57 protein-coding genes, 1 tRNA gene and 1 pseudogene (1 of these 59 running past the window's edge) are annotated in these 55,271 nt (G+C 66.8%); 26 read left to right on the forward strand and 33 right to left on the reverse strand.

Annotated features, from left to right (window positions below; all coding sequences use genetic code 11):
- Nucleotides 1-77: 77 nt before the first annotated feature.
- The 4 genes from CLG96_RS14955 to CLG96_RS18515 are packed head-to-tail and all read right to left on the reverse strand — an operon-like array spanning nt 78 to nt 2,893.
- Complete coding sequence (locus CLG96_RS14955; protein ID WP_107969038.1) at nt 78-179, reverse strand: DUF2474 domain-containing protein; 102 nt, start codon at nt 177-179, stop codon at nt 78-80.
- A complete protein-coding gene (cydB, locus tag CLG96_RS14960) occupies nt 179-1,186 on the reverse strand; it encodes a cytochrome d ubiquinol oxidase subunit II (protein ID WP_243395814.1) in 1,008 nt (335 codons plus the stop codon). Before cydB ends, CLG96_RS14955 begins: the two co-directional genes overlap by 1 nt.
- Nucleotides 1,183-2,619 (reverse strand): cytochrome ubiquinol oxidase subunit I, encoded by a 1,437-nt coding sequence (locus tag CLG96_RS14965; protein WP_107969040.1) that lies wholly within the window; start codon nt 2,617-2,619, stop codon nt 1,183-1,185. Before CLG96_RS14965 ends, cydB begins: the two co-directional genes overlap by 4 nt.
- A gap of 43 nt (nt 2,620-2,662) precedes the next feature.
- Complete coding sequence (locus CLG96_RS18515) at nt 2,663-2,893, reverse strand: hypothetical protein (RefSeq protein ID WP_133175408.1); 231 nt, start codon at nt 2,891-2,893, stop codon at nt 2,663-2,665.
- Nucleotides 2,894-2,923: 30 nt separating this feature from the next.
- Between CLG96_RS18515 and CLG96_RS14970 the strand changes: the two genes are divergently transcribed.
- The 4 genes from CLG96_RS14970 to CLG96_RS14985 all read left to right on the forward strand — a co-directional run bounded on the left by CLG96_RS14970 (nt 2,924) and on the right by CLG96_RS14985 (nt 7,170).
- Nucleotides 2,924-4,105 carry a toxic anion resistance protein gene (locus tag CLG96_RS14970; protein ID WP_107969042.1) on the forward strand — a complete coding sequence of 394 codons (1,182 nt, stop codon included), beginning with the start codon at nt 2,924-2,926 and terminating at the stop codon, nt 4,103-4,105.
- Nucleotides 4,105-4,812: a hypothetical protein gene (locus tag CLG96_RS14975; RefSeq protein ID WP_107969044.1), complete on the forward strand. Its 708-nt coding sequence runs from the start codon at nt 4,105-4,107 to the stop codon at nt 4,810-4,812. The genes CLG96_RS14970 and CLG96_RS14975 overlap by 1 nt, the downstream gene beginning before the upstream one ends.
- Before the next feature lie 79 nt (nt 4,813-4,891).
- Nucleotides 4,892-5,506, forward strand: a complete 615-nt coding sequence (locus CLG96_RS14980) for a YqiJ family protein (RefSeq protein WP_107969046.1) — start codon at nt 4,892-4,894, stop codon at nt 5,504-5,506.
- Nucleotides 5,503-7,170 (forward strand): flotillin family protein, encoded by a 1,668-nt coding sequence (locus CLG96_RS14985; RefSeq protein ID WP_107969048.1) that lies wholly within the window; start codon nt 5,503-5,505, stop codon nt 7,168-7,170. Before CLG96_RS14980 ends, CLG96_RS14985 begins: the two co-directional genes overlap by 4 nt.
- A gap of 309 nt (nt 7,171-7,479) precedes the next feature.
- Here the strand turns inward: CLG96_RS14985 and CLG96_RS14990 are convergent.
- Nucleotides 7,480-7,553 (reverse strand) — tRNA-Gln (locus CLG96_RS14990).
- 150 nt (nt 7,554-7,703) lie between these two features.
- Here CLG96_RS14990 and CLG96_RS14995 point away from each other — a divergent pair.
- Entirely contained in the window at nt 7,704-8,765 is a 1,062-nt protein-coding gene (locus CLG96_RS14995) for a Ppx/GppA phosphatase family protein (RefSeq protein ID WP_107969050.1), read from the forward strand.
- Between the two features lie 9 nt (nt 8,766-8,774).
- Entirely contained in the window at nt 8,775-9,452 is a 678-nt protein-coding gene (locus tag CLG96_RS15000) for an RlmE family RNA methyltransferase (protein WP_107969052.1), read from the forward strand.
- A gap of 18 nt (nt 9,453-9,470) precedes the next feature.
- Here CLG96_RS15000 and CLG96_RS15005 read toward each other — a convergent pair whose 3' ends face one another.
- From CLG96_RS15005 to radA, 5 genes are all read right to left on the reverse strand, one after another.
- Nucleotides 9,471-9,818, reverse strand: coding sequence for a DUF423 domain-containing protein (locus tag CLG96_RS15005; RefSeq protein WP_107969053.1), 348 nt, complete (start codon nt 9,816-9,818; stop codon nt 9,471-9,473).
- Entirely contained in the window at nt 9,815-11,572 is a 1,758-nt protein-coding gene (locus CLG96_RS15010) for a cation:proton antiporter domain-containing protein (protein WP_107969056.1), read from the reverse strand. The genes CLG96_RS15005 and CLG96_RS15010 overlap by 4 nt, the downstream gene beginning before the upstream one ends.
- Nucleotides 11,569-12,006 carry an iron-sulfur cluster assembly scaffold protein gene (locus CLG96_RS15015; protein WP_107969249.1) on the reverse strand — a complete coding sequence of 146 codons (438 nt, stop codon included), beginning with the start codon at nt 12,004-12,006 and terminating at the stop codon, nt 11,569-11,571. The genes CLG96_RS15010 and CLG96_RS15015 overlap by 4 nt, the downstream gene beginning before the upstream one ends.
- A 77-nt stretch (nt 12,007-12,083) precedes the next feature.
- Nucleotides 12,084-12,617 carry a CvpA family protein gene (locus CLG96_RS15020; protein WP_107969058.1) on the reverse strand — a complete coding sequence of 178 codons (534 nt, stop codon included), beginning with the start codon at nt 12,615-12,617 and terminating at the stop codon, nt 12,084-12,086.
- Between the two features lie 118 nt (nt 12,618-12,735).
- Entirely contained in the window at nt 12,736-14,115 is a 1,380-nt protein-coding gene (radA, locus tag CLG96_RS15025) for a DNA repair protein RadA (protein WP_107969060.1), read from the reverse strand.
- 123 nt (nt 14,116-14,238) lie between these two features.
- Between radA and CLG96_RS15030 the strand changes: the two genes are divergently transcribed.
- Nucleotides 14,239-14,559, forward strand: a complete 321-nt coding sequence (locus CLG96_RS15030) for a hypothetical protein (protein WP_107969062.1) — start codon at nt 14,239-14,241, stop codon at nt 14,557-14,559.
- A complete protein-coding gene (gene pyrF / locus CLG96_RS15035; protein ID WP_107969064.1) occupies nt 14,559-15,233 on the forward strand; it encodes an orotidine-5'-phosphate decarboxylase in 675 nt (224 codons plus the stop codon). The genes CLG96_RS15030 and pyrF overlap by 1 nt, the downstream gene beginning before the upstream one ends.
- A 114-nt stretch (nt 15,234-15,347) precedes the next feature.
- Here the strand turns inward: pyrF and CLG96_RS15040 are convergent, their stop codons facing one another.
- The 15 genes from CLG96_RS15040 to CLG96_RS15110 all read right to left on the reverse strand — a co-directional run bounded on the left by CLG96_RS15040 (nt 15,348) and on the right by CLG96_RS15110 (nt 28,853).
- Nucleotides 15,348-16,145, reverse strand: coding sequence for a LysR family transcriptional regulator (locus tag CLG96_RS15040; RefSeq protein ID WP_107969066.1), 798 nt, complete (start codon nt 16,143-16,145; stop codon nt 15,348-15,350).
- Nucleotides 16,142-16,540, reverse strand: a complete 399-nt coding sequence (gene apaG, locus CLG96_RS15045; protein ID WP_107969068.1) for a Co2+/Mg2+ efflux protein ApaG — start codon at nt 16,538-16,540, stop codon at nt 16,142-16,144. Before apaG ends, CLG96_RS15040 begins: the two co-directional genes overlap by 4 nt.
- A complete protein-coding gene (metZ, locus tag CLG96_RS15050; RefSeq protein WP_107969070.1) occupies nt 16,537-17,745 on the reverse strand; it encodes an O-succinylhomoserine sulfhydrylase in 1,209 nt (402 codons plus the stop codon). Before metZ ends, apaG begins: the two co-directional genes overlap by 4 nt.
- Before the next feature lie 292 nt (nt 17,746-18,037).
- Complete coding sequence (gene leuB, locus CLG96_RS15055; protein WP_107969072.1) at nt 18,038-19,084, reverse strand: 3-isopropylmalate dehydrogenase; 1,047 nt, start codon at nt 19,082-19,084, stop codon at nt 18,038-18,040.
- A gap of 62 nt (nt 19,085-19,146) precedes the next feature.
- Nucleotides 19,147-19,878: a DNA repair protein RecO gene (recO, locus tag CLG96_RS15060; protein WP_107969074.1), complete on the reverse strand. Its 732-nt coding sequence runs from the start codon at nt 19,876-19,878 to the stop codon at nt 19,147-19,149.
- Nucleotides 19,879-19,909: 31 nt separating this feature from the next.
- Entirely contained in the window at nt 19,910-21,826 is a 1,917-nt protein-coding gene (gene uvrC, locus CLG96_RS15065) for an excinuclease ABC subunit UvrC (RefSeq protein ID WP_107969076.1), read from the reverse strand.
- Nucleotides 21,827-21,835: 9 nt separating this feature from the next.
- Nucleotides 21,836-22,261 (reverse strand): hypothetical protein, encoded by a 426-nt coding sequence (locus tag CLG96_RS15070; RefSeq protein ID WP_107969078.1) that lies wholly within the window; start codon nt 22,259-22,261, stop codon nt 21,836-21,838.
- A 97-nt stretch (nt 22,262-22,358) separates the two neighbouring features.
- On the reverse strand, nt 22,359-22,937 hold the full coding sequence (locus CLG96_RS15075; protein ID WP_107969080.1) for a F0F1 ATP synthase subunit B family protein: 579 nt from the start codon (nt 22,935-22,937) through the stop codon (nt 22,359-22,361).
- A gap of 11 nt (nt 22,938-22,948) precedes the next feature.
- Nucleotides 22,949-23,446 (reverse strand): F0F1 ATP synthase subunit B family protein, encoded by a 498-nt coding sequence (locus tag CLG96_RS15080; RefSeq protein ID WP_107969082.1) that lies wholly within the window; start codon nt 23,444-23,446, stop codon nt 22,949-22,951.
- A gap of 62 nt (nt 23,447-23,508) precedes the next feature.
- The gene (locus tag CLG96_RS15085) at nt 23,509-23,736 is read right to left on the reverse strand and encodes a F0F1 ATP synthase subunit C (RefSeq protein WP_107969084.1); all 228 of its coding nucleotides are present in this window, start codon (nt 23,734-23,736) and stop codon (nt 23,509-23,511) included.
- A 43-nt stretch (nt 23,737-23,779) separates the two neighbouring features.
- Complete coding sequence (locus CLG96_RS15090; RefSeq protein WP_107969086.1) at nt 23,780-24,565, reverse strand: F0F1 ATP synthase subunit A; 786 nt, start codon at nt 24,563-24,565, stop codon at nt 23,780-23,782.
- A gap of 44 nt (nt 24,566-24,609) precedes the next feature.
- Entirely contained in the window at nt 24,610-24,930 is a 321-nt protein-coding gene (locus tag CLG96_RS15095; protein ID WP_107969088.1) for an AtpZ/AtpI family protein, read from the reverse strand.
- Between the two features lie 155 nt (nt 24,931-25,085).
- Nucleotides 25,086-25,484, reverse strand: coding sequence for a YdbL family probable chaperone protein (locus CLG96_RS15100; RefSeq protein ID WP_107969089.1), 399 nt, complete (start codon nt 25,482-25,484; stop codon nt 25,086-25,088).
- A 1-nt stretch (nt 25,485) separates the two neighbouring features.
- The gene (locus tag CLG96_RS15105) at nt 25,486-25,662 is read right to left on the reverse strand and encodes a YnbE family lipoprotein (protein ID WP_107969251.1); all 177 of its coding nucleotides are present in this window, start codon (nt 25,660-25,662) and stop codon (nt 25,486-25,488) included.
- A 47-nt stretch (nt 25,663-25,709) separates the two neighbouring features.
- A complete protein-coding gene (locus CLG96_RS15110; RefSeq protein WP_165799669.1) occupies nt 25,710-28,853 on the reverse strand; it encodes an intermembrane phospholipid transport YdbH family protein in 3,144 nt (1,047 codons plus the stop codon).
- Nucleotides 28,854-28,968: 115 nt separating this feature from the next.
- On the opposite strand from CLG96_RS15110, the gene radC reads away from it, so the two are divergent.
- Nucleotides 28,969-29,655 (forward strand): RadC family protein, encoded by a 687-nt coding sequence (gene radC, locus CLG96_RS15115; protein WP_243395815.1) that lies wholly within the window; start codon nt 28,969-28,971, stop codon nt 29,653-29,655.
- Between the two features lie 62 nt (nt 29,656-29,717).
- Here the strand turns inward: radC and CLG96_RS18830 are convergent, their stop codons facing one another.
- The gene (locus CLG96_RS18830) at nt 29,718-30,284 is read right to left on the reverse strand and encodes a hypothetical protein (RefSeq protein WP_165799670.1); all 567 of its coding nucleotides are present in this window, start codon (nt 30,282-30,284) and stop codon (nt 29,718-29,720) included.
- Nucleotides 30,285-30,622: 338 nt separating this feature from the next.
- On the opposite strand from CLG96_RS18830, the gene purB reads away from it, so the two are divergent.
- On the forward strand, nt 30,623-31,924 hold the full coding sequence (gene purB / locus CLG96_RS15130) for an adenylosuccinate lyase (RefSeq protein ID WP_107969096.1): 1,302 nt from the start codon (nt 30,623-30,625) through the stop codon (nt 31,922-31,924).
- A 131-nt stretch (nt 31,925-32,055) separates the two neighbouring features.
- On the opposite strand, the gene CLG96_RS15135 is transcribed toward purB, so the two are convergent.
- Nucleotides 32,056-33,405 carry an AmpG family muropeptide MFS transporter gene (locus CLG96_RS15135; RefSeq protein ID WP_107969097.1) on the reverse strand — a complete coding sequence of 450 codons (1,350 nt, stop codon included), beginning with the start codon at nt 33,403-33,405 and terminating at the stop codon, nt 32,056-32,058.
- 142 nt (nt 33,406-33,547) lie between these two features.
- Nucleotides 33,548-33,976, reverse strand: coding sequence for a response regulator (locus tag CLG96_RS15140; protein WP_107969253.1), 429 nt, complete (start codon nt 33,974-33,976; stop codon nt 33,548-33,550).
- Between the two features lie 86 nt (nt 33,977-34,062).
- Between CLG96_RS15140 and CLG96_RS15145 the strand changes: the two genes are divergently transcribed.
- From CLG96_RS15145 to cysK, 9 genes are all read left to right on the forward strand, one after another.
- Nucleotides 34,063-35,382: a dicarboxylate/amino acid:cation symporter gene (locus CLG96_RS15145; RefSeq protein ID WP_107969098.1), complete on the forward strand. Its 1,320-nt coding sequence runs from the start codon at nt 34,063-34,065 to the stop codon at nt 35,380-35,382.
- Between the two features lie 77 nt (nt 35,383-35,459).
- Complete coding sequence (locus CLG96_RS15150) at nt 35,460-36,236, forward strand: pseudouridine synthase (RefSeq protein ID WP_107969099.1); 777 nt, start codon at nt 35,460-35,462, stop codon at nt 36,234-36,236.
- A 13-nt stretch (nt 36,237-36,249) separates the two neighbouring features.
- Nucleotides 36,250-36,819, forward strand: a complete 570-nt coding sequence (gene rsmD, locus CLG96_RS15155; protein WP_107969101.1) for a 16S rRNA (guanine(966)-N(2))-methyltransferase RsmD — start codon at nt 36,250-36,252, stop codon at nt 36,817-36,819.
- Nucleotides 36,816-37,628, forward strand: coding sequence for a hypothetical protein (locus CLG96_RS15160; RefSeq protein WP_107969103.1), 813 nt, complete (start codon nt 36,816-36,818; stop codon nt 37,626-37,628). Before rsmD ends, CLG96_RS15160 begins: the two co-directional genes overlap by 4 nt.
- 10 nt (nt 37,629-37,638) lie before the next feature.
- Nucleotides 37,639-39,912 carry an ATP-dependent helicase gene (locus CLG96_RS15165; protein ID WP_243395816.1) on the forward strand — a complete coding sequence of 758 codons (2,274 nt, stop codon included), beginning with the start codon at nt 37,639-37,641 and terminating at the stop codon, nt 39,910-39,912.
- A gap of 77 nt (nt 39,913-39,989) precedes the next feature.
- On the forward strand, nt 39,990-41,420 hold the full coding sequence (locus CLG96_RS15170; protein ID WP_107969106.1) for an MFS transporter: 1,431 nt from the start codon (nt 39,990-39,992) through the stop codon (nt 41,418-41,420).
- Between the two features lie 57 nt (nt 41,421-41,477).
- Nucleotides 41,478-42,299, forward strand: coding sequence for an alpha/beta fold hydrolase (locus CLG96_RS15175; RefSeq protein WP_107969255.1), 822 nt, complete (start codon nt 41,478-41,480; stop codon nt 42,297-42,299).
- Between the two features lie 47 nt (nt 42,300-42,346).
- The gene (locus CLG96_RS15180; RefSeq protein ID WP_107969108.1) at nt 42,347-43,624 is read left to right on the forward strand and encodes an MFS transporter; all 1,278 of its coding nucleotides are present in this window, start codon (nt 42,347-42,349) and stop codon (nt 43,622-43,624) included.
- Complete coding sequence (gene cysK / locus CLG96_RS15185; protein ID WP_107969110.1) at nt 43,621-44,541, forward strand: cysteine synthase A; 921 nt, start codon at nt 43,621-43,623, stop codon at nt 44,539-44,541. Before CLG96_RS15180 ends, cysK begins: the two co-directional genes overlap by 4 nt.
- A 3-nt stretch (nt 44,542-44,544) precedes the next feature.
- On the opposite strand, the gene CLG96_RS15190 is transcribed toward cysK, so the two are convergent.
- The 3 genes from CLG96_RS15190 to CLG96_RS15200 all read right to left on the reverse strand — a co-directional run bounded on the left by CLG96_RS15190 (nt 44,545) and on the right by CLG96_RS15200 (nt 46,671).
- Nucleotides 44,545-45,471: a tyrosine recombinase XerC gene (locus tag CLG96_RS15190; protein ID WP_107969111.1), complete on the reverse strand. Its 927-nt coding sequence runs from the start codon at nt 45,469-45,471 to the stop codon at nt 44,545-44,547.
- An 11-nt stretch (nt 45,472-45,482) separates the two neighbouring features.
- Complete coding sequence (fsa, locus tag CLG96_RS15195; RefSeq protein ID WP_107969113.1) at nt 45,483-46,136, reverse strand: fructose-6-phosphate aldolase; 654 nt, start codon at nt 46,134-46,136, stop codon at nt 45,483-45,485.
- A 163-nt stretch (nt 46,137-46,299) separates the two neighbouring features.
- The gene (locus tag CLG96_RS15200; protein WP_107969115.1) at nt 46,300-46,671 is read right to left on the reverse strand and encodes a PRC-barrel domain-containing protein; all 372 of its coding nucleotides are present in this window, start codon (nt 46,669-46,671) and stop codon (nt 46,300-46,302) included.
- 182 nt (nt 46,672-46,853) lie between these two features.
- Between CLG96_RS15200 and CLG96_RS15205 the strand changes: the two genes are divergently transcribed.
- The 3 genes and pseudogenes from CLG96_RS15205 to CLG96_RS15215 all read left to right on the forward strand — a co-directional run.
- Entirely contained in the window at nt 46,854-48,827 is a 1,974-nt protein-coding gene (locus CLG96_RS15205) for a protein-L-isoaspartate(D-aspartate) O-methyltransferase (RefSeq protein ID WP_107969117.1), read from the forward strand.
- Between the two features lie 23 nt (nt 48,828-48,850).
- A complete protein-coding gene (locus CLG96_RS15210) occupies nt 48,851-49,108 on the forward strand; it encodes a hypothetical protein (RefSeq protein ID WP_107969119.1) in 258 nt (85 codons plus the stop codon).
- Between the two features lie 153 nt (nt 49,109-49,261).
- Nucleotides 49,262-49,492 (forward strand): annotated as a pseudogene (locus CLG96_RS15215) (TonB-dependent receptor family protein); the annotation flags it as partial.
- Between the two features lie 18 nt (nt 49,493-49,510).
- Here CLG96_RS15215 and hpxZ read toward each other — a convergent pair.
- Nucleotides 49,511-49,897, reverse strand: a complete 387-nt coding sequence (hpxZ, locus tag CLG96_RS15220; RefSeq protein WP_107969257.1) for an oxalurate catabolism protein HpxZ — start codon at nt 49,895-49,897, stop codon at nt 49,511-49,513.
- 101 nt (nt 49,898-49,998) lie between these two features.
- On the opposite strand from hpxZ, the gene CLG96_RS15225 reads away from it, so the two are divergent.
- The 4 genes from CLG96_RS15225 (at nt 49,999) to CLG96_RS15240 (ending at nt 54,728) form a co-directional block, all read left to right on the forward strand.
- Nucleotides 49,999-50,694: a TetR/AcrR family transcriptional regulator gene (locus CLG96_RS15225; protein ID WP_107969121.1), complete on the forward strand. Its 696-nt coding sequence runs from the start codon at nt 49,999-50,001 to the stop codon at nt 50,692-50,694.
- Between the two features lie 82 nt (nt 50,695-50,776).
- The gene (otsB, locus tag CLG96_RS15230; RefSeq protein ID WP_107969123.1) at nt 50,777-51,538 is read left to right on the forward strand and encodes a trehalose-phosphatase; all 762 of its coding nucleotides are present in this window, start codon (nt 50,777-50,779) and stop codon (nt 51,536-51,538) included.
- Nucleotides 51,535-53,331, forward strand: a complete 1,797-nt coding sequence (locus CLG96_RS15235) for a glycoside hydrolase family 15 protein (RefSeq protein WP_107969125.1) — start codon at nt 51,535-51,537, stop codon at nt 53,329-53,331. Before otsB ends, CLG96_RS15235 begins: the two co-directional genes overlap by 4 nt.
- Nucleotides 53,328-54,728, forward strand: coding sequence for an alpha,alpha-trehalose-phosphate synthase (UDP-forming) (locus CLG96_RS15240; protein WP_107969127.1), 1,401 nt, complete (start codon nt 53,328-53,330; stop codon nt 54,726-54,728). Before CLG96_RS15235 ends, CLG96_RS15240 begins: the two co-directional genes overlap by 4 nt.
- Here CLG96_RS15240 and CLG96_RS15245 read toward each other — a convergent pair.
- A protein-coding gene (locus CLG96_RS15245) for a mechanosensitive ion channel family protein (protein WP_107969129.1) crosses the window boundary here: on the reverse strand, nt 54,701-55,271 show its 3' portion. Its footprint extends 524 nt past the window's final position; the window shows 571 of its 1,095 coding nt (coding positions 525-1,095); its start codon lies off the right edge, out of view; its stop codon occupies nt 54,701-54,703. The two genes, CLG96_RS15240 and CLG96_RS15245, sit on opposite strands and share 28 nt — an antisense overlap.

Below are 55,271 nucleotides of genomic sequence, written 5' to 3' on the forward strand. Positions count from 1 at the left end.
ATCACCTGCTCCGCATGAACACGGAGCCCTATGAATCAGTGATTAGCCCGCTTGGGAATCCTGAATGTCGATCGGCCCTAGGGTTTGAGCGCCCAGCGGACCGCATAGGCAACGATCCCCACCACCGCGACGCCTCCGGCCCACAGGCCGATGAACCAGGCGATTTGCTTCAGCCGCATCAATGATAGCCGTGCGCGCCGACCTTGCCGCGGAAGACCCAATAAGCCCAGCCGGTATAGGTCAGGATCAGCGGCACCAGCACGGCCGCGCCCACCAGCATGAAGACCTGGCTCTTTTCCGGCGCCGCCGCCTCCCAGATCGAAACGCGGCCGGGGATGGCGTCGGGCCAGATCGAGACGGCGAGCCCCACCATCGACAGGCCGAACAGCGTCAGCGTCAGGAAGAAGGGCGCCCGCTCCTTGCCTTTCGCCAGGCTCCAGAACAGCGCAATGGTGGTGATCGTCACCAGCAGCGGCACCTGCGCCGTCGCCAGCACGCCCGGCCAGGCGAACCAGCGCTGATAATATTTGGTCTCGAGGAAGGGCGTATAGGCGCTGACTGCGGCGATCGCGACGATCAGCGCGATCGCGAGCGGCCAGGCGAAGCGGCGCGCATCGTCATGGACCGGCCCCTCGGTTTTCCAGAGGAGCCAGCAACTTCCCAGCAGCGCATAGCCGATGATCAGGCTGATGCCGGTAAGCAGGCTGAACGGGGTCAGCCAATCCCAGGAACCGCCGGCATAGGCACGCCCTTCGATGCTGATGCCCTGCAGCAGCGCACCGAGCGTCACGCCCTGCGCGAAGGTGGCGACCACCGATCCCACGCAGAAGGCGGCATCCCAGCCGCGCCGATGCGCCGGATCGCGCCAGCGAAACTCGAAGGCGACACCCCGGAAGACGAGGCCGAGCAGCATCGCGATCAGCGGCGCGTAAAGCGCGGGCAGCACGATCGCATAGGCCAGCGGAAAGGCCGCCATCAGCCCGCCGCCGCCCAGCACCAGCCAGGTTTCGTTGCCGTCCCATACGGGCGCGATCGAATTCATCGCGCTATCCCGCTCCTCGCCGACGCGGAAGCCGGGAAAGAGGATGCCGATCCCGAGATCGAATCCGTCGAGCACCACATAGGCGGCCACCGCGAAGGCGATGATGAAGGCCCAGATGGTGGTGAGGTCCATATTGACGATCATCGGCCGTCCTCCGTCCCGCCGGCCTCATGCTCATGCTCGCCGAGCGCGATCGCCGGCGCGGGCGTGACGCCCGCCGAGCGGATCGGTGCGTCCTCCAGCCCCGATTCATGCGGGTGCGGCGGCTTCGACATCAGTTTCAGAATATACCATGTGCCCACGCCGAAAACGGCGAAATAGACGATCACGAAGGCGGCGAGCGATCCCGCCACGCCGGCGGCCTCGATCGGCGAGCGCGCGTCCGCGGTGCGCAGCAGGCCATAGATCACCCAGGGCTGCCGCCCTACCTCGGTCGTCACCCAGCCGGAGATCACCGCCAGGAATCCCGCCGGCGACATGATGAGCGCCGCGCGATGCAGCCAAGGCCAGTCGTAAAGCCGCCCGCGTACCCGCGCGACAAGGCTGAACAGCCCCAGCGCCAGCATCAGGAAGCCGAGCGCCACCATGATACGGAACGACCAGAAGACGATCTCGACCGGCGGCCGATTCTCCTTCGGGATCGTGTCGAGCCCGGCCAGCGGCGCATTGAGATCATGCTTCAGGATCAGCGAGGAAAGCTTTGGAATCTCAACCGCGCCATGGACGGTTTGCGCCTCGTCATCGGGCAGGCCGAACAGGATCAGGGGCGCGCCATCGGCGTGGCTCTGAAAATGGCCTTCCATCGCCATAATCTTGGCCGGCTGATGCTCCAGCGTGTTGAGCCCGTGCATGTCGCCGACGAAGATCTGGACGGGCGCCACCAGCGCCGCCATCCACATCGCCATCGAGAACATCTTGCGCACCTGCGGCGTGTCGTGCCGCCGCAGCAGGTGCCACGCCCCCACCCCGCCGACGACCAGCGCCGTCGTCAGATAGGCGGCGATGACGGTATGGACGAGCCGATAGGGGAAGCTGGCGTTGAAGACGATCTCCATCCAGCCGCGCGCGGGCACGAACTGGCCGGCCGCGTTGATCGCCCAGCCCGCCGGCGTCTGCATCCAGCTATTCACGCTCAAGATCCAGAAGGCGGAGATGAAGGTGCCGACCGCGACCATCAGCGTCGCTGCGAAATGCAGCCCCTTGCCCACCTTGTTCATGCCGAACAGCATGACGCCCAGGAAGCCCGCCTCGAGGAAGAAGGCGGTGAGCACCTCATAGGCCATTAGCGGCCCGATCACGGGCCCCGCCCGATCGGAAAAGACCGCCCAGTTGGTACCGAACTGGTAGGACATGACGATGCCCGAAACGACCCCCATCGCGAAGGCCATGGCGAAGATCTTCAGCCAATATCGGAAGAGATCGAGATAGAGCGCCTTGCCCGTCTTCAGCCATAATCCTTCCAGCACCGCCAGAAAGCTGGCGAGCCCGATCGAGAAGGACGGGAAGATGAAATGAAAGCTGACCGTGAACGCGAACTGCGCCCGCGCAAGGATCAGTGCGGTGTCTGCTTCGCTCATGGCCTAGCCTTTACGCCTTTGACACGCAAAATGCAGCATGAGTTTACGGAACAGAAATGACCGCTTTGCGCATCATCACAAAGAAAAAAGGGCCGATCCGTGAGGACCAGCCCTGAAAAGTCTTAGGAGAGGATGCCTGAAAGGCCCGATCTTTGTGCATCGCAGCAGCGATTCCTGCAAATGCAAAAGCATTTTCCGCAATTGCAGTTGTTGCAATCGCCGATCCGCGCTTGCCCTCGCCGGCTCGCTTGAACCCGGGCCTTTTAGGCTCCATCTTGCGCCCATTCTGGGCTGGAGGAACTAGATGGCGACTATCGCGACCGAGACCGATCTCGTGCTCAACGCTCCCGATCCGGTGAAGGTCGTCGCGCCCGAAAAGGCCGCCGGGCTGGTGCCGCTCGAAAGCGGGCAGAAATCGAAGCTGGACGAGAAGGTCGAGCAGTTCGTGGACGAGCTGGTCGGCTTCGATGCAAACAGCCCCGAATTCGGCAGGAAGGTCGATCAGATCACCAATATGGGCCGGCGCGAGATTGCCGAGGCGGCGGGCCAGTCCAATCGTTTCCTGGATCGGCCGGTCAAGGCGATGGATGCCGATACCGGCGTCGGCACCGATCTCGCCGAGCTGCGCCGCACGATCGAGGATCTCGATCCGGGCAGGCGCGGCAATCTGCTCGCGCCCAAGAAGCTGTTCGGCATCATCCCCTTCGGCAACCGGCTGCGCGACTATTTCGACGGTTACAAATCCGCCCAGTCGCATATCTCGTCGATCCTCGCCCGCCTCGCCTCGGGCAAGGACGAACTGCTCAAGGATAATGCCGCGATCGATGTGGAGCGGCAGAATCTGTGGGCCGCGATGGGCCGGCTGGAACAGATGATCCACATCTCCAAGTCGCTCGACGCGCGCCTCGAAGACAAGGCGATGGAGCTGGAGGCAACCGATTCCAACAAGAGCAAGGCCATTCGCGAGACGGCGCTCTTCTACGTCCGCCAGCGCTCGACCGATCTTCTGACGCAGATGGCGGTGACGGTGCAGGGCTATCTCGCGCTCGATCTGGTCAAGAAAAATAATGTCGAGCTGGTGAAGGGCGTCGATCGCGCCTCCACCACCACCGTCGCGGCATTGCGCACCGCCGTCACGGTCGCGCAGGCGCTGACCAATCAGAAGCTGGTGCTGCAGCAGATCACCGCGCTCAACACCACTACCGCCAATATGATCGAATCGACCGGCACGATGCTGCGCGAGCAGACCGGCGAGATCCACAAGCAGGCAGCCTCCTCGACCATCCCGCTGGAAACGCTGAAGCGCGCCTTCCAGAACATCTATGATACGATGGATTCGATCGACAAGTTCAAGATCGAGGCCCTGTCCTCGATGAAGCAGACGGTGACCACGCTCACCGACGAAGTGGAGAAGTCGCGCGGCTATATCGCCCGGGCGGAAGGCGCCGCCCAGAGCCAGGCCGAGCCCTTCAAACTGGAAAGCTGATGGTCGATTCGAGCCGCGTCATCCACGAAGCCGAAGCGATGCTCCGGCGCCTCTCGCCCGAGGCGCGCCGCCTCGCCCATCGCGCGCGGCAGCGGCGCTGGCGTGCATTGCTGCGGCGGCTCAAGCTGATCTTCTATTCGGTGCTGGCGATCATGCTCGCGGCCGGCACGTTCGGCCTGTTGGTAGCGCCGCTCGGCGTGGAGGGGCTGATGCTCGCCTTCATCGCCATGGCGCTCACCGCCGCGACAATCCTCGCCTGGCCGGGCACGCCCTCGCCGACGCCCGAAACGCTGGCGAAGAGCGACCTTGCCCTCCTCCCCCAGCGCACCGAGGAATGGCTCGAGCGTCAGCGCCCTGCGCTTCCCGCGCCCGCCGCGCGGCTGGTGGACGGCATCGGCCTCCGTCTGGAAGCGCTCGCACCCCAGCTCCAGACGCTCGACCCGCGCGAGCCCGCCGCGATCGAAATCCGCAAGCTGATCGGCGAGGAGCTGCCCGAGCTGATCGACGGCTATCGCCGCGTGCCGGAAGCGCTGCGCCGGGAGTCGCGCAACGGCATGGTCCCCGATCGGCATCTCATCGAAGGGCTCACTGTGGTCGAATCCGAGCTCGGCCGCATGAGCGAGCAACTCGCCAGCGGCGACCTCCACAAGCTCGCGACGCAGGGCCGCTATCTGGAGCTCAAATATAAGGGCGACGAGAGCGAATAATGTCCATGCCGGAGAGAAATAGCGCTTCCGGTTGACCTCCGCCCTCCGGCCGATACTGTCCCCGTCCAAGGGGGATCATGTGCTGACGTTTCTGGGGGCGGCTGACAACATCGTCTTCTCGACCGCGCTCGTCCTGATGCTGCTGATCGGCCTTGTCGAAGCGATCGGGCTGGGCACGGGCGCGATGGATCTCGACCTGGACGGCGATGCCGGCGGCCTGCTCGGCTGGCTCGGCATCGGCCGGCTGCCCTTGCTGATGCTGCTCGTCGCCTTCCTCGCGAGCTTCGGACTGATCGGCCTTGCCGGGCAGCAGGCGGCGCTCAGCCTTAGCGGCGCCCTCCTCCCGGCCCTTATCGCAGTGCCCGCCGCAGGTGTGGCCGCGCTGCCCGTCACCGGGCTCGCCGCCCGCCTCCTCGCCCGCATCCTGCCGCATGATGAAACCAGCGCGGTGAGCCTCGACAGCCTCGTCGGCCGCAGCGCGACGATCATAGTCGGGCGCGCCTCGCGCGGCTCGCCCGCCAAGGCGCGGGTCCGCGACGTCCATGGCCAGCCCCATTATGTGATGGTCGAACCCGACACGCCCGGCCAGAGCTTCGCCGAGGGCGAGCAGATCCTGCTCGTGCGGCGCGAAGACGCGATCTTCCGCGCGATCATCGACGAAAATCCCCGCTTCTCCAACTGGATCGAAAGATGAGCAACATGGTCCCCGCCGCTTCTGCCACGTCCGGCCTGGTCAATATCGGCATCTATGCCGGCGTCGCGCTCACCACGCTCATCATCCTCGGCGTGATCCTCGCCCGTCTCTACAAGCGCGCGTCGAAGGAGATCGGCTTCGTCCGCACCGGCTTCGGCGGCGAGAAGGTGGTGATGAACGGCGGCGCGCTCGTCCTCCCCGTGCTGCACGAGACGATGCCGGTGAACATGAACACGGTGCGCCTCGCGGTCGAACGCAAGAATTTCGACGCGCTGATCACGCTCGATCGGCTGCGCATCGACGTGAAGGCGGAATTCTATGTGCGCGTGCGGCCCGATCGCGAATCGATCGCGGTCGCGGCACAGACGCTCGGCCTGCGCACCATGCAGCCGGAGCATCTGAAGGAACTGGTCGAAGGCAAGTTCGTCGATGCGCTCCGCTCGGTCGCGGCAGGCATGACGATGAACCAGCTGCACGAGCAGCGCTCCGATTTCGTCCAGAAGGTTCAGCAGGTCTCCTCCGCCGATCTGGCGATGAACGGGCTGGAGCTCGAATCGGTGTCGCTGACGGGCCTCGACCAGACGTCGATCGAGCATTTCAACGCCAATAACGCCTTCGACGCGGAAGGCCTCACCAAGCTCACCGAGCAGATCGAGCTGCGCAAGAAGGCGCGCAATGACATCGAACAGGATACGCGCATCCAGATCGAGACGAAGAATCTCGAGGCCGAGCGCCAGTCGCTGCTGATTGCGCGCGACAATGAGTTCGCCCGGCTGGAGCAGGAGCGCGAGGTGGAGGTGCGTCGCGCCGAGCAGGTGTCCGAGGTCGCCCGGCAGCAGGCCGAGCGGCAGCGCGAGGCCGATCAGGCGCGCATCCTCGCCAAGCAGCAGACCGATGCGAGCCAGATCGAGGCGGACCGCGCGATCCAGCAGGCGCGCATCGCCCAGGCGCAAGCGATCGAGATCGCCCGGCAGGAGCAGCAGATCGCGGTGCAGAATAAGAGCCGCGAGGAAAGCCAGGCCAAGGCCGAAGCCGACAAGGCCCGCGCCAGCGCGGTTTCGGCCGAGGAGCAGGTGTCGACCGCGCGCGAGACGGAAGTGGCCGAACGCGCCAAGCGGATCGAGTTGATCGAGGCGAGCAAGGAGGCCGAGCGCTCCGCCATTGCGATTCGCGTCCAGGCCGAGGCGGAGAAACAGGCCGCCGCCGACCGCGCCGAGGCGCTGCGCGCGGCCGCCGAGGGCGAGGCCGAGGCGGAGAAGCTGCGCGCCGAAGCCGCCCGCATCCGCTTCGAGGTGGAAGCGGCCGGCCAGCGCGCGGTCAACGAGGCGGCGAACCTGCTCTCCTCCGACCAGATCTCGCTTCAGACCAAGCTCGCTTTGCTCAAGGTGCTGCCCGAGCTGGTGCGCGAATCCGCCAGGCCGCTGGAGGCGATCGACAGCATCAAGATCGTCCAGGTGGAGGGACTGTCCGGCAATGGCGGCACGACATCGGCGGATGCGGCCGCCGGCGACCAGAATCTCGCCAGCAGCGCGGTCGCGGCGGCGCTCCGCTACCGCGCCCAGGCACCGGTGATCGACGGGCTGATGAAAGAACTTGGCTTCAACGGCGGCACGCTCGATTCGATCGTCGCGGCGGCAGCCGACGGCCAGGAAAAGCCCGCCTGAACAGGCTTGCGAGCCATTCGATATGACCCGTCGCCCCGGCGCAGGCCGAGGCCCATGTCTCTATCCATTCCCGGCGGCCTTCGTGGCGAGAGACATGGATCCTTGCCTGCGCGGGACCTTTGCAGATCCCCTTCGGTCATGCCGAACTTGTTTCGGCATCCACGCCTCATCCACACCGTCGCGCAGGTTTCACGGCAGACCCAGAAACAAGTTCAGGGGTGACGGCGGATTTATTCCAGGCGAATGAAAGCCCCCGACACGCTTGGCTCCCGAACGCAGGACAGGCTCACAAAATTTTCGGGAAGCCGCTGGATGCCCCGTGAGGATTCGAACCTCAATTGACGGAGTCAGAGTCCGTAGTCTTACCTTTAGACGACGGGGCAACAGCGAGGCGCGCCAGATAGGCGGCCGGGAAGAAGCTGTCAACGCGCTTTGACACGGACCGCCACTTGCCGCCCCCCGCGCCAGCCGATAGGCTCATCTCCAAGTCCCGGCGGCACTTGCCTCCGGCAGCAGAAGAAGAGTTCATATCCATGGCGCACCGTCCCGCATCGGCCGCGCCGCCGTCGGGTGTTTCCCCTGGCGGATCGGCGAGGAAGACTGCTCCGCCCGTCGTCCCAAAGAATATTCCGTGCCGCACCTATGCCGCGCTGGATCTGGGCACCAATAATTGCCGACTGCTGATCGCCCGCCCCTCGCCCGAGGGATTTGTGGTGGTGGACGCCTTTTCGCGAATCGTGCGGCTGGGCGAAGGCCTGTCGGCGAGCGGACGGCTGAGCGATGCGGCGATGGACCGGGCGGTGAGCGCGCTTTCCATCTGCGCGGACAAGCTCCGCCGCCGGCGCGTCTCGCTGGTCCGCTCCGTCGCGACGGAGGCCTGCCGCCGCGCCGCCAATGGCCGCGAATTCATCCGCCGCGTCTATCATGAAACCGGGATCGCGCTGGAGATCATCTCGCCCGAGCAGGAGGCCCGGCTTGCCGTCACCGGCTGCCATGCGCTGCTCGAGGCGGGCGAGGGCCCGGCGCTGATCTTCGACATAGGCGGAGGATCGACCGAGCTGGTGCTGATCGAGAGCAGCACCGGCGCGCCCCGCGTGATCGACTGGTTCAGCGCACCCTGGGGCGTCGTCTCGCTCAGCGAGAGCGAGCCGCATATCGATCGCGACCGCGAGCAGCGCCTCGCTTCCTATGCCCGCATGCGCCAGCGGGTGATCGACGCCTTCGCACCCTTCCGCGCGGTGCTGGGCGAACGCGGCGTGAAGCCCGGCCGGCTGCTCGGCACGAGCGGCACGGTGACGACGCTCGCCAGCCTCCATCTCGATCTGCCCAGCTATGATCGCCGCGCGGTCGACGGGCTGATCGTCCCGTCGGATGCGATGCGCGCGATCAGCACGCGGCTTTCCGGCATGTCGGTTGCCGAGCGCGCGACGCTCCCCTGCATCGGCGGCGAGCGCGCCGATCTGGTGGTGGCGGGCTGCGCGATATTGGAGGCGATCCTCGACGTATGGCCGGCGGTGCGGCTGGGCGTCGCCGATCGCGGGATAAGGGAAGGCATATTGCGTTCGCTGATGGCGCGCGACGGCCATAGCTGGTAGGCGGCGGCGATGAGCAGGGGTGGATCAGGCGGACGCCAGCGGGTGAAGACAGCGCGTGGGCGCACGGCGGCGTCGACGCGCTGGCTGGAGCGGCAGCTCAACGATCCCTATGTCCGCCGCGCCAAGGCAGAGGGCTATCGCAGCCGCGCCGCCTATAAGCTGATCGAGCTCGACGAGCGATTCGGGTTGCTCAAGGGCGTGTCGCGCGTCGTCGATCTCGGCATCGCGCCGGGCGGCTGGTCGCAGGTCGTGCGCAGGCAGGCGCCGAAAGCGGCGATCGTCGGCATCGATCTGCTGCCGACCGACCCGATCGACGGCGTCACCATCCTGCAGATGGATTTCATGGACGAAACCGCCCCCGGCCTGCTTGCGGACGCGCTCGGCGGCCCGGCGGATCTCGTCCTGTCCGATATGGCCGCCAATACGGTTGGCCATACCCAGACCGATCATCTGCGCACCATGGCGCTGGTGGAGGCCGGCGCCTATTTTGCGGGCGAGGTCCTCCGCCCCGGGGGCGCCTATGTCGCGAAGGTGCTGGCGGGCGGCGCGGACAATGATCTGGTGGCGATGCTCAAGCGCATGTTCGCCACGGTGAAACATGCCAAGCCGCCGGCCAGCCGCAAGGATTCGTCCGAATGGTATGTGATCGCGCAGGGCTTCAAGGGCGTGCAGCCGGATCGGGAATGATCGCCGCTCCGCGCCCGATCAGCGCCGCGCCGCCACCATCGCCAGGATCAGCCAGCCCAGGATCATGCCCAGCCCGCCAATGGGCGTGACCGCGCCCAGCCAGCGCGGCCAGCCCAACGCCATGGCATAGAGCGTGCCCGAAAATATCGCCGCGCCGATCAGAAAGAACAGCGCCGCCGCCCGCCCCTTCGGCATCTGCAAGGCGACGAGCGCGGCGACCGCATGCACCATCTGATACTGCGCGCCGGTTCTCAACCATTCGGCGGCGCGGCCCTCATGGCCATGCGCCCCCGCAGCCCCCGCCAGCACGGCGAGTGCGCCGGACAGCGCCGCCAGCAGGCCGAACATACCCGCGCCGCGCCTCATGCCGGGCCCAGCGGCCGATCCGGGTGGAACATCATCTCCTTAGCCTCCTCGGCGAAGATCGTGCCGGATTCGGCCTGGACGCGTAGCCGCGCCTTGTCGCGCGTGCGATATTCCTGCTCGATCCGATCCACTTCCTCCGGCTCCACGCCCACCGCTTCCAGCGCGAGCCGCCCCATCTTGACCGCGGATTCGAACACTTCGCGCACGGCCGCGCCGACATCCAGTCCCTTGTAGCGCATCAGCGCGCGCCGATCATAAGTGCGCACGAATATCGCCGCCTGGCGGAAGCTCTTGAGCGCGAGCTGCAATTCCTCGCGGCTGAGCTGGTCTCGATCCATCGCGAAGACGATCGTCTTCGCCTCCGCCGCGCCCGCCCGGCGCAGCAGGTCGAGCCGCGTGCCGTCGCCATAATAGACTTTGAGGCCGAACTTCATCGCGACGTCGATCTGTTCCGCCTTGCTGTCGATGATCGTGACGGGGGTGCCGTTCGCCATCAGCATCTGCGCGACGGTCTGTCCGAACCGGCCATAGCCGACGACGATCGCCTCCGCCGGTCCGGCCAGCTCCGGCCCTTCCAGATCGGTGCGCATCTCGGGCTTGGGCTGGTTGAAGCGCCGCGCGAGCATCATCAGGAAGGGCGTGGTTGCCATCGAAAGCGTCACCACCGCGCCGAGCAGGCTCGCCGCCGATGGCGCGATCAGTTGCGCCGCCTCCGCCTGGGCGAACAGCACGAAGCCGAATTCGCCGCCCTGGCTGAGCAACAGACCGAGCGCCATGGCCGGACGCGCGGCCATGCCGAACAGACGCGCCAGCCCGAAGATCAGCACCGCCTTCGTCGCCACCACCGCCAGCGCCAGGCTGATGACGAAGAACGGACGGGCAGCGATGGCGTGCAGATCGAGCATCATCCCTACCGCGAGGAAGAACAGGCCGAGCAGGATCGTCCGGAATGGATCGACGTCCGCCTCAAGCTCATGGCGATAGGGCGAATCCGCGAGCATCACGCCCGCGACGAAGGCGCCGAGCGCGGTCGACAGGTTGAGCGCCTCCATCACCGCGGCACTCGCCAGCACGGCGAACAGGCCCGCACCGACGAAAAGCTCGCGTTCGCCGAGGCCACCGATCAAGCGGAACAGCGGGTTCAATATATAGCGCCCGGCAAGGACCAGCCCGACCACCGCCGCCACCGTATAGACCGCCAGCAGCCAGCCCGGCGGCGCGGACGGATCGGCAGGCGCGCGGGACAGCGCCGCGACGATCGTGATCAGCGGGATGATCGACAGGTCCTGGAACAGCAGCACGGAGAAGGCACGCTCGCCGAAGGGCGTGTTGAGCCGCCCCGCCGATTGCAGCATCGGCAGCACCTGCGCGGTGGAGGACAGCGCCAGCGGCAGACCCAGCGCGATCGCCGCGCCGAAGCTGAAGCCCGTGGTGACATAGATCAGCGCGGACAGCGCCGCGCCGCACAGGATGACCTGTATCAGCCCCAGGCCGAATATGTCGCGCCGCAGCCGCCAGAGCCGGCTCGGATGGAGCTCCAGGCCGACGAGGAACAGCAGCAGGACGATGCCCAGCTCGGCGATGTGGAGCTTGGTCTCCGCCCCGCCGACGAAGCCGAAACCCTGCGGGCCGATGGCGGCACCCGCCACCAGATAGCCCAGCGTCGCACCCAGGCCGAGCCGGCGGAAGAGCAGGACGAATGCCAGGGCCGCGCCCAGCATCACCACGCCGTCGCGAAGCATCGTCTCGCTCATGCCGCGGCACGCTCCGTCGCCTGCGCCGCCGCTTCGGCGACGGCCTCGAAAGCGAGGCGGATGGAGGCGTGGCGCGCGCTGTGCGGCCGCGCCGGCCCGAAGATTTCGAGGCCGGGCCAGTCGCCCGGATCGTCCCGCTCGCCGGCGAGGAAGGCCGTCAGCGCGTCGCGCGCCGCGGCGAGCTCGTCCGGCGTGCAGCCTATCGCATGGCTACCCATCAGCGCGGCGGAAGCCTGGCCCAGCGCGCAGGCGCGCACTTCCTGGCCCAGCGCTTCGAGCCGCCCGTCCGCGCCCATGCGCACATCCACCGTTACCCTGCTGCCGCAGACCGGAGAGCGTTTTTCGACCGTCGCCTGCGGGGCTTCCAGCCGCGCCTGATGCGGGATGCTGGTGGCGAGGCGGAGTATGGCGGAATTGTAGAGCGCGGCGGACATGACCGACATGTAGAGCGGCAGAACGATCGCCGCTACCTCGTCCGCAACAAAGGAGTCATGTTGGGCAAGATGCCCGATCAGCTTGCCTTATGGGCCGCCCCGCTCCGGCGCCGCATTTCGACGAAATCGACGATGGCGCGGCCACTGGCATTGAGCAGCGGATAGGTGCGCGACTTGGTCATCCATTCCGGGCGCTCGGAGCCACCGCCAAAGACCGTGTCATAGCCCAGATTGGCGGCGAGGAAGAGCAATGTGCCCGCCAGCAGCCCCTTGAGCGCGCCGAAGCCCAGCCCGAGCAGCCGATCGACCGGCCCCAGCACCGACTGGCGCGTCCGCCGACCGACCGATCCGGCCACCATCTTGCCCAGGATGAACACGATCAGGAAGATCAGTGCGAAGGCGAGCACCGCCGCCCCTCCGCGCGTGCCAACGATATCGGCGAGAAAGCCCGTTGCCGGCCCATGCAGCACTTTCAGCGCGGCGATCGCGGCGACCCAGGCGAAAAGCGACAACACCTCCGTCACGAAGCCGCGAAGAACACCCATCACGGCACAGCCGAGGATGAGGAGGAGAATGATGATGTCGAGGGCGGTCAGTGCGGTCGCGGTCATGGGCGAGACCGCTAAAGCATTTTCGAGACGGGTGGAATCACCCGGCGACCCGGAAAATGAGACAAGCAGACGCGCATTTCGTCGGCGGCTGAAAAGGCAGAGCCCCCAAAAAGCCGCATCAATCGATGCCGCGCCCGAGCAGATGATCGACAAGGCCGCCCAGCGTCGCGAAGCCCGATATCGCCATGCCGCCGCCCATATCCTGCGCGGAAACCGGCGCCAGCGCGCGCGAGAAGCCGAGCTTGGCCGCTTCCTTCAGGCGTAGCCCGCCATGCGCGACGGGACGCACCTCGCCCGACAGCGCCACCTCGCCGAACGCCACCGCATCGGCCGGCACCGGCCGCTCGGCAAGCGCCGAGACGAGCGCCGCGGCCACCGCGAGATCCGCCGCCGGATCCGACACGCGATAGCCGCCGGCGATGTTGAGATAGACTTCGGCGGTCGAGAAACTGAGCCCGCAGCGCGCCTCCAGCACGGCAAGGATCATCGCCAGCCGCCCCGAATCCCAGCCGACCACCGCCCGGCGCGGCGTCGCCCCGCTGGCGAGGCGCACGACCAGCGCCTGTATCTCCACCAGCACGGGCCGCGTCCCTTCCATCGCGGGGAAGACGGTCGCGCCGCTGATATTCTCGCCCCGCGTCGTCAGGAACAGCGCGCTCGGATTGGTCACCTCGTCCAGCCCGCCCTCGGCCATGGCGAAGACACCGATCTCGTCCGTGCCGCCGAAGCGGTTCTTGATCGCGCGCAGGATGCGATATTGATGGCTGCGCTCGCCTTCGAAGCTCAGCACCGTATCGACCATATGCTCCAGCACGCGCGGGCCCGCGATCGATCCGTCCTTGGTGACATGGCCGACCAGCACCAGCGCCGTGCCGCGCTCCTTGGCGAAACGGATCAGCTCCTGCGCGGAGGCGCGCACCTGGCTGACGGTGCCGGGCGCGCCCTCGATCAAGTCCGAATGCATCGTCTGGATCGAATCGATCACGAGCAGTGCCGGCGGCGCCTCGCGCTCGAGCGTCGTGAGGATGTCGCGCACCGACGTCGCCGAGGCGAGCTTGACCGGCGCCGCCCCCAGCCCCAGCCGCCGCGCGCGCAGCCGCACCTGATCGGCCGCCTCCTCGCCGGAGATATAGGCGACCGGCATTCCCGCCAGCGCGAGCTTCGCCGCCGCCTGGAGCAGCAGCGTCGATTTGCCGATCCCCGGATCGCCGCCGATCAGCGTCGCCGATCCCGCCACCAGCCCGCCGCCCAGCGCCCGATCGAGCTCCGCTATGCCCGTCGCCGCGCGCGCCGGCAGCGGAATGTCGGAATCAAGGCCCGAAAGCGCCACGGCGCGCCCGCCCGAGCGCAGGTCATGCTTGGCCGCGAAGGGGGTGACATTGCCGCCCGCCTCTTCCACCAGCGTGTTCCATTCGGCGCAATCGGCGCATTGGCCCTGCCATTTGTTCGAAACGCCCCCGCAGGCCTGGCACACATAGCGTTTCTGAAGCTTGGCCATAGCCGGTCCCGCATCCCGAAATACGAACGAAGCGAGAACATAGCCATGGCGCGCCGGGCCCGCAACTCCTGCTCTGGCCTTCGCCGAATATCCTGCATAGAAGGCGCCGATGAAAGGACGTCGATGAACTTCCTCCGAACCCTGTTCTGGATCGTGATCACCGTCGTCACGGTGGTCTTTTCCGCGAACAATTGGAAAACAGTGACGATCAACCTGTGGGGCGGCATGCAGGCGGACGCCAAGCTGCCGGCGCTGCTATTGCTTGCCTTCCTGCTGGGCGCGCTCCCCGTCTATGCCTGGCAGCGTGCGCTGCGCTGGCGGCTCGGCCGGCGGCTGGAGCTGGCCGAGCGCGCCGCGGCCGAAGCACGCGGGCCGGCCGAAGAGCCCCAGGAACCCATCCTTCCCCCGGGCGCCACGCCCATCGCAGTACCCCCGGCCGTCTGATGTCCAGTCCTATCTATGTCGCGATCGACACGCCCGATCTGGCCCGTGCGAAATTGCTGGCCGCGCGCGTGCGCAACCATGTCGGCGGGCTGAAGCTCGGCCTCGAATTCTTCGCCGCGCATGGCCAGGCGGGCGTGCGCGAGATTGCCGCGATCGGCCTGCCGATCTTCCTCGATCTCAAGCTGCACGACATTCCCAATACCGTCGCCAGCGCGGTGCAGGCGCTGCATGGCGTGGCGCCCGCGATCCTGACGGTCCATGCCGCGGGCGGACGGGCGATGATGGAGGATGCCAAGGCCGCAGCACCGCTCGGCACGAAGGTCGTCGCCGTCACCGTGCTCACCAGCCTCGATGCGAGCGATCTCGGCTCGATCGGCGTCGCGCCGGACACGCATGCGCAGGTGGAGCGGCTGACCGCGCTCGCCCGCGATGCGGGGCTGGATGGGGTGGTCTGCTCGGGCAATGAGGTGGCGGCCGCGCGCAAGCTCTGGCCCAAGGGTTTCTTCGTCGTCCCCGGCGTGCGCCCGGCGGGCGGCGATCTGGGCGATCAGAAGCGGGTGATGACGCCGCGCCAGGCGCTGGACAATGGCGCCTCGATCCTGGTGATCGGCCGCCCCATCACCAAGGCCGAAGATCCCGACGCCGCCGCCCGGGCCATCGCCGCGACGCTTTGATCAGTTGAATCGTCGCCCCTGCCCGCGCAGGGGCGACGATTTGAGAGAGATGCTCGACCAGCCGGCTGCGCCCGATCCTGCGCATGTTGTGATTGGATGTAATCACGACATGCTCTAGCCCACCAGCGCGGCAACCAGCGCCTTGACCTTCTTCTGCCGCCATTGCGGCAAGGGCGCGACGATCCAATAGCCGCGCGAGCTTTCCTTCGCCGGCTCGATCATCGCCACCCGCCCCGCTTCAATGTCCGCCTCGGCCAGGAGCAGCGGCACGCAGGCATGGCCGAAGCCGCTCGCCGCCGCATCGATGGCGATCCCCGCATCGGCGACGCTCAGCGTGCCGCCCTTGGTCTCGCCGCAGGGGTCGGGCGCGCCGGGCCAGGCGATCGGGGCGTCCGCGCCGCCCTCGCTGCCGACCGTCACGAAACCGGCGGGCGCAAGCGCCAGCCCCTCATGCTCGCCAGGGCCGTCGACAAGGCAGATTGCGATATCCAGATTGGCCTGGGTGAAATCCAGCCCCTCGTCCGACGAGATCAGCACGAAGCGCAGCTCGGGATCGGTACGGCCATAAGCGGCCAGGCGCGGCGCGAGCCATTTGGCGGTCAGGTCGCGCGGCGCCGCGATGGTCAGCGTCTTGGAGGATTGGCCCGCCTGCATCGCGCGGACCGCCTCCTCGAATTGGAGGAAGCCGGCGCGCAGCGCCTCCAGCCCCGCCGCTCCCTCGGGCGTCAGCTCCAGCCCCTTGGCGGTGCGGCGGAACAGGACGACGCCCAAAGTATCCTCCAGCGCCCGGATCTGCTGGCCGACCGCCGCCGGCGTCACCGCCAGCTCGTCCGCCGCGCGGGTGAAGGAAAGGTGCCGGGCCGCCGCGTCGAGCACGCGCAGGCCATTCAGTGGAAGATGCGTACGCTTCATCGCGCCACCGCCGGGCCGACGAGCGGAAAGCGTGGTATCGTCACCTCGAAGGCCGATCCGTCCTCGCTCACCATATGATAGCTGCCTTCCATCGCCCCCGTCGGCGTCTGGAGTGGGCAGCCGGAGACATAGTCATAGCTCTGGCCGGGCAGGATCACCGGCTGTTCGCCGACGACGCCCTCGCCCTCCACTTCCTGCTGCCCGCCGCGCCCATCGGTGATCATCCAGTAACGGCTGATAAGCTGCACCGCCGCCGGCCCCTCATTCTCGATGCGGATATGATAGGCCCAGAACCAGCGCCCCTGCTGCGGATCGGATTGCTCCGCAAGAAAGCTCACCGCGACACGGACGGTCACGCCGCGCGTCGTCGCCGCATAGGGGAAAAGCGCCTTCACAGGCCGATCTTCCTCAATGCCCGGTCGAAATCCTCGATCAGGTCCTGGGAATCTTCAAGCCCGACGTTCAGCCGCAACATGCCTTCCTCCACGCCCATCTCGGCGCGGACTTCCGGGGAGAGACCACTATGCGTGGTCGAGCAGGGATGCGTCATCAGCGAACGGGAATCGCCGATATTGTTGGAGATGTCGACCAGCTCCAGCGCGTCGAGCAGGGCATGCGCCTGTTCCCGGCCACCATCGAGATAGAGCGACAGGATGGTGCCGCCCGCCGACATCTGCTTCATCGCCAGCTCATGCTGCGGATGGCTTTCCAGCCCCGGATAGAGCAGGCGCGGCACGCGGCCTTCCAGGAAACGCGCCACGGCGAGCGCATTCTCGCTCTGCCGGCGGATGCGCAGATCGAGCGTCTCCAACCCCTTCAGCACCACCCAGGCATTGAACGCCGAAAGCGTCGGCCCGGTATTGCGAATGAAGGAGAGGAGCGTGTTCTCGATGAACTCCTCCGATCCCACGACCGCGCCGGCGAGCACGCGCCCCTGCCCGTCCATCATCTTGGTCGCGGAATAAGCGACGATGTCTGCGCCATAATCCATCGGCCGCTGGAGCAGCGGGGTGGCGAAGGCATTGTCGACAACGGTCTTGAGCCCCGCCGCTTTGGCAATGGCGCAGACCGCCTCCAGATCGACGATGTCGAGCGTCGGATTGGCCGGCGTCTCGAAGAAGAAGAGCTTGGTGTTGGGCCGGATCGCGGCCTTCCAGGCATCCGGATCGCGCCCGTCGACGATCGTCGTCTCGATCCCGAAACGCGGCAGCAGCGTGTCCGTCAGCCAACGGCAGGAGCCGAAGGCCGCGCGGCCCGCGACGAGATGGTCGCCCTGCGAAAGCTGGCAGAGCAGCACCGCGGTCATCGCCGCCATGCCCGTCGCCATGCAGCGCGCCGCCTCCGCGCCTTCGAGCAGCGCGATACGCTGTTCGAGCATCTCGACGGTCGGGTTCTGCAGCCGGGAATAGGTCATCCCCTGCTGCTCGCCCGCGAAGCGCGCCGCCGCGTCCGCCGCACAATCATAGGCATAGCCCGAGGTGAGGAAGAGCGCCTCGCTCGTCTCGCCCCATTCGGATCGCGCCGTGCCCCCGCGCACCGCCTGGGTGGCGGGCCGCCAGTTGCTGGTGACGCTGCGATCTTGTCCGGTTCTTCTCTTCATGATGGGAGACGCTTTGCAGCGTGGCCCATGGGTCGTCAATGCGGACGCGCGTCCGACTGTTTCAGCGGACGCGCATATTTCGCAATCTCATTGCCCACAGCCCGGCCATCCCTGAAAGACATCGGGATCTTATGTAATCCCTATCGTCATGCCGAACTTGTTTCGGCATCCACCCCTCATCCGCGCCCCCGCACGGGTTTCACGGCGGCCCCTGAAACAAGTTCAGGGTGACGATGGTCTTACGTAGAGATCCCGAAAAATGTCCAGCTGCACCAGCCGGAACGGGCCCGCCTCACAGCTCCGTCAGCACCGCCTCGCCCATGCCGCGCGTCGTCATCGCGCCGCCGAGATCGGGCGAGCGCGCGCCAGCCGCCAGCGCCTTTGCCACCGCCGCCTCGATCCGGTCTGCCTCGGCCGGGCGCCGCAGCGAATAGCGCAGCATCATCGCCGCCGAGAGGATCGTCGCCAGCGGATTGGCCTTGCCCTGCCCGGCAATGTCGGGCGCGGAACCGTGGATCGGCTCGTAAAGCCCCTTGCCCGCACTATCGAGCGAGGCGGAAGGCAGCATGCCGATCGATCCCACGCACATCGACGCCTGATCGGAAAGGATGTCGCCGAACAGATTGCCCGTCACGATCACGTCGAACTGGCCGGGATTGCGCACGAGCTGCATCGCGGCATTGTCGACATACATGTGGCTCAGCTCGACATCGGGATAGGCCGCCGCCGTCTCGATCACCACATCGCGCCAGAGCTGCGAGGTTTCGAGCACATTGGCCTTGTCGATCGAGCAGAGCTTGCCCCGCCGCGCGCGTGCCGTCTCGAAGCCCACTTTGGCGATGCGGGCGACCTCCGCCTCGTCATAGCGCATCGTGTCATAGCCTTCGCGCAGACCCGCCTCGGTGATGCGGATGCCGCGCGGCGTGCCGAAATAGACGTCACCGGTCAGCTCGCGCACGATCACCAGATCGATCGCGCGCGCCACTTCCGGGCGCAGCGCGGAGGCGTCGACCAGTTCGGGGAACAGCTTGGCGGGCCGAAGATTGGCGAACAGCCCCAATTCCTTGCGCAGGCCAAGGATCGCCTGTTCGGGGCGCAGCGCGCGCTCGAGCCTGTCGCAATCCGGATCGCCCACCGCGCCGAACAGGATCGCATCGGCCCGCTTTGCCACATCGAGCGTCTCCGGCGGCAAGGGATGGCCTGCCACCTTATAGGCGGCACCGCCGACGGGCGCTTCCTCGAAGATCAGCGTATCGCCGCATATCGCCTTAAGCACGCGCACGGCCTCGGCCGTCACTTCCGGACCGATCCCGTCGCCGGGCAACACCGCTACGAGCATGACTTAATCCCCATTTCGATTTTCGCGCACGCCCATGCCCCGCGAAGCGCGCCCGCGCAACCTCAGCCCACCATTCGCTTGAGCCGGGCCACCAGCCGCTCGCGCGCGGCGAGCACCCCCGCCTGCCGGCCGGTCAACAGGTCGCGCTCGAGGAAATGGCCGGTGAGGCGAAAGCCGTCGAACAGCGCGTCCCATTCCGCGCCGCCGCCATCGATCAGAAATCCGGGCAGCGGCAGCAGCCGCGCAGCATAGGGCGCGCCCTCTGTGCGCGACACGGCGGCGCCGCTCTTCGGGCTGACATAGGCCAGATCCTCGCGCGCACCGCTGGCGACGCAGGCGGAAAGGTCGAGCCCGAAGCCCAGTTCGGACAGCATCAGCAGTTCATAGCGCACCAGCGCCGCCGCCCAGCCCCGCGCCACCGGCGCCGCCTCGATCGCGCCGAGCAGCCCATCAAGCGCCGCATGCAGCCGGGGATAGGGCTGAGCCTCGGGAAGCGCGGTGGCGGTCAGCGCGGTCGCCCAGTCGATCGCCGCCGCCGCCAGCGGCTCGGAATGGAGCGGCGCGCGGCTCTGCGCCAACTCGACCGTCAGCGCGGCGAGCTGCTCCTCGGTCCGCGCCCGAAATTCTGCCTGCACCACATTGCCTGGCAGCAGCACGGGGCGCAGCCGCCGCGACCGCCCGCCGCGCACATAGCCGGCGAGCAGGCCATGTTCGGGCGTCATCAGCCGCACGACCGCGCCATGCTCGCCATGGCCGAGCACGGCACAGACTATAGCGAGCGCTTCGACATGCATGGAACGAACCTATCCGAAAGCCGGAGGATCCTCACCCCGCCGGGTGGAAATAGTCGTAGATCGTCCGCGCCATCGCCGCCGAGACGCCCGGCGCCTTCTGCAGATCTTCCAGCGCCGCGTCGCGCACCGCGCGCGCCGTGCCGAAATGCATCAGCAGCGCCTTCTTCCGCGCCGGGCCGATGCCGGGCACCTCGTCGAGCGGGCTGGCGGTGAAGCTCTTGGCCCGCTTGGTGCGATGCGCGCCGATCGCGAAGCGATGCGCCTCGTCGCGCAGCCGCTGGAGATAGAAGAGCAGCGGCGAATTCAGCGGCAGCATCGATTCGCGCCCGTCGGGCATGTGGAAATGCTCGCGTCCGGCATTGCGATCCGGCCCCTTGGAGATTCCGACGATCGGCACGTCATGCACCCCCATTTCCTCCATCACGCGGCATACGGCGGAAACCTGCCCCTTGCCGCCGTCGATCAGCAGCAGGTCGGGCCACTCGCCCGACTTGCGATCGGGATCCTCCTTCTCGAGCCGGGCGAAGCGGCGCTCCAGCACCTCGCGCATCATCGCGAAATCGTCGCCGGGCGCGGTCTCCGGGCGGCGGATGTTGAACTTGCGATAGGCATTCTTGCGGAATCCTTCCGGTCCCGCGACCACCATCGCGCCCACCATGTTCGTGCCCATGATATGGCTGTTGTCGTAAATCTCGATGCGGTCGGGCGGCGCTTCCAGCTCGAACAGATCGGCCATGTCCCGCAGCAGCCTGGCCTGCGTCGTCGATTCGGCCGATCGGCGGTCGAGCGCCTCCTCGGCATTGCGCCGCGCCTGATCCATCAGCCGGCGCTGATCGCCCCGCTGCGGCACCTTGAGCTGCACCTTGCGCCCCGCCCGCTCGCCCAGCGCCTGCGCGACCAGCTCCGCTTCCGAAAGATCGCGGTCGAGCAGCACCAGCCTGGGCGGCGGCACCTCCTCATAAAATTGCATGAGGAAGCTCGCCAGCACCTCATCCTCGGGCACGTCGGCGGTGTGCGCCGGGAAGAAGCTGCGATGGCCCCAATTCTGCCCGCCGCGGATGAAGAAGGCCTGGATGCCGACCACGCCGGCCTTGCACGCCATGGCGAAAATATCCGCGTCGCCTATGCCCTCGACATTGATCGCTTGCGCGCCCTGGATGAAGGTCAGCGCGCGGAGGCGGTCGCGATAGATAGCGGCCAGCTCATAATCCATCGCCTCGGCCGCCGCGCTCATCGCCTCGCCCAGCTTCTTCTGCACCTGGGTCGACTTGCCCGCGAGGAACGCCTTCGCGTCCGCCACCAGCTCGGCATAATCTTGCTTGCCGATGCGATCGACGCAGGGCGCCGAGCAGCGCTTGATCTGGTGGAGCAGGCAGGGACGCGAGCGATTGGCGAAGAAGCTGTCGGTGCAGCTCCTGAGCAAAAACAGCTTCTGCAGCGCGTTCAGGGTTTGCGTCACCGATCCGGCGCTGGCGAACGGGCCATAATATTGGCCCTTGGCGCGTCGCGCGCCGCGATGCTTCTGCACACGCGGGAAATCATGATCCTCGCGCAGCAGAATGAAGGGGAAGCTTTTGTCGTCGCGCAGCAGCACATTGTAGGGCGGCCGGTAGCGCTTGATGAGCTGCGCCTCGAGCAGCAGCGCTTCCGCCTCGCTGTTGGTCGTGACGATCGTCATCGACCGCGTCTGCGCTACCATCCGCTGGAGGCGCTTGGGCAGGCGGCCGACCTGCGTATAATTATTCACCCGGTTCTTGAGCGCGCGCGCCTTGCCGACATAGAGCGCATCGCCCTTGGCATCGAGCATGCGATAGACGCCGGGCCTGAGCGGCAGCGTCTTCAGCACGTTGCGGATGGCGGCGATGCCCGTCTCCAGATCGGGCTGGTCGCTGCCCCGGACGGTATAGGTCGATTTCTCTTCGCTGAAGCGGTCGGTCGGCTCGGTCACGACGGGGATTTAGGCGCGCCGCGGCTCCGGCGCCAGCCTCCGGACCAGCGATCCGTCGAACGGCTTGGTGCGCCGGAGATAGCAGCGCCGCAGGTTCACACGCGGCAGGCCGATGCCGTTCGTCCCGCCCTCCGTCCCCTCGGCCACCATGCACATGCGGTCGGCCCCGAACATCTGGAATGTGTAGGTCGCGCCCAGCCGCGTCTCGGCCCGGATGCGCCGCGCGCCTATGGCATAGCCACGCAGCGCCATGCCTTCGGACGTGCCGACGATCATCATTTCGGGCGTGAAGATCAGGCGCTGACGCGGATCGCCGTCAATCCCGTCGGCGCTACCGGGTGCTTCGCGGGTCCATTGGCCGAGCAGGGGATTGGCCACCTCGCCGGCGACGGGCATGGCGATCGCGGAAAGCAGGACGAACAGGCCGAAACGCACCGCGATGCTTTCCCCCGGGAATGTTCGTCGGAAATCTAATGCCGGCGGCGATCCGCGATCAAGCGGACCGCCCCGAAAAAGATCAATCAGGCAAAGATCAGTTCAGCCGGCCGCTCGTGCCGAGCGAGGCGATGGTGCTGTCGACCAGCGCCTTGTCGGCCTCCGCGCCATGGTTGCGCGCGATCAGCGTCGCGGCGGCGGCGGCGGCGGCCTCGGCGGCCTTGGCGCGGACCTCCGCCAGCGCAGCCCGCTCGGCGGCGGCGATCTTGTCCTCGGCCATGCGGCCACGGCGCTCGATCAGTGTCTGGGCGTCGCTCTGCGCCTGGGCGACGATGCTGCTCGCCTCGCTGCGGGCATGGGCCAGGATCGCCTCGGCTTCCTTACCGGCAGTGGCGGCCTTCACCTCATATTCGGCCTTCAGTGCCTCGGCCTCGGCGCGAAGCTTGGTCGCCTCGTCGAGCTGGGCGCGGATGCTGTCGATCTTCTTGTCGAGCGCCCCGCCGACCACCGCGGGCACCTTCTTCCACAACATGATCAGGATCAGCGCGAGCATCGCCAGCGATACCCAGCCGGTCGCATCGAGACCGAGCGCGGAGGGGTCGGCATGCGGGGCGGCGCCATGCGCCTCCTGATGGGCGACCGTCTCGGCGGCGGGCGCTTCGCTATGCTGCGTCATCTCCTACTCCCTCAGCGCTGCGCGGCCAGCGCGGCATTCACCGCGGCCTGCGCGTCGGCGGTCGAAACGGTGGCGCCGGAAAGACGGGCGACGATATCCTGCGCCGCTTCCGCCGCGACGGTCTCGACGCTGGAAAGCGCCTGGGCGCGGGCAGCGGCAAGGCCCTCCTCGGCGGCGGCGGCCTTTTCGGCCAGCACCGCATCGGCGGCCTTCAGGCGTACCTCGCTGTCGGCGGCGGCGGAGGATTTGGCCTCCTGCGTCGCCTTCTGCGCGGTGGCGCGGGCTTCCTCCATGCGGGTGCGATAGGCCTCCTCGGTCGCATCCGCAGTGGCGCGGGCGCGTTCGGCGGCGGCGAGATCGTCGGCGATCTTGCGATCGCGCTGTTCGACGGTGGCCTCGATCTTCGGCAGCATGGCCTTGCCGATCCCGAAATAGAGCAGTCCGAAGACCACCAGCATCCAGAATATCTGCGACGCATAGGTCGCGGCGAGCTGCGCTATCTGCGGCATGGAGGGCCCTTAAAGTCAGTTACATGGGGCAGGACCTGCCCGCCCCATGCCAAGTTCGTTCGTTACGCGACGAAGACGAGGACCATCGCGATGACGAAGGCGAGCAGGCCGAGAAGTTCAGCCGCCGCGAAGCCGATGAACAGACGGCCCTGCTGGCCGTCGGCGGCCGACGGGTTGCGCAGCGCGCCTTCGAGGAAGGCGGCGAAGACATTGCCCACACCCAGAGCGGCAAGGCCCACGCCGATCGCGGCGAGACCGGCACCGAGCAGCTTGGCGGCGACTGGATCCATTGTAGAAACTCCCTTTTTTAATCAGAATGATGGGTTACAAAACTCAGTGAAGATTGACGGCGTCGTTCAGATAGAGCGACGTCAGCAGCGCGAAGACATAGGCCTGGATCACGCAGACCAGCAGCTCGAGCGCAGAAATGCCGATCATCAGCACGAAGGTGGGCAGGCCGACGAGCACGCCGAAGCCGGCACCCGCGCCGATCGAATTGACGACGAAGCCCGCGAGCACCTTCAGCAGGATATGCCCCGCCGTCATCGCCACGAACAGCCGCAGCGCGAGGCTGAACGGGCGGACCATGAAGGACAGCAGCTCGATGAAGAACATCAGCGGGATCATCACCGCCGGCGTGCCATGCGGCACGAACAGCGAGAAAAAATGGAAGCCGTGGCGCGCAAAGCCGACCACCAGCACCGTGCCGAACGCCAGCACGGCGAGCACGCCGGTGACAGTGAAATGGCTGGTGGAGGTAAAGGGATGGCCGCCAGGCACGACGCCGATCGGCATCAGGCCCAAAATATTGGCCAGCAGGATGAACATGAAGAGCGAGAAGATCAGCGGAACGAAGCGCTTGCCCTTCGGCCCGATATTGGCGTGCACCATCGATCCGATGAAGCCCGTCACGCCTTCGACCGCGGCCTGCCAGCGGCCGGGCACCAGCTCGCGCTTCATGCCGCCGAGCATGAACACCCACAGCAGCACGAGGGTGATCACCATCCACAGCGCGCTGTTCGTGAAGGAAAGATCGACGCCGCCCACGACGAGATGCTGGCCGAACAGGGGTTCGACCGTGAACTGGTGCATCGGATCGATCTTGCCGCCTCCGGCCATAGCGCCGCTCCCCCCTTGATCCTACTAAGGCAAGCGCCCGAAATTCATTCCGGGCGCTCGCGGGAAATCCGATAGATATTCCTGATGGCGACGCCGATCCCAAGGGCGATCATCACCAGCAGAAGCCAGGGCGACGTCCCCAGCCAGCGGTCTAGCAACCAGCCGAACAGGGCACCGCCGGCCGGACCCGCGATCATTTCGGCAAGCACGCGATTGCCCTGGGCATAGCCCTTGCTGGACGCCGCTTTTACCTTGCCAGTCCTGACCGCTTCGGCGTGATGCGCCGCCTTCAGCCGCCGCTCGAGCGACGTGATGCGCGCGTCCTCCTCGCCGATCGGGTCCTGCCCGGTGCCATCTGCCGACATGCCGCCTCTCCTCCTGCGCCGGCCCCGCCGGAGCGGTGCCACAGGCGGGCGGCCATGCCGACGGGTGGCCCCGTCAGGCGCGGTCCCTTTAGGAAGCGGGTTCGGTCAAGTCAACCACAGTGGAAATGCGGAAAGTCTTTAGTTTGCCGCAACAGTCAGCCGCAGACGCCCGGCAGCTCGACCGGCGCCGAGCCACTGCGCAGCTTCCACGTTCCGTCGCCCGCGCGATAGGCCTCGCCCGGCCCCACCCGCTTGGCGAGCTGGTCGCATCCGCGCGCGGCCGCAACCTCCTGCACCGTGGCATTCTGCCGCGCGGCGATGTCCGTATAGATTTGCCGGCGCTTGATGTTCACCGCATCGACCGCGGCCTTCACATCGGCCGGCGGCGCCTTGGCGAAGCCGAGATAGCCGTCCGCCTGCTCGCCGACGATGCCCGCCGCACGCGCGCGGGCGATGACGGGATCTTCCACGCCCTGCGCGACGGCGAGCCCTGCGCCGCCGGCAACCGCCAGCGCGATGCCCGTCGCCAGAAGAATTTTATGCGCCCGTCTCATCTCAGAACACTCCAGGATATTGCTGGTCGAGATTCTTCACATCGTCGCGGAGGCTGACCACCACCTCCTGCCTGATGTTGACGTTGAGATTGATCTCGATCGGCCGGTCCGGCGCCTCGACCGAAATACATCCGGCAAGCGCCAATGCAGGCGCCACGATCGCGATCCCTTTACTCATCGGCCACCGCGTCGCATCGCGGCGGCACAGCGTCAACATGCTGCTCATCATTGCTTATTCTCGCTTGCTTGAGGCTGAATGGGGGCGCTGCCGGGCAATGGCGCCTCCTTTTTGGGCAGGGCCTGGCGGATCAGGCCGCGCGGATCGTTGAGCGACTGGGCGGAATTGAGCAGCCCGCGAAATGGCGCGCGGATCGTGATCCGGAACCGGAAGGGCAGGTTGGTGAAACGGCTCAGCAGGCCCTTCTTGGCCTCTTTCGGCGCCTCGTTGGTGCCGTCGAACAGCACGCGGCTGACGATCTCGCCATCCAGCGCGCCATCGAGCTCGATCGCCAGCGAATCATAGCGCATCCGCTTCAGCGCATCGAAGGCGAGGCGGCCGAACATGCCCAGGCTGGCATTGCTCACCTCGCCCACATATGCGAGCGTCCCTCCGCCCCGGCGCACCACCAGCCGGCCGCCCTCGATCCGCCCGCCCGTCTGGTCGAACGACAGGGGCAGCACGCCATCGAACGTGCCCGTAACGGCGATATTCCTGAACTCGAACTGCTCGACGAACTTGGCCGCGTCCATGCCGACGACGCGGACGGTCATCCGCCGCGCCACCGGCCGGCCGAAATCCATCAGCGCCGGATCGAGCAGCAGCTCGCCGCCCGAAAAGGGCCAGCGCCCGCCCTCGATCCGCACATTCTGCCCCTCCAGCAACTGATAGCGCAGCACGCCATCGGCAACCGCGACGCCCGGATTCGCTTCCGCGATCGTCACCGTCTGCCCCGGCGGCGTGGTGAGGTTCAGCAGGTCCGAAAAATGGATGCTGCCCTTGATCCCCTTCACGGGCCCGAAAGCGGCGGCGAGATCGAGGCCCCCACTCGAAAAATCGCCGTCGCTCGAAACGCCGTTCCCGTCCCAGCGAATCCGCCCCTGCCCTTCCACCTTGCCGGCGACATTGGCGATCACGCCCAGCGTCAGCCGCGTCAGCATCTCGGGCTGGAGCGCCTTGTCGAAGCCGATGCCTGGCACGTCGAGCAAGGCATTGCCGCTTCCCCGCGATAGATCATGGACGATCGTCACGCCCGAAATGGCCGTGCCGCCGCGCGGCTCGCGCAACTGCCCTGTCGCGCGGATCACCCCGTCCTTGAGCGTCAGCCGCACGTCGCGGGATATGAGCGGCTCGAAGCGCGCGGGCGCAGCCTCGTCGGTCAGGCGCAGGCCGCCCGCCAAGCTCAGCACGCCGCCCCTGAGTTGCCAGTCGCCCATCGCTTCCGAAAGGATCAACGGCACAGCACCGATCTTCCCCTCCGCGCCCGCGAACCGTCCGGTCACGCCGCCGTCCGCGAAGCGGCCGTTGAGCCGCGCCATGTCCAGCCGCGTCAGCGAAGGCGCCGAGCCGAGCCGGACGGCCACGCCATCGCCGATGAAGCCCGGTTGGCCGATAGCCACAGCCAGCGATCGCGATGTGATCAGCAGCGGCGATTGGCCGATCCGGCCGGCGAGCCTGAGCCCGATGATGCGCGCGCCGCCGCTGAGACCGTCCGGACCGCCCGCCAGCATCGCCCCGCCCGCCGGACAGAGCGGCAGCCGCGTCCGCCCCAGCGCCATGCCGGCGACGCGCAGCCGCGCGAAATCGAGCGGCGCGCAGCGCGGATTGGCGAGGAAGCGGCCGCCCTTGCCCAGCCGCCCCTCGATCGGCAGGCTCAATCCTTCCACCCGGCCATCGCCGAGCGGCCCGTCCATCGTCACGCGCGTCGTGAAGCGCGTGCCGCCGAGCGGATCATGCGAGAAGCTTATCGGCGCCAGCGCCAGCCGCGCATCGCCGGCGCGATAGGGGGCGATCGCCGCCTCGCCCCGGATCGGCCGCCCGGCGCGTGCCTGGCGCAGGCTCAGCCGCGCCTCGGGCAGGCCGCCGCCCGCCAGCGCGACATTGCCGTCGATCCGCGCGCGGCCCTGCGGCCAATAATAAGTGAGCCCGCCCGGCCGATCTCCGGCGGGTCCGCGAAGCTGCACCTGCGCGCCGCTCGCGCTCCCGCCATCCAGCCGCTCGATGCGGATCGCGCCGCCGGACGCACCCTGCACCAGCGCCAGCCGTGCCTGCGCATCGAAGGCGCGCCCCGCCCGGCCGATCGCCTCGCCGATCGCGCGCGCCACGGGCCCAACGGGTGTGCCCTCCGCCGAAACCGCCATGCGCGACAGCGCGCGCAGGCTCTGCCCGGATGCCGCACCGCCACTGATCTGCGCCTCGCCGACCAGGCTTCCCGATCCGCCCGCGGGCTGGAGCGCATAGCGGCCGTCCAGCGTCAGCCGCGCCGCGCGTCCGGCATCTCCCGTCAGCCCACGGGCGAAAAGGACGATCGGCCCACCGATCCGTGCCGCCGTGCCGTTGAGCGCGATGCGCCCGCCCAGCATGTCCGCGCGCATCGCCCCATAGCGCGCGGGGCCGGTTTCCAGCACCAGATTGCCGTCCCACCGGTCCACTCGCTCGTTGAACGCAAGGTCGAGCGCGGCGCGCGGTGCGTCGATCGCGGTGGAGGCGGCCCCGCAGGTGACGGATTGCGCGCGGACCGGCCCATCGAGCGACGGCTTGCCCTCGGCGACAGCGAGATTGACATAGATGCTCGGGCGAAGGGCGAGGCAGCCGCCTACGTCCAGCCGCGGCATCGTCGCCGCCAGCTTGCCGATGAAGCCGTCCGAAAGATTGCCGGCGCCTTCGAGATGCAGGCCGATCGCCCCCATCGGCGTTTCCAGGCGCATCCGCGCATCGTCCAGCGCCACCTCTATGTCGGGCAGCGCGAAGGGCGCGCCGGTCGGTGGCGGCAACAGCCGATCGATCGCGCCCAGCATGACCCTGCCGTGCTTCAACCGGCCGTTCAGGCGAACGCCCTCCGCCTCGATCCGCACCACGCGCACGGTGCCGAAGCCGATCGATTCATGCACCACGGCGCGCTTCGCCGTCAGGTCGGGGCGCGCCGGATCGCCGATGCTGATATCCTCCAGCGTCTGGCTGGACAGGCCGAAATCGGTGATGCGATAGCGCGCCGGCACGCCGCGCGCGGCCAGCGCATCGTCGATATAGCTGCGTGCAATCGGCTCGCGGCTTCGCCACACGAGCAGGATGGCGAGAAGCAAGAGGATGAGCGCCGCCCCCGCGACGATCGGCGCCCGGCGTCGCGGCGCGAGAGTTTCGGCGTCATTCATCGACCAGAGCCTTAGCGCCTCCCCCGCTTCACCGACAAACCCCTCCCGCAAATCTTCCCGTCGCGCTTCATAGCCGGCCATGACTCGGCCGCGCCACGACGCTACGCTCCTCCACATGAACGAAACCGATCCCGCAACCGACGCCAGCGGCCACCGCGCGAGATTGCGTCGCCGGCTGATCGATCAAGGGCCGGAGGCGCTGCTCGATCATGAGCTGGTGGAATATCTGCTCGCGCTCGCCATTCCCCGCCGCGACACCAAGCCGCTCGCCCGTGCGCTGCTGCATGAATTTGGCGGGATCGGCGGGCTTTTCGCGGCCGATGGCGAGGCGCTTGCGCGTGCGGGCGTGAGCGAGGTGGCGGCGGGCGCGATCAAGATCGCCCAGGCCTCCGCGCTCCGCCTGCTCCGCGCCGAGGTGGCCGAACGGCCGGTGATCGCGGGCTGGCAGGCGCTGCTCGATTATCTCCATGCCGATATGGCGCATCGGCTGACCGAGCGCGCCCGCATACTCCATCTGAACGCGCGCAACATGCTGATCCGCGACGAGGTGGTGTCCGAAGGATCGGTCGATCAGACCGCCGTCTATGTGCGCGAGGTCGTTCGCCGCGCGCTCGATCTGGGCTCGACCGCGATCATTCTCGTGCACAACCATCCAAGCGGCGAGCCGACGCCGAGCCGCGCCGATATCGCGCTGACCCGCGAGATCGCGCAGGGCCTGAAGCCGCTCGGCATCGCGCTCCACGATCATGTCGTGATCGGCGCGAAGGGCCATGCCAGCTTCCGCGCGCTCGGCCTGCTCTGAATCGCAAAAGAAAAGGGCGGCCCGCAGGAGCCGCCCTCCTCCCTCATTCCGGCGGCCCGGCGTCAGGCCGAAAGATAGGCGGTAAGCTCTTCTGGCGAGATGCTCCGGCTATGATCCTTGTCCGCCTTGGCAAATTCGCCGGCGGTCGCGTTGAGCACCTTCACTGCGGGCAGGTTCGCCGATTTTCCGGCCTTGCTCTTCTCTACCTGCGCGGTCACGTCCTGGCCGCTCGCGGCGAGCAGCCAGGTGCCGAATTCGAGCGCGGTCAGCGAGCCCTTGGCGCCCTTGTCATATTTCGCCCAGCCCTGCTGCACCGCCGCCTGCGCGGCCTGCAGCTTGGCCGGATCGGGTGAAGTGGGAGTCTGCGCCTGCGCCTGCGCGCCGGGCGCGGTGGCGGTGGCGGGCGGCATCGCGCTGGTCGCCGCCTCCGCCGGTGGCGCCGTTGTCTCCGCCGGTGGCACCGTAGCATCCGGGGGCGGCACCGTGGCGCCCGTTTGCGCCTCGCCGGTCACGGAACCTTCGGCGGGGGGTATCGCTTGCTCGACCGCCGTTTCCGTGGTCGTGCTCGGGGCCGGGGCTTCCTGAGCAATGGCGCCGCCGCTCATCGCGAGCATTGCCGCACCTGCCATAAGAATAGCCTGCCTCATAAATCCTCCTATACTTGCACAGGCCCGCGCCCAAACAGGACGCAAGGCGGCAGGCTCAACGTATCTTTCGCGATCCTGTTTCAAACGGGCTGGCGAGCGCCATCCGATTCGACTGCGAAAACACGCTATTCACCGGACAGACCGTGCCGATATTGCGGCCGGCTCACATAAATTACGGAAACTTTTGCCGGAGCCGCAAAATACGGGTCTCCGGCCGCATCTGAAGCCAGGATGAGCGGCGCCACTCGATTGAACGGCCCGCCCCCCTCTGCTACCGCCCCGCCCGAAACGGCCGCCTCCCCAGCACAGGACAAAATCGCATGATCCCCCGCTATTCCCGCCCCGACATGGTCAAGATCTGGGAGCCGGAGTCCAAATTCCGCATCTGGTTCGAAATCGAGGCGCATGCGACGGATGCGCTGGCCGAGCTCGGCGTCGTGCCGAAGGAAGCCGCCGCCGCCATCTGGGAAAAAGGCGCGTTCGAGGTCGATCGCATCGACGCGATCGAGGCCGAGGTGAAGCATGACGTGATCGCCTTCCTCACCAACGTCGCCGAACATGTCGGCGAGCCTGCCCGCTTCATGCATCAGGGCATGACCTCCTCGGACGTGCTCGACACCTGCCTCGCCGTCCAGCTCGCCCGGGCGTCGGACATATTGATCGCGGATCTCGATCGGCTGCTCGAAATCCTCAAGCGCCGCGCCTATGAGCATAAGCTCACCCCCACGATCGGCCGCAGCCATGGCATCCATGCCGAACCCGTCACCTTCGGGCTGAAGCTGGCGCTCGCTTATGCCGAATTCGACCGCTGCCGCACCCGCCTGATCGCGGCAAGGCAGGAGATCGCCACCTGCGCCATTTCCGGCGCGGTCGGCACCTTCGCCAATATCGATCCGCGCGTGGAGGAATATGTCGCCGAAAAGCTCGGCCTCACCCCCGAGCCCATTTCGACGCAGGTGATCCCGCGCGATCGCCATGCCATGTATTTCGCGACGCTGGGCGTGATCGCCTCCTCCGTCGAGCGGCTCGCGACCGAGATCCGCCATCTCCAGCGCACCGAGGTGCTGGAGGCGGAGGAATATTTCTCGCCGGGGCAGAAGGGCTCCTCGGCCATGCCGCACAAGCGCAATCCGGTGCTCACCGAAAATCTGACGGGCCTCGCCCGCATGGTGCGCGGCTATGTCACGCCCGCGCTGGAAAATGTCGCGCTATGGCATGAGCGCGACATCAGCCATTCCTCGGTCGAGCGCTATATCGGGCCGGATGCCACGATCACGCTCGATTTCGCGCTCAATCGCCTGGCGGGCGTGATGGACAAGCTGGTCGTCTATCCCGAGCGGATGCAGAAGAATTTGGACAAGATGGGCGGCCTCGTCCATTCGCAGCGCGTCCTTCTCGCGCTCACCCAGGCTGGGATCAGCCGCGAGGACGCCTACCGCCTCGTCCAGCGCAATGCGATGAAGGTGTGGGAATCGGACGGCCAGCTCTCCTTGCTCGATCTGCTCAAGGCCGATCCACAGGTGGCCGCCGCCCTGTCGGCCGAGGAGCTCGAGGAGAAGTTCGACCTCGGCTATCATCTGAAGAATGTCGACACCATCTTCGCCCGGGTGTTCGGCGCGTAATCCACCGTCGCCCCCGCCACTCTCCCGTCGCCCCTGCGCAGGCAGGGGCCTATCTCTCTATCCACGCAAGCTGAGATAGACATGGGCCCCTGCCTGCGCAGGGGCGACGGAATGGCTGTGTGCGGACTCCGCTACCCCGCCCGCACATCTCCCTCGCCGGCCACGCCCGCCGTGCCGATCGACCGATCGATCAATCCCGCCCGCATCATCAGCCAGAAAAGCAATATTCCGGGCAGCGCCAGCAGCGTCGTCAGCAAGTAGAAATTCACATATCCCATCGCCTCGATCAGCGCGCCGGCGGTGGTGCCGGTTATGAGCCGGCCGACGATGCTCGCCGCCGCCGAGATCAGCGCATATTGCGCCGCGGTGAAGCGCAGGTCGCACAGCGCCGAGAAATAGGCGACCACCGTCACGCCACCGATGCCGCTGGCGATATTCTCGAAGCCGATCGCGCCTGCCATGCCCCAATTGCTGTGGCCGGCGATGGCGAGCGCAGCGAAGCTGAAATTGGAGACGGCCATCAGGATCAGGCTGATCAGCACCGATCGCTTGAGCCCCAGCCGGGCGAACAGAACGCCGCCTATGAAGATCCCGATCAGATAGGCCCAGAAGCCCATCGCCACATCGTAGATCGCGATCTCGTCATTGCTGTAGCCGAGATCGTCGAACAGCAGGCGGAAGGTGAGGTTGGCCAGCGTGTCGCCGATCTTGTGCAGCAGAATGAAGAGCAACACCAGGGCAGCCCCCGGACGCTGGAAGAATTCGACCAGCGGGCCGCCGATCGAGCGGCCGACCGCCGCCAGTCCCCTGCGCTCGATCGGCTCGCGATGCCGCTTCGGCTCGCCCATGACGAGGCCGGTCAGCATCGCCGGCAGCGCGAAGGCGGCGCAGGCCAGATAGGCGGTCTCCCAGCCCAATCGCGCCGCGATCACCAGCGCGAGCGCGCCCGCCGCGACCGATCCGATCCGCCAGCCATATTGCGACATGCCCGCGCCGGGGCCGAGCTGGCGCGGTTCCAGCAGCTCGATGCGATAGGCATCGATCACGATGTCGAAGGTGGCGCCGGCCACGCCCACCAATATCGCCGCCTGCGCCGTCGCCAGCAGGCTCGCGCTGGGATCGACCAGCGCAAGATTGGCGACCGCCGCGATCACGAAGATGCCCGCGACCAGCAGCCAGGACACGCGCTGCCCCAGCCGGCCGATCAGCGGCAGGCGCACGCCGTCGACGATCCAGGCCCACAGCCATTTGAGATTGTAGACGAGGAAGGCGAGCGTGAAGGCGGTGACGCTCTTCTTGTCGATCCCGTCCTGCGCCAGCCGCGTCGTCAGCGTCGCGCCGATCATCGCATAGGGAAAGCCGGAGGACATTCCGAGGAACAGGGCCGAAAGCGGCGCCGCCTCGAAATAGGGACGGATGCCGTCGAGGAGCGACGGCTTCTCATGCTGGACGGTAACGCCGCCCCCCGATGCGCTGTTCATCCGGACGATGATAGCGAGGCGGTTGGGCGAGGCCAGCGCCTTTTCCACGTCGCGCCGTGCCTGCCGCCCTCCTTGTCGCCGCTCCCCTCCCGTCGCCCCTGCGAAGGCAGGGGGCCCATATCTATCTCGACTTGCGCGCAAATCAGCCGAACAGCGTCAGCGCCCTCGGCTTCTTCTTCACCGGCTGGCCCGAAAGCATCGCCTCCACCGCCTCGATCGCGGCCTTCAGATCGCGCGCGCTATAAGGCTTGGCGAGGCAGCCGACCGCCAGCGCCCGCGCCTCGATCGGGCAGGCACCGGTGACGAACAGCACGGGCATCTCCTTTTCATGCGCGGCATGGGCGACGTCGATCCCATTGCCCCCGCCGGACAGGCGCACGTCCGCGAGCACCAGGTCGATCGCTTCGTGCTGGATGATCCGGATCGCATCGGCCACCCCGTCGACCGTCGCCACAATCTCGAAGCCCGCCTCGCGCAGGAAATGCTCATTGTCGAACGCGACCAGCGGCTCGTCCTCGACGATCAGGATTCGGCGCAGGATATGATGGCGATCGCGCCTACCAAAGAGCATGTCCATCCCTCCGACATCCGCTCAGGCTTGACCCCGGCGCGCTTTGGCCCGACGAGTCGGCCATCTTACCCATAACGGAGACGTTCGTGGCCAAACGGCTCACCCTATTCATTCTGATCGCGATGGTCTCCGGCATTGTCCTCGGTTTCATCCTCAATCGCACAATCGCCGATCCTGCCGGAATCGCAACGATCACAGGTTATCTTTCCATCCTGACCGATCTTTTTCTGCGGCTGATCAAGATGATCATCGCGCCGCTGGTATTTTCCACGCTGGTCGCCGGCATCGCCCATATGGGGGATACGGCCGCGCTGGGCCGGATCGGCGTCCGCACCATCGCCTGGTTCCTCCTCGCCAGCCTGGCCTCGCTCACGCTCGGCCTGATTCTCGTCAATCTGCTCGCGCCGGGTACCGCCCTGTCGCTGCCGCTGCCCGATGCGGCGGCCACGAGCGGCGTCACGAAGGGCGCCTTCACGCTCAAGGATTTCATCACCCATCTCGTGCCCAAGTCGATCTTCGAGGCGATGGCGACCAACGAGATATTGCAGATCGTCATCTTCTCCGTCTTCACCGGCGTCGCGATCACCGCCGTCGGCGAAAAGGCTGCCCCGGTCGTGCGCGGGGTCGAGGCGCTGGTGCAGATCATGCTCCAGATCACCGATTATGTGATGCGTTTCGCGCCCATCGCGGTCTTCACGGCGGTCACCAGCTCGATCGCCAAGGAGGGCCTGTCGATCCTCGCCACGCTCGGCTATTTCATGGGCGGCTTCTATCTCGGCCTGATCCTGCTCTGGGCGCTGATGATGGCGGCGGCCTTCCTGATCGTCGGCGGCCGGGCGAAGCTCCTCGCCCGCTATATACGCGATCCCTTCCTGCTGGCCTTCTCCACCGCCTCGTCCGAGGCCGCCTTCCCCCGGACGCTGGAGGCGCTCGACCGTTTCGGCGTGCCGCGCCGCATCGCCAGCTTCGTCCTGCCGCTCGGCTATTCCTTCAATCTCGACGGCAGCATGATGTACTGCACCTTCGCGACGATGTTCATCGCGCAGGCCTATGGCATCGAATTGTCGCTCGGCCAGCAGATCACGATGCTGCTGCTGCTGATGGTCACGTCGAAGGGCATTGCCGGCGTGCCGCGCGCCAGCCTGGTGGTGATCGCCTCCACCCTCGCCTTTTTCGACATTCCCGAGGCGGGCCTGCTGCTGATCCTCGCGGTCGATCATTTCCTCGACATGGGGCGTTCCGCCACCAATGTCGTCGGCAATGCGGTGGCGAGCGCGGTGGTCGCGAAATGGGAGGGCGCGATCGAGGTGCTCGAGCCCGATGTGATCGAGCCGCTGCACGCGCCGAGCCACACCGCGCATCATGGCACGCGGGGCCTGGATCTCGATCCGCAGGCTAATCGCTGAAGCCCGAGGCACCCGGACGGGCCAAAGGCACGATCCGGGTGCTGGCATGACGGGGAGGAAGGGGCTAGGGGGCGAACATGCCACAATCCGGTCCCCCCAGGCGCGAACCCGACTCTCCCCGTCGCAAGGGCAAGAATGAGCCCCAGCGCATCGCCAAGCTTCTCGCCCGTGCCGGCGTCGCCTCCCGGCGCGAGATAGAGCGCATGATCGAGGCGCGCCGCATCGCCATAGACGGCGTTGCGATCGAGACGCCCGCCACGCTCATCAGCTCGCTCCACAATGTCACGGTTGACGGAAAGCCGGTGAAGCCGCCGGCGCCCGCGCGCCTCTTCCGCTATCACAAGCCCTCCGGCCTGATCACCGCCGAGCGCGATCCCAAGCAGCGCCCGACAATCTATGACCGGCTGCCCGCCGGCCTTCCCCGGCTGATGCCCGTCGGCCGGCTCGATCTCAACACGGAGGGGCTGCTCCTCCTCACCACCGATGGCGAGCTCAAGCGCCAGCTCGAGCTGCCTTCCACCGGCGTCGAGCGCAGCTACCGCGCGCGCGCCTATGGCGAGATCAGCCAGGCGCAGCTCGAGGATCTGATCGAAGGGATCGAGATAGACGGCATCCGCTATGGATCGATCGACGCCAATCTCGAACGGCGCACCGGCGCGAATGTCTGGATCGAGGTCAAGCTCACCGAGGGCAAGAATCGCGAGGTCCGCCGCGTGCTCGAACATCTCGGGCTCAAGGTCAGCCGGCTGATCCGCACCTCCTATGGCCCCTTCGCGCTCGGCGACCTGCCCGCCGGCGCCGTGGACGAGGTGCGCCAGCATGATCTGGTCGCCTTCCGCAAGACGCTGAAATGAGCGAGCGGCTGTCATGCGCATAATCGCCGGCCAGTGGCGCGGCCGCGCGCTGCTGGCGCCGACCGGCCCGACCACGCGCCCCACCGCCGATCGCACCCGCGAGGCGCTCTTCTCCATGCTGGCCAGCCGGCTCGGCAGCTTCGATGGCCTGCGCGTCGCCGATCTCTTCGCCGGCACGGGCGCGCTCGGCCTCGAATCCCTGTCGCGTGGTGCGGCGCATTGCATCTTCGTCGAGCAGGATCGCGCCGCGCTGGACATATTGCGCAAGAATGTCGCCAAGCTCTCCGCCGCCGCCGACATCCGCGCGCAATCGGTGGCGAGCCTCGGGCCCCTCTCCCGCCCCTGCGACCTGCTGCTGCTCGATCCGCCCTATAATACGGGCGGCGGCGGCGCATTGATCGAGCGGCTGACGCGGCTCGGCTGGGCCGCGCCCGGCGCATGGGCGAGCATCGAGACGTCGCGCAGCGAGACGGCATCGGCCGGCGGCTGGACGGTCGAGGCCGAGCGCGTCCATGGCAAGGCGAAGCTCACCTTGCTGCGCTATGCCGCGCCCGCCGGAGAAAATGCCGGAGAGAATGGATGAAGCTCGCCCTGCTGCTCGCGCCGCTGATGCTGCTGGCGGCCTGTTCCGAGGAAGCGCCCGAGCTCACGACCAACAGGATCGCCCCTGCCAATATCGTCGATCCCGCCGAGGAGGAGGTCCCCGACACGTCCGATTTCGGCAATGTCGCCAGCGCCGATATTCCCGCGCTCGCCGAGGCACGCAGGGAGTTCAAGGGCGATCTGACCGACGAGGAGCTGCGCCCCGCGCTGGATACGGTGCTGATCCGCCATCATATCCAGCCGAGCGAGCAATCCTATGCCGATCTCGCCAACATGCTCGTGGCGCTGCGCAAGGCGACCGAGGTGAACGGCATAGCGAGCTTCAGCGAGATACGCGTGCTGCGCTGCATGAAGGGGCGCCGCCCCTGGCCCGAGGGCACCTCGCTCCAGACGACCGCCGATAGCTGCATCATCCGCCTGCAGGAGCCGAGCGAGTTCGTGAAGATCCCGACCAGCGAGATCGAGACGCTCGGCACGGCCGCCAAAGGATTCAAGGGCGATGTCACGCCCGATGCGCTGCGCGCCGCGCTCGATGGGGTGCTGATCCGCCATGGCCGCCGGCTGAGCGAACGTTCCTATTCGAATCTCAGCAAGAAGCTCATCTCGCTGCGCAAGAAGGCGGAAGCGGAAGGACGCACCGACATCAGCGAAATGGGCCTGCTCGCCTGCATGCGCATGGCCGATGTCGGCCCGGTCGAAACCTCCCTGTCCGACGCCGCGACCAGATGCGCGGACGGAACGCCGCAGGAGGGAAAGGCCGCCATTGCCCTCCCGCGCGCCGTTCCCTAACTGTTCGCCGGTGACCAGCACCCTCCCTTCCGCCGAACCCGCCTATCTCCAGGGCCTGAACGAACCGCAGCGCCAGGCCGTGCTGACGACCGAGGGCCCCGTGCTCGTGCTCGCCGGCGCGGGCACGGGCAAGACGGCGGCGCTGACCGCGCGCCTCGCCCATCTCGTCGCCACGCGCCGCGCCTGGCCATCCGAAATCCTCGCCGTCACCTTCACCAACAAGGCGGCGCGCGAGATGAAGGAACGGATCGGCCGCCTATTGGGCGATATGGTGGAAGGCATGCCCTGGCTCGGCACCTTCCACGCAATCGCCGCCAAGATGCTCCGCCGCCATGCCGAGCTGGTCGGCCTCGAATCGAATTTCACGATCCTCGACACGGACGATCAGCTCCGCCTGCTCAAGCAGCTCATCATCGCGGCCGGGATAGACGAGAAGCGCTGGACCGCGCGCCAGCTCGCCGGGATCATCGATCGCTGGAAGAATCGCGGGCTGCCCCCCGCCGATATCGACGCGGGCGAGAGCGAGACCTTCGCCGACGGGCGCGGGCAGGAGCTGTACCGCGCCTATCAGGATCGGCTGCGCGCCGTGAATGCCTGCGATTTCGGGGATCTGCTGCTCCACACGCTCACCATCCTCAAGACGCATCGCGACGTGCTGGCGCTCTATCAGCAGCGCTTCAAATATGTGCTGGTCGATGAATATCAGGACACAAATTCCAGCCAATATCTCTGGCTCCGCCTGATCGCGCAGGAGCGCAAGAATATCTGCTGCGTCGGCGACGACGATCAGTCCATCTATAGCTGGCGCGGCGCGGAAGTGGCGAACATATTGCGGTTCGAGAAGGATTTTCCCGGCGCCGCCGTCATCCGGCTGGAACAGAATTACCGATCGACGCCGCACATCCTTGCCGCCGCCTCGGGCCTGATCGCCAATAATGGCGGCCGCCTCGGCAAGACGCTATGGACCGACGTTGCGGAAGGCGAGAAGATCCGGATCGTCGGCGTATGGGACGGGCCGGAGGAAGCCCGCCGCATCGGCGACGAGATAGAGGCGATCCAGCGCCGCGGCGGCAGGCTGGAGGATGTCGCCATCCTCGTCCGCGCCCAGTTCCAGACGCGCGAGCTCGAAGACCGCTTCATCGCGATCGGCCTGCCCTATCGCATCGTCGGCGGCTTCCGCTTCTATGAGCGCGCCGAAATCCGCGATGCGCTCGCCTATCTGCGCGTCATCGCCCAGCCGGCGGACGATCTCGCCTTCGAACGCATCGTCAACGTTCCCAAGCGCGGCCTTGGCGACAAGGCCGTCGCCAAGCTCCACATGCTCGCCCGCGCGCAGGGCATTCCACTGACGCTCGCCGCCGCGCGCATCCTCGATACGGACGAGCTGACTGGCGCCGCCCGCCGCTCGCTGGGCAATCTGGTGGGCGACATCGCCCGCTGGCGCGACCGGCTGTCTGCCCTGCCCCATGCCGAGCTCGCCCGGCAGATGCTCGACGAATCGGGCTATACGGCGATGCTCCAGGCCGATCGCTCGGCCGAATCCGCCGGGCGACTGGAAAATCTCGCCGAGCTTGCCCGGGCGATGGAGGAATATGAGACCCTCCCCGCCTTCCTCGAACATGTCAGCCTCGTCATGGACAATGATGCGGACCGGGAGAGCTCCAAGGTCACGATCATGACGATCCATGCCGCCAAGGGACTGGAATTCGACACCGTCTTCCTCGCCGGCTGGGAGGAAGGCGTCTTCCCCTCGCAACGCGCGTTGGACGAGGGCGGCACCGCCTCGCTGGAGGAGGAACGCCGCCTCGCTTATGTCGCGATCACGCGCGCGCGCCGGCAGTGCATCATCTTCCATGCCGCCAATCGCCGCATCTACGGCCAGTGGACCTCCTCCATCCCCTCCCGCTTCGTAGGCGAGCTTCCGCCCGCCAATATCGAAAGCGAGACGACCATGTCGGGCGGCGAATCGCTGTGGCGCGCCCAATGGTCCGAACAGGGCGATCCGTTCGGCGACATCGCCCGCGGCACGGGCCGGGGCCCCGGCTGGCAGCGCGCAGCCGTCGCTGGCAATATGCGCAGCCAGCCAGGCCGCGTCGTGGAGAGCCGGGCATCCGCCGTCAGCTTCGCCGCCAAGCCGCGCAGCGACGTCTCGATCGGCGCGCGCGTCTTCCACAGCAAGTTCGGCTATGGCGCGGTCGCGGAGATAGACGGCAACAAGCTGGAGATCGATTTCGAACATGCCGGTCGCAAGCGCGTGCTCGACAGCTTCGTCACACCTGCATGAAATCACTACGCTCGGGATGAGCGCGATCAGATAGAAAATGCTCTGAAAACGGAGTCGAACGGAGAGGACGCAGCGGCATGAAGGATCTTGCTTCCGCAGATTTCGACAGGCTCGCCGGCACCGCATCCGCCGCCTCGCGGGACGGGCTTCCCCTTCCCCGCCGCTATCGGGCTATCGCCGCAATCTCCTTCGGCACCGCGCTGGTCGTGATCGACGGCACGATCGCCACCGTGGCGCTTCCCACCATCGCCCGCGATCTCGGCGTCGCCGGATCGGCGGCGGTCCTCGTCGTTACCGTCTATCAGCTGGCGCTGGTGATGACGCTGCTTCCCTTCTCGGCGCTGGGCGACCGGATCGGCCATCGCCGGCTCTACCAATATGGCCAGTTCCTCTTCCTCGTCGCCACGCTGCTATGCTTCTTCGCGCGGAGCCTGCCCTTCCTACTTGTCGTGCGGGTGGCGCAGGCGCTGGGTGCGGCCGCTTCGCTCAGCGTCTCGACCGCCATGATCCGTACGGTCTATCCCGCGCGCCAGCTCGGTCGAGGGCTGGGCGTCAACGGCGTCGTCGTGTCGAGCTCCGGCGCGCTCGCACCTACCCTCGGCGGTTTCATCCTCGGCGTCGCGCCCTGGCCATGGGTGTTCGCTATGGGCGCGCCGCTGGCGCTGCTCGCGCTGCTGCTCGGCCGGGCGCTGCCCGATCCCGAGCCGCATGACGCGCCCTATAATCTGCTCGGTGCGTTGCTCTGCGCGCTCACCTTCGGCCTCGTCATCGGCGGGCTCGAGGCGCTGGTCCATGGCAGCTCGCCGGTCGTTTCCGCCGCGATCGTCGTAGCCGGCCTCGTCATCGGCTGGATCTTCGTCCGCCGCGAGCTGGGGGAGAAACAGCCGGTGATGCCGGTCGATCTGCTCGGCCGTCCCGTCTTCGCGCTTTCGGTCGCCGGCGCCTTCACCACCTTCATCGCGTCAATGACCTTCCTGCTCTCGCTCCCCTTCCGGCTGCAGCATGAATTCGGCTTCTCGCCCGGCGAGGTCGGCGCGCTGATCGCGCCCTGGCCGCTGACGAGCCTGTTCGTCGCCCCGCTCGCCGGCGCGCTCTCGGATCGTTTTCCGGCGGGCCTGCTCGGTGGGATCGGAATGGCGATCGCGACCGCCGGGCTGCTGCTCATGGCCTGGCTGCCCGCCGATCCGGCCTGGATTGACATCGCCTGGCGCATGGCGCTGTGCGGCGCGGGCTTCGGCCTGTTTCTCTCGCCCAATGCGCGGCTCATCATCGGATCCGCCCCGCGCGAGCGCGCCGCCTCGGCCGGCGGCCTCATCTCCACGACCCGGCTGACGGGGCAGACGCTGGGCGCGACGCTGCTGGCGGCGCTGCTCGCGCTCGGCATCGGCGGGGGATCGGTGCCCGCGCTCCTCGCGGCTGGGCTGGCGATGGTCGCCGGCCTGTGCAGCGTCGCCCGCCTCAACCCCGCGATCCGCAATCCGCCGGTGCAGGAAATCGCCGACATCTGATCCGGAAACCATCCGACCTCCCGGCGTTGATCAAACGCCAGGCCGAGGGAGGACATGATGCCCTACATCAAGACCCGCGATTCCGTGGAGCTTTACGTCAAGGATTGGGGCGATGGCCGGCCCGTCATCCTCACCCATGGCTGGCCGCTCAATGCCGACAGCTGGGACGATCAGGCGCTCCTCCTCGCCAATGCCGGCTATCGCGTGATCGCCTATGACCGGCGCGGCTTCGGCCGGTCGGGCCAGCCCTTCAACGGCTATGATTATGATATGCTGGCCGATGATCTCGCCGAGGTGATCGATGCGACGGGGGTCACGGATGCCACCATCATCGGCTTCTCGATGGGCGGCGGAGAGATAGCGCGTTACCTCTCCCGCCATTCGGACAGGAAGATCATCAAGGCAGGCCTCGTCGCCTCCGTCGTCGCCTATCTGCGCAAGGACGAGACCAATCCCGATGGCGCGGATGATTCGGTGTTCGAGGGGATCAAGGCCGGCATCCTCAAGGATCGGCCGCATTTCTTCGCCAGCTTCGCCCAGAATTTCTATGGCGTCGGCTATATCACCAGCCCGGTGAGCCAGGAGGTGCTCGATCATTTCCTGATCCTCGCGCTCCAGGCGGGGCTCAAGGGCACGGTCGCCTGCGTCGACGCGTTCGGCAAAACGGACTTCCGTCCCGACCTTCCCGCCTTCACCGTGCCGACGCTGATCATCCATGGCACCGGGGACAGGATCGTGCCGATCGATCCTTCCGCCCGTCAGGCCGCCGCCGGCATTCGCCATAGCCGGCTGATCGAATATGACGGGGCGCCACACGGGCTGAACATCACCGAAAAGGATCGGCTTTCGGCCGATCTGCTCGAATTTCTAGCATCCTGATAGACTTTTTGTTGCCGCGCCGCCCGAAAGCGGCCTAGACGCCCCTCATGGCGCGGCAGGATCACCCTTTCGACTTTCGCGATTTCCGCTTCTACTTCGCCGCCCGGCTCGCCACGACGCTCGCGCAGAATGCGATGGTGGTCGTCATCGGCTGGCAGGTCTATGATATTGCGCGCCGGACGATGTCCACGTGGGAGGCCGCCTTCCAGCTCGGCCTCGTCGGCGTCGCGCAATTCGTGCCGCTGCTGCTCCTCACCCTCGTCGTCGGCTGGACGGCGGACCGGATCGACCGGCGCTGGATCGCGCGCGCCGCCCTGCTGCTGGAGGCGGGCTGCGCGGCAATGCTCGGCCTGTTCGCCTGCTATGATGCGACGACGCTGCCGGTGCTGTTCGTCGTCGCCGCGCTGCTCGGCGTCGCGCGCGCCTTCGCCAGCCCCGCGCTTCAAGCGCTCGCCCCCAATCTCGTACCCCGCGCGCTGCTGCCGACCGCCATCGCGATGAGCTCGATCGCATGGCAGACGGGCGGCATCATCGGCCCGGCGGCGGGTGGCTATCTCTACGCCCATGGCCATCATCTGCCCTATCTGGTGGCGAGCGGCCTGTTCGGCGCCGCCTTCCTCGCTTTGCTGCTGATCGGCCCGGTGCCGCGCTCCGCGCTCGACGGAACGACCAATCCCTGGAGCCAGATGGTCGACGGGCTGCGCTACGTGCGGCGCAACCGGCTGGTGCTGGGCGCGATCTCGCTCGATCTCTTTGCCGTGCTGCTCGGCGGGGCCACCGCGATGCTGCCGATCTTCGCGCGCGACATACTCCATGCCGGATCGGAAGGGCTCGGCCATCTGCGCGCGGCGCCCGCGATCGGCGCGGCGCTGACGGCGCTGTGGTTCGCCTTCCGGCCGCTGCGCCATGATGTAGGGATGAAGATGCTGGCGGCGGTGGGCGTGTTCGGCACGGCGACGGTCCTGTTCGGCCTGTCGCGCTCGATGCCACTGTCGCTCCTCTGCCTCGCTTTGCTGGGCTCGGCGGACATGGTCTCGGTCTATGTCCGCCAGTCGCTGATCCAGATCCACACGCCCGATGCGATGCGCGGCCGGGTGGGCGCCGTTTCCACCCTCTTCATCTCGGCATCGAACGAGCTGGGCGAGGCCGAATCCGGCTTCCTCGCCGCGCTGGTCGGGCCGATCGCGGGGGTGGTGTTCGGCGGCGCCGGCGCCGTCGCGATCGCCTTCCTCTGGGCCCGCCTCTTTCCCGAACTCAAGAACGCCCGTACCTTCGATCCACCGAAGACGCGCCAAGACGCCCCCGGACAGGAGCAAGCGATATGACCAAAGCCGCCAATATCCTCGAGACGATCGGCAATACGCCGCATATCCGCATCCAGCGGCTGTTCGGCACGCGCGCCGAAGTCTGGATCAAGTCCGAGCGCTCCAATCCCGGCGGATCGATCAAGGATCGCATCGCGCTCTCGATGATCGAGGATGCGGAAAGGAGCGGCAAGCTCCAGCCCGGCGGCACGATCGTCGAGCCGACTTCGGGCAATACCGGCATCGGCCTTGCCATGGTCGCGGCGGTAAAGGGCTATCGCCTGATCCTCGTCATGCCCGAATCCATGTCGCTGGAACGCCGGCGCCTGATGCTGGCCTATGGCGCGACCTTCGATCTCACCCCGCGCGAAAAAGGGATGAAGGGCGCGATCGAGCGCGCGATCGAGATCGTCGAGCAGACGCCCGGCGCCTGGATGCCGCAACAGTTCGAAAATCCCGCGAACATCGACGTCCATGTCCGTACCACCGCGCAGGAGATATTGGCCGATTTCCGCGATGAACCGATCGATATCCTGATCACCGGCGTCGGGACGGGCGGCCATATCACCGGCGCGGCGGAGGTGCTGAAAAAGGCCTGGCCGGGGCTCAAGGTCTTCGCGGTCGAGCCCACCTTGTCGCCGGTCATCTCGGGCGGCCAGCCGGGCCCGCATCCGATCCAGGGCATAGGTGCGGGCTTCATCCCGGCGAACCTGCATACCGCGCTGCTCGATGGCGTGCTTCAGGTCGATCCGGCGGATGCCAAGGAATATGCCCGCCGCTCCGCGCGCGAGGAAGGATTGCTCGTCGGCATCTCCTCCGGCGCGACGCTCGCCGCCATCGCGCACAAGCTGAAGGAGGAGCCCGACGCGCGCATCCTCGGCTTCAACTATGACACGGGCGAACGCTATCTTTCCGTGCCCGATTTCCTGCCGGAATAAGGCTCAGGCCCTGGGATGGGCGTTGCGATAGACGTCCAGCAGATGCGCCGCATCGACGCCGGTATAGACCTGCGTCGATGACAGGCTGGCATGGCCCAATAATTCCTGCAGCGCGCGCAGGTCCGCGCCACGGCCGAGCAGATGGGTGGCGAAGCTGTGGCGCAGCGCATGGGGCGTCGTCCGCTCGGACAGTCCCAGCCGCCCGCGCGCGGCGCGCACGGCGCGGCGGATGAGATCGGCCGAAAGCGGCCCGCCGCGCGCGCCCCTGAACAGCGGCAGCTCGCGCCCCGTCGGATAGGGGCAGGCCGCGACATAGGCCTCGATCGCATCGCGCACCGGCGCGATCAGCGGCACGATCCGCGTCTTCGCCCGCTTGCCCGTCACCACCAGCGTATCGCCGAGCGGCAAGGCCGCGCCGGTCAGCGCCATCGCCTCGCCCACGCGCAGCCCGGCGCCATAGAGCAGCAGCAGCACCGCGAAATCCCGCGTGCCGATCCAAGGCGCGCGCGCCTCGTCCGACACATCTTCCGCCAGCGCCACCGCATCGGCGGGGGACAGCGGCCGCGGCGCGCCGCGCTTCACCCGCGGCCCCCGGAGCCGGGGCAATGCGACTTCTCCGCCCGCCTGCTTCGCTGCGAAGGCGAGGAAGCCGCGCACCGCCGAAAGCTCGCGCGCGGCCGATGCGTTGCCGATCCCCTCCTCCCGCCGCTGGGCGAGATAGGCGCGCAGTTCCGCCGCCTCCACCCGCGCCAGCATCGCCACGCCGATCGCCTCGCCGCGATGCCGGCCGAGGAAGTTCACCAGCCGGTGCGCCGTCGCGACATAGGCGCGGATGGTATGGACGGACCGGCGCCGGTCGCGCGCCAGATGCGCGCCCCAGTCCGCTGCGATCAGGCGGGCGGGATGATCGTCGAGGGCGGGACCGGCCATCGCGCCCCGGCTCAGCCGATCGACTGGCCCGTCTTGGCCCAGTCGGCGAGGAAGCCCTCAATCCCCTTGTCGGTCAGCGGATGCTTGAAGAGCGAGCGGATCACCGCCGGCGGCGCGGTCATCACGTCCGCGCCGATCTTGGCCGATTCCAGCACATGGATGGGATGACGCACGCTCGCGACCAGAATCTCCGTGCCGAAATCATAATTGTCGTAGATCTGCCGGATGTCGGCGATCAGTTGCATGCCATCGAAGCCGATATCGTCATGCCGGCCGACGAAGGGCGAGATGAAGGTGGCACCCGCCTTGGCAGCGAGCAGCGCCTGATTGGCCGAGAAGCAGAGGGTGACGTTCACCATCACGCCCTCGTCCGACAGCTTCTTGCAGGTCTTGAGGCCGTCGACCGTAAGCGGCACCTTGATCGCCACATTATCCGCGATCTTCCGCAATATCGCGGCCTCGCGCATCATCTCCTCATGATCGAGCGCCACCACCTCGGCGGAGACGGGCCCCGGCACGATCGAGCAGATCTCCTCGACCACCTCCAGGAACTTGCGGCCGGACTTGTGAATCAGCGTCGGATTGGTCGTGACGCCGTCGAGCAGGCCGGTAGCGGCGAGATCGGCAATCTCCTTGGTGTCGGCGGTATCGACGAAGAATTTCATTGGCGGGCCTCGATGGGAAAGGGAGTGATTCTGCCGGCGCTATAGCGTCTGGCGCCCGCCACGGAAACGCACGCCGTCAGGCGCCGTCTGCCATCCGCTTCCCATTCTCCGCCTTCAGGCAGGGCGGCGACGTGAAATCCGCCGCCCTAGCCGCCCTTCAGGCTCAATAAGGATAATTTATATTATAATAGGAATAGACCTCCCGCCCATAGTCGCGATCATATCTCGGCTCCTCGCCCTCGCGGTAACGCGGCGCCTTTTCGAGCACTTCCTTGTCGATATCGACCACATAGCCGCGCTGATCGGGATCATAGTCCAGCACATCCCAGGGAAGCGGAAAATTTTCCGTTCCGATGCCCAGGAATCCGCCAAATTGCAGGACGGCATATTCGACTTTCCCGCTGCGCTTATCCACCATGAAATTATAGATGGTGCCAAGCCGCTCGCCCTGGCGGTTGTAGACTGCCGTGCCTTCCACCTTGTTCGAAGCGATCAGCCGGTCGGTTTCGTCGATTGCAACATCTTCATGTGCCATGGAAGGTCTCCTTACCCGTCCGTTCGATGAACGGCGCCCGATCAACGAATTGCGCCGGGCCTATGTCCCAGCCCGAACGCCTTTGCGACGGGCGGTGGCACGGAATCGCCCGGCCGCAGCTCCGGCGGATGAACCAGCCGGAGCCCAACTCGTTGCTAGGCCTGGGATTTCGGAGAGATTGGATGGCGACATACGCGGCCCGGCGAAGCGCCATGGTCAAACAGCAGATCGCCCGGCGCGGGGTGCGCGACGAAAGGGTACTTGCGGCGATGGGGGTCGTTCCGCGCGAAAGCTTCGTACCGGAAACGCTCGGTGAATTCGCCTATGAGGACAGCCCCCTGCCGATCGAGGCGGGCCAGACCATCTCCCAACCCTTCATCGTCGCCGCCATGATCGAGGCGGCCACGATCGGCCCGGGCGATACCGTGCTCGAGGTCGGTTCCGGCTCGGGCTATGTCGCGGCCCTCCTCAGCCGGATCGCGGCCCGCATCTATGCGATGGAGCGCCATGCCGAGCTCACCCAGATCGCGCGCGACCGGCTTGCCCGGCTGGGCTATGACAATGTCCGGATCCGCACCGGCGACGGCACCGACGGCTGGGCGGAAGCCGCCCCCTTCGATGCGATACTGGTTTCGGCGGGCAGCCCCATCGTGCCCGATCCCTTGCGCGAGCAACTCACCATCGGCGGCCGGCTGATCATCCCGGTGGGCGATCCGGACATTCAGAAGCTGATCCGCATCACGCGTACGGGGGAGGAAGCGTTCGAGGAGGAAATTTTGGGTGATGTCTCCTTCGTGCCGCTGATCGGCGCGCATGGCTGGCCGGAGGATCGCGCCACCGACCTGCTGGTCGATACGCGCGAGACGGCGGAGCTCATTGCCGAAGCGGCAGAACCGCTGCCCGATCTCGACGATCCCGCCTTCGGCCGCCTGTTCGATCGCTTCGCTTATGCCCGCGTCGTGCTGCTGGGCGAGGCGAGCCATGGCACGTCCGAATTCTATCGCGCGCGCGCCGCGATCACGCGCCGGCTGATCGAGGAACATGGCTTCACCATCGTCGCGGTGGAGGCCGACTGGCCCGATGCCACGACCATCGATCGCCATGTCCGGCTGAAGCCGCCCGCGCGGGATGGCGAACCCGCCTTCCGCCGCTTTCCCACCTGGATGTGGCGCAACACCGATGTCGATGCCTTCATCGGCTGGCTCCGCGAACATAATGCTGCCCTGCCGCCCGATCGTCGCGCCGGCTTCTACGGGCTCGATCTCTACAATCTCAACGGCTCGATCCGCGCCGTGATCGACTATCTCGACCGCGTCGATCCGGAGGCGGCACGCGTCGCGCGCGAGCGCTATGGCTGCCTCACGCCCTGGAGCAGCGATCCCGCCACTTACGGCCGCATGGCGCTCAGCGCCGGCTATGCGCCCTGCGAGAAGGCGGTTGTCGGCATGCTGCGCGACCTGATCGAAAAACACAGCGCCTATGCCGCCGCCGACGGCTGGGATTTTCTCGATGCCACGCAGAATGCCCGGCTGGTACGCAATGCGGAGGCTTATTATCGGGCAATGTATTATGGCGCCGCCGATTCCTGGAATCTGCGCGACACGCATATGTTCGAAACGCTGGGCCATCTGCTCGCGGCAGGCGGCCCGCAGGCGAAGGCGGTCGTCTGGGCGCATAATTCGCATATCGGCGATGCCCGCTTCACCGGCATGGGCATGACGCGCGACGAGCTCAATATCGGCCAGCTCTGCCGGCAGGATTTCGGCGACGAGGCGGCGCTGATCGGTTTCGGCACGCATGACGGCACCGTTGCGGCGGCGAGCGAATGGGACGCGCCGATGGAGGTGAAGACGATCAATCCCTCCCGCCCCGATAGCTATGAGCGGCTGGCGCATGACAGTGGCGTCGATCGTTTCCTGCTGGACCTGCGCGAGAACCGGCATCCGGATCTGCGCCGGCGCTTGCTCGAGCCCCGGCTCGAACGCTTCATCGGCGTCATCTACCGGCCCGAGACCGAACGGTGGAGCCATTATTCGGAGGCGATCCTGCCCCGCCAGTTCGACGCCTTCGTCTGGTTCGACAATACGAGCGCGGTCACGCCGCTGCCAACGCGCCAGGAAGTCGGGCCGGAGGAAACCTATCCCTTCGGCCTCTGAGATAGATCATCAGGAGAGAGACGATGACTGCGAAACAGGACAAGGACCGCACCGAAACGGCGCGCCGCCACGACGATTCCAAATTGATCGAGGGCACCGAACCCGCCCCCTCGGTGATCGGACGGAGCGGCGGAACGATCGCTGCCGATGTCGGCACGCGCGACGAGCTCAAGCGCGCGCTCGATGAATCCGCGGGCCTGACCAATGTTCAAAAGCATGACGAAAAACCGAACATGCGCCCCACGCGCAGCGACCATGAAGGGGCGCAGCGCCGCCGCTGAGACGGTCGGGCAAGGCCCGCGCGGCGCCATCGACAAGCGACCGTCCCGGGCATAGGCTCCGCTTCATGCGGGGCATGGCATCGGCATCACGCTCTGCACCGGCCTCGGCACGGTCCGGGCCTGGGTCGATGATCATGGCAATCTCCACAAGCCGGCGCCTGGGCGGATTATCGCAACAGCGCCCGCGCGCCGGGCTATATGCTGATCGGCCTGAGCGCGGAGGCTACGGTCCGCAAGGGGCTCACATTCTTCTTCGATGCGCGCAACCTGACGGGTGAAAAGGCGATCGGCGACATCTCCGCCGTCGTCGCCGCGACGCCCGCCTCGGCCATCTATCCCGTCGAGCGCCGCGCCTTCTATGGCGGCCTCCGCGCGACCTTCTGAACGATCGGAGGAGGCGACCTAGTGGCTGCCCCCCATCAGCGAGACATGGGCGGATACGATCTTCCAACCTACGTCCGGAAAGCGCACCCATGTCTGGCTCTGCCGCCCGATCGCGGTGGCGCCTTCCCGTTGAAACTCCACATTCACCACACCGAAATCGCGGCCGAAGCTGGTGATGCTCGTCCTGATCCGGCTACGCTGGGGCGATCCGCCGGGCCGCGCCTGGCGAAAGGCCGCTATCTCCGCGAAGCCATAGAGATTCTCGCCCACGCCGAAGCGGACGCTGCGCTCCGAATTCCAGAAGAAATCGTCGAGCGCATCCACATCATTCGCCATCAGCGCCGCCTCATAGCGGTCTGCCTCCTCGGCAAGCGCCGCCAGCGTTTCAGGATCGTCGATCACCATTTGCCTTCCGTCCACCGTCATTCCCTGCTGTTCCCCCGATGGCCTCCGCAATAAGGTGGCCCACGCCCCGTCGGGCAACACATCAGGCAAGAGTATGGCGAATGGCAGGATCGGCAAGCGAAAAGCCGAAACAGAAACGTGATGCCGAACAGACCCGCCGCACATTGATGCGCGCGGCGCTACGCGAATTCGCGACCCATGGCTATTCCGGCGCCCGCGCGGAACGGATCGCCAAGACGGCGCGGCGCAATATCCGCATGCTCTACCATTATTTCGGCAGCAAGGAGGGCATCTACATCGCCGTGCTGGAGGATGCCTATGCTTCCATCCGGGCGGAGGAGGCCAAGCTCGCCATCGATTATGAACGGCCGCTCGAAGGGCTGATCGGCCTGCTCGACTTCACCTTCGCCTATTTCGCCGCAAATCCCTATTTCGAGGCGCTGCTCCGCACGGAGAACATGATGCGCGGCAAATATGTCCGCCGGTCGCGGCTCGTGCCCGAAACGGCCTTTCCGCTGCGCCAGACGATCAGTCGGCTGATCGAGAGCGGCCAGGCCAAGGGGCTGTTCCGTGAAGGGCTCGACGACGCCCAAATCTATATCACCATCACGGCGCTCAGCCGCTTCCATCTCGCCAATGCCTGGTCGCTCTCGGCGCTCCTCGAAATCGACATGGGTAGCCGCGAATGGTTGGCCGAGCGCCTCGATCATTGTCGCGCGCTGCTGCGCGCCTATCTGCTTGCTCCCGCCCCCTCGCAGGCTGACGAAGCCCGCGCCGACGCGCCGCAGACTATTTGAGGCCGATCCGGAACCCCGCCTTCCCCCATCCCTTTCAATGATGTTCCTCCATCCCCCTCAATGAAGGATATGATCGATCGACATGAGCATGGATTTCACTACACCGCCCCTCCCGCCCCGGCATTGGGAGGGTTCGATAAGCCTGTTCCTCGATTTCGACGGCACACTCGTCGAGCTCGCCGAGCGGCCGGATGCGGTCGTCGTGGATGGCGAGCTGCAGTCGCTGATCGACGCGCTCGCCCATCGCCTCGATGGCCGGCTGGCGATCGTCAGCGGCCGTTCGGTGGCACAGCTCGATCATTTCTTCGGGCCCACCGGCGAACGCCTCTTCCTCGCCGGCAGCCACGGCATGGAGCGGCGCCTGCCCGGCGAGTCTCGCGCTCCACTCGTCCCGTCCGAGGCACTGTCCATGGCGGCCGAGCTGTTCATGTCGTTCGTCGCGGCCCATCCCGAAACAATGATCGAACATAAGACGCACGGGATCGCGCTTCATTATCGCCAGGTCCCGGAGGCCGAAGCGGAGGCGATCGCGCTGGCGGAGCGGGTTGCGGCAGCACAGGGCCTCTTCGTCCAGCCCGGCAAGATGATGGTCGAGCTGCGAGAGCAGGGTGACGACAAGGGCGGCGCCATCCGTGCGATGATGGATCATGAAGCCTTTGCCGATACGATGCCGCTGTTCCTGGGCGACGATCTTACCGACGAGCCGGGCTTCGTCGCGGCGGATGCACATGGCGGCGCCGGCATCCTCGTCGGCCCGCCGCGGCCGACCTCGGCGCGCTATGCGCTGCCCGATGTGACGGCCGTCCGGCTCTGGCTCGCCGGCCTGGTGAAGGACGCGGCTTGAAGGGGTCGGTCGATCTCTGGCCGATCGGAAACTGCCAGGCTTCCGCGCTTGTCGACCGGGCCGGCCGTTTCGTCTGGGCCTGCGTCCCTCGGGTCGATGGCGATCCGGCCTTCTGCGCGCTGCTCGATGATGAGGAGACGAGCGGCCGGCCCGAGCGCGGCTTCTGGTCGATCGAACTCGACGGCTGCACCGAAACGACCCAGTCCTATCGCCGCAACACGCCGATCCTCGTCACGCGTCACGGCGACGGGGCGGGCAATGCGATCGAGGTGATCGATTTCTGCCCCCGCTTCCGCCGCTTTAGCCGCACCTATCGCCCCGTCGCCTTCGTCCGCATCGTCCGGCCGGTTTCCGGCTCGCCGCGCATCCGCGTACGGCTGCGCGTCGCGGCCAGCTGGGGCAAGCATGATGCGGAGCGCACGGCGGGCACCAATCATCTGCGCTTCCTGCTCGACGATCACACGCTGCGGCTCACCACCAGCGCCCCCGTCGGCCTGATTGCGTCGGAGGAGATATTCCGCGTCGAACGACCGCTCCATTTCTTCCTCGGCCCGGACGAATCCTTCGTCGGCGCGCTCGCCACCACCATCGACAATATGCTCGACGAGACGGATGCGGAGTGGAAGGGCTGGGTGCGCGGGCTCGCCACGCCGATGGAATGGCAGGATGTCGTCATTCGCTCGGCGATCACGCTGAAGCTTTGCCAGCATGAGGAAACCGGCGCGATCGTCGCCGCGCTCACCACCTCCATCCCCGAACATGCCGGCTCGCAGCGCAATTGGGACTATCGCTACTGCTGGATCCGGGACGCTTATTATACCGTCCAGGCGCTCAACCGGCTGGGCGCGCTGGACGTGCTGGAATCCTATCTCGAATATCTGCGCAACATCGTCGATGGCGCGCGCGGCGGCCATATCCAGCCGCTCTATGGCGTCGGCTACGAAGCCTCGCTGCCCGAACGGATCGAGCAGGCGCTGCCCGGCTATCGCGGCATGGGGCCGGTCCGCGTCGGCAATCAGGCCGCCGAGCAGATCCAGCATGATGCCTATGGCCAGATCGTGCTTTCCAACACCCAGGCCTTTTTCGACCAGCGGCTCTACCGCATGGCCGGCCTCGAGGATTTCCTCTCGCTCGAGAAGATCGGCGAGCATGCCTGGGAGGTGCATGACCGGCCCGATGCCGGCCTGTGGGAGCTTCGCACCCGGGCGGCGGTCCATACCTATTCGGCGGCCATGTGCTGGGCCGCCTGCGACCGCCTCGCCAATGCTGCCGCCGTGCTCGGCCTGCCTGATCGCCATTTCTTCTGGCAGCAGCGGGCAGACGCGATCCGCGAGAAGATCGAGCGCGAGGCCTGGCGCGAAGGCACGCGTCGCATCTCGGCCACCTTTTCGGGCGACGATCTGGACGCCAGCCTTATCCAGTTGCTTGATATCCGCTTCTTCGCGCCGGATGATCCCCGTTTCCGCGACACGCTCGCCGCCGTCGAAGAAGGTTTGCGTCGCGGATCGCACATGCTGCGTTATGCGACCGAGGATGATTTCGGCTTGCCCCATACGGCCTTCAACGTCTGCACCTTCTGGCTGATCGAGGCGCTGCACGCGATCGGGCGCATCGGCGACGCCCGCGCGCTGTTCGAGGAGATGGTTTCGCGCCGCACCGCCGCCGGGCTGCTGTCCGAGGATATCGATCCCAATAGCGGTGAGCTCTGGGGCAACTATCCGCAGACCTATTCGCTTGTCGGTCTGATCAACTGCGCCGTGCTCCTGAGCCGGCCCTGGAGTGCTATCCGATGAGCCGTCTGATCGTCGTGTCGAACCGGGTGCAGGCGCCCAAGGGCCAGAGCGCCGGCAATCAGGGGGGCCTCGCCGTCGCCCTCACTGCCGCGCTGCGCGAGACCGCCGGAATATGGTTCGGCTGGTCCGGCGAAACGATCGAGAGCTTCACCGGAGAGATTGATTTCCAAACGCATGACGGCGTCACCACCGCGACGATCGACCTGGAGGAGCAGGACGTCGAGGAATATTATAACGGCTATGCCAACCGCACGCTGTGGCCGCTCTTCCACTATCGGGTCGATCTTGCGGAATATGAACGCAGCTTCGCGGGCGGCTATCAGCGCGTAAACGGCCGCTTCGCCGAGCTGCTGGCGCCGCTGATCGAACCGGACGACCTGATCTGGGTCCATGACTATCACATGATCCCGCTCGGCGAGGAGCTGCGCCGGCACGGCATCGCCAACCGCATCGGCTTCTTCCTGCACATTCCCTGGCCGCCACAGTCCCTGCTGATGTCGCTGCCGGATCATCGCGAGCTCGTCCGCTCGCTCTTCGCCTATGAGGTGATCGGCTTCCAGACCGAGGATTCGCTCGAAAATTTCCGTCACTATATCCTGAACGAGATCGGCGGCGAGGTTTTCGAGGATGGCACGATCCGGGTGGACGGCCGCACGGTCCAGGCCATCTCCTGCCCGATCGGCATCGACACCGCCCAGTTCAAGGCCGCCGCGGAAACCGGCACGGCCCGCTACACCGCCTATCGCATGCGCCAGAGCGCCGTCGGCCGCGACATGATCGTCGGCGTCGACCGGCTGGATTATTCCAAGGGGCTGCACGAACGCTTCCTCGGCTATGAACGCTTCCTCGCCGCCAATCCGATGCTGCATGGCGAGGTCTTCCTGCTCCAGATCGCGCCGCCTTCGCGCAGTGATGTGCAGAGCTATCAGGAAATCCGCGCCACGCTCGATGGCCTGTCGGGCCGCATCAACGGCGCCTTCGCTGATCTCGACTGGGTGCCGATCCGCTACGTCAACCGGGGCTATGGCCGCGATCAGCTCGCCGGAATCTACCGCTCCGCGCGGATCGGGCTGATCACGCCCTTGCGCGACGGCATGAACCTCGTCGCCAAGGAATATGTCGCGGCGCAGGATCCGGAAAATCCGGGGGTGCTGATCCTGTCCCATTTCGCCGGCGCCGCCGCCCAGCTCAGCGATGCGCTGCTCGTCAATCCGCACAGCGCGGAGGAATTGTCGGATGCGATCCAGCAGGCGCTGACGATGCCGCGCGACGAGCGTATCGCCCGTTGGCGCAAGCTGATGGACAATGTCGAGCGCGAGGATGTGATGTGGTGGCTGAACAGGTTCACCGCCGCGCTCACCGGCCGCCCTCAGCCGGTCGTCACCGCCAGCGACTGATCCGGCCCGGTACCCGATATGCGCTGCCGCGGCAGCGCTTCGGGCATTTCATCGCGGATGAAAGCGATCAGCGCCTCGCGCATGTCGCAGCGCAGGTCGAATGCCCGGCTCGCATCCGATGCCGTGACGAGGACGCGCAGCTCCATCACCTCGGGCTTGATGTCCGTCACCTGCAGATTGACGAAACGCTTGTCCCATAGCGCATTGGCCTCGGCCAGCTCGGCCGCCCGGGCGCGGATGCGCGCCACGTCCGCGGTCGGATCGACATAGAGAAAGGCGCTGCCGAGCAGTTGCGAGGTCTGCCGCGTCCAGTTCTGGAACGGCTCCTCCAGAAATTTGCTGACGGGCACGATCAGCCGGCGCTCGTCCCATATCTTCACGACGACATAGGTCAGCCTGATCTCCTCGATCCGGCCCCATTCGCCCGCGATGATCACCACATCGTCGATCCGGATCGGCTCGGTGAAGGCCATCTGCACGCCGGCGATCAGATTCTTGAGCGCGGGCTGCGCCGCGGCGCCGACCACCAGGCCGGCGATCCCC

It is taken from the genome of Sphingomonas oleivorans (genome assembly GCF_003050615.1).
GTDB classification, from domain to species: Bacteria; Pseudomonadota; Alphaproteobacteria; order Sphingomonadales; family Sphingomonadaceae; genus Sphingomonas_H; species Sphingomonas_H oleivorans.

Excerpts from the sequence above, each read along its gene's own strand:
- CLG96_RS15085 (WP_107969084.1), bottom strand. The coding sequence starts at position 23,736 with ATGGATCCAGTCGCCGCCAAGCTGCTCGGTGCCGGTCTCGCCGCGATC.
- rsmD (WP_107969101.1), top strand. The coding sequence starts at position 36,250 with ATGCGCATAATCGCCGGCCAGTGGCGCGGCCGCGCGCTGCTGGCGCCG.
- CLG96_RS15160 (WP_107969103.1), top strand. The coding sequence starts at position 36,816 with ATGAAGCTCGCCCTGCTGCTCGCGCCGCTGATGCTGCTGGCGGCCTGT.
- CLG96_RS15090 (WP_107969086.1), bottom strand. The coding sequence starts at position 24,565 with ATGGCCGGAGGCGGCAAGATCGATCCGATGCACCAGTTCACGGTCGAA.
- radC (WP_243395815.1), top strand. The coding sequence starts at position 28,969 with ATGAACGAAACCGATCCCGCAACCGACGCCAGCGGCCACCGCGCGAGA.
- CLG96_RS15240 (WP_107969127.1), top strand. The coding sequence starts at position 53,328 with ATGAGCCGTCTGATCGTCGTGTCGAACCGGGTGCAGGCGCCCAAGGGC.
- cydB (WP_243395814.1), bottom strand. The coding sequence starts at position 1,186 with ATGATCGTCAATATGGACCTCACCACCATCTGGGCCTTCATCATCGCC.
- CLG96_RS15080 (WP_107969082.1), bottom strand. The coding sequence starts at position 23,446 with ATGCCGCAGATAGCGCAGCTCGCCGCGACCTATGCGTCGCAGATATTC.
- CLG96_RS15150 (WP_107969099.1), top strand. The coding sequence starts at position 35,460 with ATGCCACAATCCGGTCCCCCCAGGCGCGAACCCGACTCTCCCCGTCGC.
- leuB (WP_107969072.1), bottom strand. The coding sequence starts at position 19,084 with ATGCTCGTAGCGGTGTTGCCCGGCGACGGGATCGGTCCGGAAGTGACG.
- CLG96_RS15210 (WP_107969119.1), top strand. The coding sequence starts at position 48,851 with ATGACTGCGAAACAGGACAAGGACCGCACCGAAACGGCGCGCCGCCAC.
- CLG96_RS15000 (WP_107969052.1), top strand. The coding sequence starts at position 8,775 with ATGAGCAGGGGTGGATCAGGCGGACGCCAGCGGGTGAAGACAGCGCGT.
- CLG96_RS15180 (WP_107969108.1), top strand. The coding sequence starts at position 42,347 with ATGGCGCGGCAGGATCACCCTTTCGACTTTCGCGATTTCCGCTTCTAC.
- CLG96_RS15110 (WP_165799669.1), bottom strand. The coding sequence starts at position 28,853 with ATGAATGACGCCGAAACTCTCGCGCCGCGACGCCGGGCGCCGATCGTC.
- CLG96_RS14955 (WP_107969038.1), bottom strand. The coding sequence starts at position 179 with ATGCGGCTGAAGCAAATCGCCTGGTTCATCGGCCTGTGGGCCGGAGGC.
- CLG96_RS15095 (WP_107969088.1), bottom strand. The coding sequence starts at position 24,930 with ATGTCGGCAGATGGCACCGGGCAGGACCCGATCGGCGAGGAGGACGCG.
- CLG96_RS15225 (WP_107969121.1), top strand. The coding sequence starts at position 49,999 with ATGGCAGGATCGGCAAGCGAAAAGCCGAAACAGAAACGTGATGCCGAA.
- CLG96_RS14975 (WP_107969044.1), top strand. The coding sequence starts at position 4,105 with ATGGTCGATTCGAGCCGCGTCATCCACGAAGCCGAAGCGATGCTCCGG.
- CLG96_RS14995 (WP_107969050.1), top strand. The coding sequence starts at position 7,704 with ATGGCGCACCGTCCCGCATCGGCCGCGCCGCCGTCGGGTGTTTCCCCT.
- purB (WP_107969096.1), top strand. The coding sequence starts at position 30,623 with ATGATCCCCCGCTATTCCCGCCCCGACATGGTCAAGATCTGGGAGCCG.
- CLG96_RS15020 (WP_107969058.1), bottom strand. The coding sequence starts at position 12,617 with ATGACCGCGACCGCACTGACCGCCCTCGACATCATCATTCTCCTCCTC.
- CLG96_RS15205 (WP_107969117.1), top strand. The coding sequence starts at position 46,854 with ATGGCGACATACGCGGCCCGGCGAAGCGCCATGGTCAAACAGCAGATC.
- pyrF (WP_107969064.1), top strand. The coding sequence starts at position 14,559 with ATGTCCAGTCCTATCTATGTCGCGATCGACACGCCCGATCTGGCCCGT.
- CLG96_RS15030 (WP_107969062.1), top strand. The coding sequence starts at position 14,239 with ATGAACTTCCTCCGAACCCTGTTCTGGATCGTGATCACCGTCGTCACG.
- recO (WP_107969074.1), bottom strand. The coding sequence starts at position 19,878 with ATGCATGTCGAAGCGCTCGCTATAGTCTGTGCCGTGCTCGGCCATGGC.
- CLG96_RS14970 (WP_107969042.1), top strand. The coding sequence starts at position 2,924 with ATGGCGACTATCGCGACCGAGACCGATCTCGTGCTCAACGCTCCCGAT.
- CLG96_RS18515 (WP_133175408.1), bottom strand. The coding sequence starts at position 2,893 with ATGGAGCCTAAAAGGCCCGGGTTCAAGCGAGCCGGCGAGGGCAAGCGC.
- CLG96_RS15075 (WP_107969080.1), bottom strand. The coding sequence starts at position 22,937 with ATGACGCAGCATAGCGAAGCGCCCGCCGCCGAGACGGTCGCCCATCAG.
- CLG96_RS15105 (WP_107969251.1), bottom strand. The coding sequence starts at position 25,662 with ATGAGTAAAGGGATCGCGATCGTGGCGCCTGCATTGGCGCTTGCCGGA.
- CLG96_RS15140 (WP_107969253.1), bottom strand. The coding sequence starts at position 33,976 with ATGCTCTTTGGTAGGCGCGATCGCCATCATATCCTGCGCCGAATCCTG.
- CLG96_RS15200 (WP_107969115.1), bottom strand. The coding sequence starts at position 46,671 with ATGGCACATGAAGATGTTGCAATCGACGAAACCGACCGGCTGATCGCT.
- CLG96_RS15010 (WP_107969056.1), bottom strand. The coding sequence starts at position 11,572 with ATGAGCGAGACGATGCTTCGCGACGGCGTGGTGATGCTGGGCGCGGCC.
- hpxZ (WP_107969257.1), bottom strand. The coding sequence starts at position 49,897 with ATGGTGATCGACGATCCTGAAACGCTGGCGGCGCTTGCCGAGGAGGCA.
- CLG96_RS15170 (WP_107969106.1), top strand. The coding sequence starts at position 39,990 with ATGAAGGATCTTGCTTCCGCAGATTTCGACAGGCTCGCCGGCACCGCA.
- fsa (WP_107969113.1), bottom strand. The coding sequence starts at position 46,136 with ATGAAATTCTTCGTCGATACCGCCGACACCAAGGAGATTGCCGATCTC.
- CLG96_RS18830 (WP_165799670.1), bottom strand. The coding sequence starts at position 30,284 with ATGGCAGGTGCGGCAATGCTCGCGATGAGCGGCGGCGCCATTGCTCAG.
- metZ (WP_107969070.1), bottom strand. The coding sequence starts at position 17,745 with ATGAAGAGAAGAACCGGACAAGATCGCAGCGTCACCAGCAACTGGCGG.
- CLG96_RS15190 (WP_107969111.1), bottom strand. The coding sequence starts at position 45,471 with ATGGCCGGTCCCGCCCTCGACGATCATCCCGCCCGCCTGATCGCAGCG.
- CLG96_RS14985 (WP_107969048.1), top strand. The coding sequence starts at position 5,503 with ATGAGCAACATGGTCCCCGCCGCTTCTGCCACGTCCGGCCTGGTCAAT.
- CLG96_RS15175 (WP_107969255.1), top strand. The coding sequence starts at position 41,478 with ATGCCCTACATCAAGACCCGCGATTCCGTGGAGCTTTACGTCAAGGAT.
- radA (WP_107969060.1), bottom strand. The coding sequence starts at position 14,115 with ATGGCCAAGCTTCAGAAACGCTATGTGTGCCAGGCCTGCGGGGGCGTT.
- CLG96_RS15040 (WP_107969066.1), bottom strand. The coding sequence starts at position 16,145 with ATGAAGCGTACGCATCTTCCACTGAATGGCCTGCGCGTGCTCGACGCG.
- CLG96_RS15005 (WP_107969053.1), bottom strand. The coding sequence starts at position 9,818 with ATGAGGCGCGGCGCGGGTATGTTCGGCCTGCTGGCGGCGCTGTCCGGC.
- CLG96_RS15100 (WP_107969089.1), bottom strand. The coding sequence starts at position 25,484 with ATGAGACGGGCGCATAAAATTCTTCTGGCGACGGGCATCGCGCTGGCG.
- CLG96_RS15015 (WP_107969249.1), bottom strand. The coding sequence starts at position 12,006 with ATGTCCGCCGCGCTCTACAATTCCGCCATACTCCGCCTCGCCACCAGC.
- CLG96_RS14965 (WP_107969040.1), bottom strand. The coding sequence starts at position 2,619 with ATGAGCGAAGCAGACACCGCACTGATCCTTGCGCGGGCGCAGTTCGCG.
- otsB (WP_107969123.1), top strand. The coding sequence starts at position 50,777 with ATGAGCATGGATTTCACTACACCGCCCCTCCCGCCCCGGCATTGGGAG.
- cysK (WP_107969110.1), top strand. The coding sequence starts at position 43,621 with ATGACCAAAGCCGCCAATATCCTCGAGACGATCGGCAATACGCCGCAT.
- CLG96_RS15135 (WP_107969097.1), bottom strand. The coding sequence starts at position 33,405 with ATGAACAGCGCATCGGGGGGCGGCGTTACCGTCCAGCATGAGAAGCCG.